This window comes from uncultured Roseobacter sp., from assembly GCF_947488185.1.
Taxonomy (GTDB): domain Bacteria; phylum Pseudomonadota; class Alphaproteobacteria; order Rhodobacterales; family Rhodobacteraceae; genus Roseobacter.
This window is the reverse complement of the sequence record NZ_CANKYM010000003.1, coordinates 284478-340593: the sequence shown is the minus strand read 5'-3', so window position 1 is coordinate 340593 and position 56116 is coordinate 284478. Positions and strand designations below refer to the sequence as shown.

General features: G+C 59.4%; 60 protein-coding genes (2 of these 60 only partly in view). 21 read left to right on the top strand and 39 right to left on the bottom strand.

Annotated elements, in window-relative coordinates:
- The 3 genes from parE to Q1A52_RS12840 form a co-directional block, all read left to right on the top strand.
- Positions 1–708 carry the end of a DNA topoisomerase IV subunit B gene (gene parE, locus Q1A52_RS12850; protein WP_300015895.1) on the top strand. 1251 nt of this gene lie to the left of the window's left edge, so 708 of the gene's 1959 nt are visible here — the last part of the coding sequence; its start codon lies off the left edge, out of view; its stop codon occupies positions 706–708.
- Positions 709–783: 75 nt separating this feature from the next.
- Entirely contained in the window at positions 784–1530 is a 747-nt protein-coding gene (locus Q1A52_RS12845) for a hypothetical protein (RefSeq protein WP_300015892.1), read from the top strand.
- 214 nt (positions 1531–1744) lie between these two features.
- The gene (locus tag Q1A52_RS12840; RefSeq protein WP_299960049.1) at positions 1745–2422 is read left to right on the top strand and encodes a hypothetical protein; all 678 of its coding nucleotides are present in this window, start codon (positions 1745–1747) and stop codon (positions 2420–2422) included.
- Here the strand turns inward: Q1A52_RS12840 and Q1A52_RS12835 are convergent, their stop codons facing one another.
- On the bottom strand, positions 2423–2833 hold the full coding sequence (locus Q1A52_RS12835; protein ID WP_300015889.1) for a cytochrome c: 411 nt from the start codon (positions 2831–2833) through the stop codon (positions 2423–2425). It lies immediately after the preceding gene.
- A gap of 113 nt (positions 2834–2946) precedes the next feature.
- Here Q1A52_RS12835 and Q1A52_RS12830 point away from each other — a divergent pair, with 113 nt between their 5' ends.
- Positions 2947–3381, top strand: coding sequence for a DMT family transporter (locus Q1A52_RS12830; RefSeq protein ID WP_300015886.1), 435 nt, complete (start codon positions 2947–2949; stop codon positions 3379–3381).
- Here the strand turns inward: Q1A52_RS12830 and Q1A52_RS12825 are convergent.
- The 5 genes from Q1A52_RS12825 to proS all read right to left on the bottom strand — a co-directional run bounded on the left by Q1A52_RS12825 (position 3365) and on the right by proS (position 8410).
- A complete protein-coding gene (locus tag Q1A52_RS12825; protein ID WP_300015883.1) occupies positions 3365–4360 on the bottom strand; it encodes an Ldh family oxidoreductase in 996 nt (331 codons plus the stop codon). The two genes, Q1A52_RS12830 and Q1A52_RS12825, sit on opposite strands and share 17 nt — an antisense overlap.
- 75 nt (positions 4361–4435) lie before the next feature.
- Positions 4436–5119 carry an ABC transporter ATP-binding protein gene (locus tag Q1A52_RS12820; RefSeq protein WP_300015880.1) on the bottom strand — a complete coding sequence of 228 codons (684 nt, stop codon included), beginning with the start codon at positions 5117–5119 and terminating at the stop codon, positions 4436–4438.
- Positions 5112–6398: a lipoprotein-releasing ABC transporter permease subunit gene (locus Q1A52_RS12815; protein ID WP_300015877.1), complete on the bottom strand. Its 1287-nt coding sequence runs from the start codon at positions 6396–6398 to the stop codon at positions 5112–5114. The genes Q1A52_RS12820 and Q1A52_RS12815 overlap by 8 nt, the downstream gene beginning before the upstream one ends.
- A gap of 52 nt (positions 6399–6450) precedes the next feature.
- Positions 6451–6948 (bottom strand): DUF2937 family protein, encoded by a 498-nt coding sequence (locus Q1A52_RS12810; RefSeq protein ID WP_300015874.1) that lies wholly within the window; start codon positions 6946–6948, stop codon positions 6451–6453.
- Between the two features lie 70 nt (positions 6949–7018).
- Positions 7019–8410, bottom strand: a complete 1392-nt coding sequence (gene proS / locus Q1A52_RS12805; RefSeq protein ID WP_300015871.1) for a proline--tRNA ligase — start codon at positions 8408–8410, stop codon at positions 7019–7021.
- Between the two features lie 248 nt (positions 8411–8658).
- Here proS and Q1A52_RS12800 point away from each other — a divergent pair, with 248 nt between their 5' ends.
- The 5 genes from Q1A52_RS12800 to ppx all read left to right on the top strand — a co-directional run bounded on the left by Q1A52_RS12800 (position 8659) and on the right by ppx (position 15015).
- Positions 8659–9174, top strand: coding sequence for a fasciclin domain-containing protein (locus Q1A52_RS12800; RefSeq protein ID WP_300015868.1), 516 nt, complete (start codon positions 8659–8661; stop codon positions 9172–9174).
- Between the two features lie 184 nt (positions 9175–9358).
- A complete protein-coding gene (locus Q1A52_RS12795) occupies positions 9359–10426 on the top strand; it encodes an AI-2E family transporter (protein ID WP_300015866.1) in 1068 nt (355 codons plus the stop codon).
- A gap of 1 nt (position 10427) precedes the next feature.
- Positions 10428–11102 (top strand): chromosomal replication initiator DnaA, encoded by a 675-nt coding sequence (locus Q1A52_RS12790; protein WP_300015863.1) that lies wholly within the window; start codon positions 10428–10430, stop codon positions 11100–11102.
- 40 nt (positions 11103–11142) lie between these two features.
- Positions 11143–13317, top strand: a complete 2175-nt coding sequence (locus tag Q1A52_RS12785; RefSeq protein ID WP_300015860.1) for an RNA degradosome polyphosphate kinase — start codon at positions 11143–11145, stop codon at positions 13315–13317.
- A 108-nt stretch (positions 13318–13425) separates the two neighbouring features.
- Positions 13426–15015 carry an exopolyphosphatase gene (gene ppx, locus Q1A52_RS12780; protein WP_300015857.1) on the top strand — a complete coding sequence of 530 codons (1590 nt, stop codon included), beginning with the start codon at positions 13426–13428 and terminating at the stop codon, positions 15013–15015.
- Here the strand turns inward: ppx and Q1A52_RS12775 are convergent.
- The 7 genes from Q1A52_RS12775 to Q1A52_RS12745 form a co-directional block, all read right to left on the bottom strand.
- Positions 15000–15323 carry a hypothetical protein gene (locus Q1A52_RS12775; protein WP_300015854.1) on the bottom strand — a complete coding sequence of 108 codons (324 nt, stop codon included), beginning with the start codon at positions 15321–15323 and terminating at the stop codon, positions 15000–15002. The two genes, ppx and Q1A52_RS12775, sit on opposite strands and share 16 nt — an antisense overlap.
- A 37-nt stretch (positions 15324–15360) precedes the next feature.
- Entirely contained in the window at positions 15361–16365 is a 1005-nt protein-coding gene (locus tag Q1A52_RS12770) for an endonuclease/exonuclease/phosphatase family protein (RefSeq protein ID WP_300015851.1), read from the bottom strand.
- Complete coding sequence (locus tag Q1A52_RS12765; RefSeq protein WP_300015848.1) at positions 16365–17045, bottom strand: TerB family tellurite resistance protein; 681 nt, start codon at positions 17043–17045, stop codon at positions 16365–16367. The genes Q1A52_RS12770 and Q1A52_RS12765 overlap by 1 nt, the downstream gene beginning before the upstream one ends.
- A gap of 52 nt (positions 17046–17097) precedes the next feature.
- Complete coding sequence (locus Q1A52_RS12760; RefSeq protein WP_300015845.1) at positions 17098–17577, bottom strand: GNAT family N-acetyltransferase; 480 nt, start codon at positions 17575–17577, stop codon at positions 17098–17100.
- A complete protein-coding gene (locus Q1A52_RS12755; protein ID WP_300015842.1) occupies positions 17574–18185 on the bottom strand; it encodes a VOC family protein in 612 nt (203 codons plus the stop codon). The genes Q1A52_RS12760 and Q1A52_RS12755 overlap by 4 nt, the downstream gene beginning before the upstream one ends.
- Before the next feature lie 71 nt (positions 18186–18256).
- Complete coding sequence (gene scpA / locus Q1A52_RS12750) at positions 18257–20386, bottom strand: methylmalonyl-CoA mutase (RefSeq protein ID WP_300015839.1); 2130 nt, start codon at positions 20384–20386, stop codon at positions 18257–18259.
- A complete protein-coding gene (locus Q1A52_RS12745; RefSeq protein ID WP_300015836.1) occupies positions 20349–21290 on the bottom strand; it encodes a hypothetical protein in 942 nt (313 codons plus the stop codon). Before Q1A52_RS12745 ends, scpA begins: the two co-directional genes overlap by 38 nt.
- Positions 21291–21455: 165 nt before the next feature.
- Between Q1A52_RS12745 and Q1A52_RS12740 the strand changes: the two genes are divergently transcribed.
- Positions 21456–21911, top strand: a complete 456-nt coding sequence (locus Q1A52_RS12740; RefSeq protein WP_300015834.1) for a DUF4174 domain-containing protein — start codon at positions 21456–21458, stop codon at positions 21909–21911.
- Positions 21912–21945: 34 nt separating this feature from the next.
- Here Q1A52_RS12740 and Q1A52_RS12735 read toward each other — a convergent pair whose 3' ends face one another.
- The 7 genes from Q1A52_RS12735 to Q1A52_RS12705 form a co-directional block, all read right to left on the bottom strand.
- Entirely contained in the window at positions 21946–23991 is a 2046-nt protein-coding gene (locus Q1A52_RS12735) for an acetyl/propionyl/methylcrotonyl-CoA carboxylase subunit alpha (RefSeq protein WP_300015831.1), read from the bottom strand.
- 110 nt (positions 23992–24101) lie between these two features.
- Positions 24102–24308: a hypothetical protein gene (locus tag Q1A52_RS12730; RefSeq protein WP_299782224.1), complete on the bottom strand. Its 207-nt coding sequence runs from the start codon at positions 24306–24308 to the stop codon at positions 24102–24104.
- 289 nt (positions 24309–24597) lie between these two features.
- Complete coding sequence (locus tag Q1A52_RS12725) at positions 24598–24954, bottom strand: hypothetical protein (protein WP_300015828.1); 357 nt, start codon at positions 24952–24954, stop codon at positions 24598–24600.
- Between the two features lie 66 nt (positions 24955–25020).
- On the bottom strand, positions 25021–25161 hold the full coding sequence (locus tag Q1A52_RS12720) for a hypothetical protein (RefSeq protein WP_299782220.1): 141 nt from the start codon (positions 25159–25161) through the stop codon (positions 25021–25023).
- Positions 25162–25375: 214 nt separating this feature from the next.
- The gene (locus Q1A52_RS12715) at positions 25376–25756 is read right to left on the bottom strand and encodes a DUF6497 family protein (protein WP_300015825.1); all 381 of its coding nucleotides are present in this window, start codon (positions 25754–25756) and stop codon (positions 25376–25378) included.
- Complete coding sequence (locus tag Q1A52_RS12710) at positions 25753–26418, bottom strand: cupin domain-containing protein (protein WP_300015822.1); 666 nt, start codon at positions 26416–26418, stop codon at positions 25753–25755. The genes Q1A52_RS12715 and Q1A52_RS12710 overlap by 4 nt, the downstream gene beginning before the upstream one ends.
- 76 nt (positions 26419–26494) lie before the next feature.
- A complete protein-coding gene (locus Q1A52_RS12705; protein WP_300015819.1) occupies positions 26495–28027 on the bottom strand; it encodes an acyl-CoA carboxylase subunit beta in 1533 nt (510 codons plus the stop codon).
- Positions 28028–28207: 180 nt separating this feature from the next.
- Between Q1A52_RS12705 and Q1A52_RS12700 the strand changes: the two genes are divergently transcribed.
- Together Q1A52_RS12700 and Q1A52_RS12695 are read left to right on the top strand one after the other, a co-directional pair.
- Positions 28208–29437, top strand: a complete 1230-nt coding sequence (locus tag Q1A52_RS12700; RefSeq protein ID WP_300015816.1) for a multidrug effflux MFS transporter — start codon at positions 28208–28210, stop codon at positions 29435–29437.
- Between the two features lie 268 nt (positions 29438–29705).
- Positions 29706–31106: a short-chain fatty acyl-CoA regulator family protein gene (locus tag Q1A52_RS12695; protein ID WP_300015813.1), complete on the top strand. Its 1401-nt coding sequence runs from the start codon at positions 29706–29708 to the stop codon at positions 31104–31106.
- Between the two features lie 49 nt (positions 31107–31155).
- Here Q1A52_RS12695 and Q1A52_RS12690 read toward each other — a convergent pair whose 3' ends face one another.
- From Q1A52_RS12690 to Q1A52_RS12655, 8 genes are all read right to left on the bottom strand, one after another.
- Positions 31156–31809, bottom strand: a complete 654-nt coding sequence (locus Q1A52_RS12690; RefSeq protein ID WP_367278034.1) for a thermonuclease family protein — start codon at positions 31807–31809, stop codon at positions 31156–31158.
- Between the two features lie 77 nt (positions 31810–31886).
- Complete coding sequence (gene betA / locus Q1A52_RS12685) at positions 31887–33545, bottom strand: choline dehydrogenase (RefSeq protein ID WP_300015810.1); 1659 nt, start codon at positions 33543–33545, stop codon at positions 31887–31889.
- Positions 33546–33558: 13 nt separating this feature from the next.
- On the bottom strand, positions 33559–33804 hold the full coding sequence (locus tag Q1A52_RS12680; protein ID WP_300015807.1) for a DUF6552 family protein: 246 nt from the start codon (positions 33802–33804) through the stop codon (positions 33559–33561).
- Positions 33804–35261: a betaine-aldehyde dehydrogenase gene (gene betB / locus Q1A52_RS12675; RefSeq protein WP_300015804.1), complete on the bottom strand. Its 1458-nt coding sequence runs from the start codon at positions 35259–35261 to the stop codon at positions 33804–33806. The genes Q1A52_RS12680 and betB overlap by 1 nt, the downstream gene beginning before the upstream one ends.
- Positions 35262–35301: 40 nt before the next feature.
- Positions 35302–36810, bottom strand: a complete 1509-nt coding sequence (gene betC / locus Q1A52_RS12670) for a choline-sulfatase (protein WP_300015801.1) — start codon at positions 36808–36810, stop codon at positions 35302–35304.
- On the bottom strand, positions 36810–37382 hold the full coding sequence (gene betI / locus Q1A52_RS12665; protein WP_300015798.1) for a transcriptional regulator BetI: 573 nt from the start codon (positions 37380–37382) through the stop codon (positions 36810–36812). The genes betC and betI overlap by 1 nt, the downstream gene beginning before the upstream one ends.
- A 78-nt stretch (positions 37383–37460) precedes the next feature.
- Positions 37461–38366, bottom strand: coding sequence for a DMT family transporter (locus tag Q1A52_RS12660; protein WP_300015795.1), 906 nt, complete (start codon positions 38364–38366; stop codon positions 37461–37463).
- A gap of 39 nt (positions 38367–38405) precedes the next feature.
- The gene (locus tag Q1A52_RS12655) at positions 38406–39005 is read right to left on the bottom strand and encodes a LysE/ArgO family amino acid transporter (RefSeq protein WP_299826673.1); all 600 of its coding nucleotides are present in this window, start codon (positions 39003–39005) and stop codon (positions 38406–38408) included.
- 89 nt (positions 39006–39094) lie between these two features.
- On the opposite strand from Q1A52_RS12655, the gene Q1A52_RS12650 reads away from it, so the two are divergent.
- Positions 39095–39997, top strand: coding sequence for a LysR family transcriptional regulator ArgP (locus tag Q1A52_RS12650; protein WP_300015792.1), 903 nt, complete (start codon positions 39095–39097; stop codon positions 39995–39997).
- 90 nt (positions 39998–40087) lie between these two features.
- On the top strand, positions 40088–40357 hold the full coding sequence (locus tag Q1A52_RS12645) for a hypothetical protein (protein ID WP_300015789.1): 270 nt from the start codon (positions 40088–40090) through the stop codon (positions 40355–40357).
- 75 nt (positions 40358–40432) lie between these two features.
- Here Q1A52_RS12645 and Q1A52_RS12640 read toward each other — a convergent pair whose 3' ends face one another.
- From Q1A52_RS12640 to Q1A52_RS12625, 4 genes are all read right to left on the bottom strand, one after another.
- A complete protein-coding gene (locus Q1A52_RS12640; RefSeq protein ID WP_299782187.1) occupies positions 40433–41173 on the bottom strand; it encodes a YebC/PmpR family DNA-binding transcriptional regulator in 741 nt (246 codons plus the stop codon).
- A gap of 71 nt (positions 41174–41244) precedes the next feature.
- Positions 41245–41514: a hypothetical protein gene (locus tag Q1A52_RS12635; RefSeq protein ID WP_300015786.1), complete on the bottom strand. Its 270-nt coding sequence runs from the start codon at positions 41512–41514 to the stop codon at positions 41245–41247.
- Positions 41511–41915 carry a helix-turn-helix domain-containing protein gene (locus Q1A52_RS12630; protein WP_300015783.1) on the bottom strand — a complete coding sequence of 135 codons (405 nt, stop codon included), beginning with the start codon at positions 41913–41915 and terminating at the stop codon, positions 41511–41513. Before Q1A52_RS12630 ends, Q1A52_RS12635 begins: the two co-directional genes overlap by 4 nt.
- 82 nt (positions 41916–41997) lie before the next feature.
- Positions 41998–42504, bottom strand: a complete 507-nt coding sequence (locus Q1A52_RS12625) for a hypothetical protein (RefSeq protein ID WP_300015780.1) — start codon at positions 42502–42504, stop codon at positions 41998–42000.
- Between the two features lie 54 nt (positions 42505–42558).
- On the opposite strand from Q1A52_RS12625, the gene Q1A52_RS12620 reads away from it, so the two are divergent.
- Positions 42559–44331 (top strand): SLC13 family permease, encoded by a 1773-nt coding sequence (locus Q1A52_RS12620; protein ID WP_300015777.1) that lies wholly within the window; start codon positions 42559–42561, stop codon positions 44329–44331.
- 151 nt (positions 44332–44482) lie between these two features.
- On the opposite strand, the gene Q1A52_RS12615 is transcribed toward Q1A52_RS12620, so the two are convergent.
- Positions 44483–45316 carry an alpha/beta hydrolase gene (locus Q1A52_RS12615; RefSeq protein WP_300015774.1) on the bottom strand — a complete coding sequence of 278 codons (834 nt, stop codon included), beginning with the start codon at positions 45314–45316 and terminating at the stop codon, positions 44483–44485.
- A 93-nt stretch (positions 45317–45409) separates the two neighbouring features.
- Here Q1A52_RS12615 and Q1A52_RS12610 point away from each other — a divergent pair, with 93 nt between their 5' ends.
- Complete coding sequence (locus Q1A52_RS12610; RefSeq protein ID WP_300015770.1) at positions 45410–46315, top strand: LysR family transcriptional regulator; 906 nt, start codon at positions 45410–45412, stop codon at positions 46313–46315.
- Between the two features lie 225 nt (positions 46316–46540).
- On the opposite strand, the gene Q1A52_RS12605 is transcribed toward Q1A52_RS12610, so the two are convergent.
- From Q1A52_RS12605 to Q1A52_RS12590, 4 genes are all read right to left on the bottom strand, one after another.
- Positions 46541–47563, bottom strand: a complete 1023-nt coding sequence (locus Q1A52_RS12605; protein ID WP_300015767.1) for an adenylate/guanylate cyclase domain-containing protein — start codon at positions 47561–47563, stop codon at positions 46541–46543.
- 3 nt (positions 47564–47566) lie between these two features.
- On the bottom strand, positions 47567–47926 hold the full coding sequence (locus Q1A52_RS12600; RefSeq protein WP_299782171.1) for a group 1 truncated hemoglobin: 360 nt from the start codon (positions 47924–47926) through the stop codon (positions 47567–47569).
- Positions 47927–48082: 156 nt separating this feature from the next.
- Complete coding sequence (locus Q1A52_RS12595) at positions 48083–48913, bottom strand: class I SAM-dependent methyltransferase (protein WP_300015764.1); 831 nt, start codon at positions 48911–48913, stop codon at positions 48083–48085.
- A gap of 74 nt (positions 48914–48987) precedes the next feature.
- Positions 48988–49827, bottom strand: a complete 840-nt coding sequence (locus Q1A52_RS12590; RefSeq protein WP_300015761.1) for an alpha/beta hydrolase — start codon at positions 49825–49827, stop codon at positions 48988–48990.
- 247 nt (positions 49828–50074) lie between these two features.
- On the opposite strand from Q1A52_RS12590, the gene Q1A52_RS12585 reads away from it, so the two are divergent.
- The 4 genes from Q1A52_RS12585 to Q1A52_RS12570 all read left to right on the top strand — a co-directional run bounded on the left by Q1A52_RS12585 (position 50075) and on the right by Q1A52_RS12570 (position 55234).
- The gene (locus tag Q1A52_RS12585) at positions 50075–52318 is read left to right on the top strand and encodes an ATP-binding protein (RefSeq protein ID WP_300015758.1); all 2244 of its coding nucleotides are present in this window, start codon (positions 50075–50077) and stop codon (positions 52316–52318) included.
- Positions 52311–53024: a response regulator gene (locus Q1A52_RS12580; RefSeq protein WP_300015755.1), complete on the top strand. Its 714-nt coding sequence runs from the start codon at positions 52311–52313 to the stop codon at positions 53022–53024. Before Q1A52_RS12585 ends, Q1A52_RS12580 begins: the two co-directional genes overlap by 8 nt.
- A gap of 402 nt (positions 53025–53426) precedes the next feature.
- A complete protein-coding gene (locus Q1A52_RS12575; RefSeq protein WP_300015752.1) occupies positions 53427–53774 on the top strand; it encodes a c-type cytochrome in 348 nt (115 codons plus the stop codon).
- Between the two features lie 263 nt (positions 53775–54037).
- On the top strand, positions 54038–55234 hold the full coding sequence (locus tag Q1A52_RS12570; protein WP_300015750.1) for a PQQ-dependent sugar dehydrogenase: 1197 nt from the start codon (positions 54038–54040) through the stop codon (positions 55232–55234).
- A 34-nt stretch (positions 55235–55268) separates the two neighbouring features.
- Here the strand turns inward: Q1A52_RS12570 and Q1A52_RS12565 are convergent, their stop codons facing one another.
- Positions 55269–55655, bottom strand: coding sequence for a hypothetical protein (locus Q1A52_RS12565; RefSeq protein ID WP_300015747.1), 387 nt, complete (start codon positions 55653–55655; stop codon positions 55269–55271).
- A 92-nt stretch (positions 55656–55747) separates the two neighbouring features.
- Between Q1A52_RS12565 and Q1A52_RS12560 the strand changes: the two genes are divergently transcribed.
- Positions 55748–55996 carry a hypothetical protein gene (locus Q1A52_RS12560; protein ID WP_300015744.1) on the top strand — a complete coding sequence of 83 codons (249 nt, stop codon included), beginning with the start codon at positions 55748–55750 and terminating at the stop codon, positions 55994–55996.
- 102 nt (positions 55997–56098) lie between these two features.
- Here Q1A52_RS12560 and Q1A52_RS12555 read toward each other — a convergent pair whose 3' ends face one another.
- Positions 56099–56116, bottom strand: the final stretch of a protein-coding gene (locus tag Q1A52_RS12555) for a hypothetical protein (protein ID WP_299782152.1). Its footprint extends 147 nt past the window's final position; 18 of the gene's 165 nt are visible here — the last part of the coding sequence; its start codon lies off the right edge, out of view; it ends in the stop codon at positions 56099–56101.

The following is a 56116-nucleotide window of genomic DNA, read 5'->3' as shown; positions in this document are numbered from 1 at the left end:
CTGCCCGGCAAACTGACCGATTGCACCTCCAAGGACCGCGCGGGCACCGAGCTCTTCATCGTCGAGGGCGACTCAGCAGGCGGCTCCGGCAAGGGCGCGCGCAACCGCAACACACAGGCGCTGCTGCCGCTCAAGGGCAAGATCCTCAACGTGCTGGGCGCGGCCTCCAGCAAACTGGGCAGCAACGCCGAAATCAACGATCTCTGCGAGGCGTTGGGCTGTGGCATGGGCACGAAATTCAACCTCGACGATCTGCGCTATGACAAGATCATCATCATGACCGACGCCGATGTGGACGGCGCGCATATCGCCGCGCTGTTGATGACCTTCTTCTTCACCCAGATGCGCCCGCTGATCGACGCAGGGCATTTGTACCTCGCCTGCCCACCCCTCTTCCGCCTGACGCAGGGGCCCAAGCGGATCTACTGCCTCGACGAGGCTGAGAAGGACATGTGGCTCGAAAAGGGTTTGGGCGGCAAAGGCAAGATCGACGTCAGCCGCTTCAAGGGCCTCGGCGAAATGGACGCCAAGGATTTGAAAGAGACCACCATGGACCCGACAACCCGCAAGCTCATCCGGGTGTCGATTGACGAAGACATGCCGGGTGAGACAGGGGATCTGGTCGAGCGCTTGATGGGGAAAAAGCCGGAACTGCGCTATCAGTATATTCAGGAGAACGCGAAGTTCGTGGAGGAGTTGGATGTTTGAGGGCTGGCGAAACCAAAAATCGTCCAGACCATGTTGAAAATGATGGTACCCTGCATGCAGTGCAGCAAGCTTAGGATGGAAAATAGCCCACCTGAAATGTGGGGAAGTAAATCAGAAAAACATTACGAAGGATATGTAACAGATCAGATTTCATTCTCAATACTTTGCGATCAAGGGCATACGAGCGTTGTCCTTTTGCAGGTAATGCGCTTCGAGTTGTTGTTCGACCAAGGGATCTCGGCGCTTAGAAAAGGCAATTACGATTCTGCGGTTCTTAGACATTCCGCTGCAAGGGAAAAATTCTTTAAGTTTTATTGCCGTGTCGTTTGGTTGCAAGACCATGGAGACTGTTCACTATTCGACGAATACTGGAAGCATCTGCGACGATCCGAAAGGCAGGTTGGAGCGTTTGTGGCCACCAACTTAGCTCTTCGAGCAACCAGTGATTTCCCCAAGGATCTACAGAAACTTAAAAAAGGCGATACGCTTAGAAACGCTATTGCACACAGTGGTAAAATTCCTTGCTTGAATGAAGCAAAGGAATACGCTGAACGAACGTACGAGTTTATTTCTAAGTATTGCGACCAGTTAAAAGTCCATTTTCCAAAAGGTATTTCTAAGGAGACCCTCCGCGTTTTTAAAGAACAGTCCGCAAATATTCATGACCAATTGGGCGTTTCAAGAAATAGTATTTCAGGAACAACCGTTTCCGTTCCAACATCCATTGGTTTAAATCATGGCCTATCGGCCGAAAGAAAGAGCTTTGAAGAAGTTCTGGCCACAGATATCGGGGGTAAATACATGTACCCTATCAAGAGTTAGAAGACCCCGATTGGTTTTTTAGAGCCGTTTTCTTCGTTTTCTACCCCGCCCGAGGTCGGGCGCGGCCTTGCTCACCCGTTTCGCATGCGGGCCGCACAGCCGGAAGGTCATGCGTTGCCTGCACAACACCAACCCACTCCGCCGATGTTTATTTTTGCTTGTTCGGCACCGACGGGGGCTTGATCCGACAGCGCTTTTCAGGCCCTCATAGAGCATGCGATTTGCTCTCCTCTTCCTGATGATCCTCACGGCCTGCGGGCGACCGCTGACGCCCACCGAAGAGGCCTTTGCCCGCACGATCCATGGCGATACGCTCGACACGGCCAAGGTCCGGCTGGTCGATGGTGCGCCCACCCGCGCCGTCACCTTCCGCCGCGAGCCGCGCCCGCGTACCACCTGTCGCGAGCGCATCCTACCGCCGCGCACCGATGAGATCGTGACCTCCAAGCCCGCGGCCGTCGCGCTCTGGAACCGCATCCTTTTTGACAAGGACTGGTATCTCGACGACTACCTGCCTGACTATCCGGATCGGATCGGCCTCGTCGCCACCATGCTTTTTGCCCATGAGATGGTGCATGTCTGGCAATGGCAGAACCGCAGGGAGACCGGCTATACGCCCCTGCGCGCGGCGTTTGAGCATGACGGTGCGCGGGACCCCTACCTCTTCGATCTGGATACCAACCCGAAATTCAGCGACTTCGGCTTTGAGCAGCAGGGCGCGATCATGGAGGAGTTCGTCTGCTGCCGCGCGCTTGATCCCACGGCGCCGCGCACCGAACGCCTGCACCGGTTGATCTCAGGGGCGATGCCCGTCGCCCCCCTGCCCGAGGCGCGTCCGCATGACGTGCTGCTCCCCTGGGATGGTGTGGAGATTGGCGGCATTTGCCGCTGATCAGGGACGCTGCACAGCCTCCAGATAGACCAGCAGATCCGCCAGCGGCGGCGTGGTGCGGATGCGCACACCGTCGAGGCGCGCGCGCTTGCGATCCTCACTTTGCAGGGCGGCGAACCCGGCCATGTGGCGCCCGCGCTGGCCATCGGCCGCATAGCCTTCGAGCACAGCCAGCACGTCATTCGCCGGGAAACTTCCCCCATTGCGCGCAGCCAGGCCGGTGAGGTCGGGCGGCGTCTTGCTCAACCCTTCGACCCCGCCGCCGCCGCCGCCGCGCGCGTCCTGACCGTGACAGACCGCACAATTCTGCGCAAACAGCACGGCACCGGAGGCCGACCGGTCCCGCCCCTCGCCGCAGCCTGTCACTGCGACGCTCGCCAGCAGCCCCATCCACCATATGCGTATCGACATGTGACCCTCACGCTTGATCATCCTGACGCAGCGGCGTGCAATCGGTCTTGCCGATCCGGTGCCGCGCCGCCATGGTCGCAACTGTTCCGCGTCAGCCTATAGGAGAAGAATGAATGGCTCATTACGCTGTAATCATGTTGTTGGCCGGGATCGGCATCCCCGTGCTTGCGGCGTTGAACGCGGCCCTTGGCGTGCGCATCGGATCGCCAGCGGCGGCGGCCACCGTGCTATTCACCATCGCCTTTCTGACCTGTGCGGTGGTGATGGTCGTGACCGGGCCGCAGGCGTTGGCCAAGGTCGCGTCGGCCCCTCGGCATCTGTTGCTGGCCGGGGTGTTGATCGCGTTCTACGTGCTGTCCATCACCTTTGTCGCGCCAAATTTCGGGGTCGGAAATGCAGTGTTCTTCGTGCTGCTCGGGCAGTTGATCAGCACCGCGATGATCGACCACTTTGGGCTTTTCGGCGCCCGCGTGACCCCGATGGATGCCAGCCGCACCCTGGGCATCGCGCTCATGGCGGCAGGGGTTTTCGTTACGCAGAAGGTTTAGGGCCCTCGGCCAGTTCCTCCAGGCGGGACCAGGTGCTCGCGTCAACTTCGACCTCATCCGCCATCCGTCTGTTTTGCCCTGGCATCCGCGCGCCGTCGTCCTGCGACACCAATTGCCCCAGAGCAGCGAGGCGTGCTTCGAACTCCGTTGAGGTCCCCGGATCAATCAGGATGTAGAACTGCCCCAGATCATGTGGCGGCCCGACTGGCGCCTTGAGCGGTTTGACACTGGCGGACAGGACAGAGCCCGTCATCCCCGCAGCGAGTATCTCTGCCATCAGCCCAAAGCCCCATCCCTTGTATCCACCCACAGAGACCAGGGATCCCTGCAGCGCGGCCTCCGGATCCGTGGTCGGCTTGCCGTCCTTGTCCAGCGCCCACCCCAGTGGGATCTGCTGCCCCAGCGCCTTGGCCATGGTGATCTTGCCCAGAGCAACGGTTGTCGTCGATTGATCGAACTGCATGGCCAGGCCGCCGGCCCCGTCCGGCACCGAAAACGCGATCGGATTGGTTCCGATCACCCGAGTTTTGCCATCCGGCGCCGCGACGATGGGAGAGGCGTTTGTAAAGCCGATACCAATGAACCCGGCGCGGGCAATCTGTTCGGTAAAGTACCCCAGTGACGTACAGGTATGTGCGTGCCCAATGGCGAGCGTGGCAGTCCCGAACTGTCGGGCTGCGTCCAACGCGGGGATCAATCCCAGCGCAAAGGCAGGCTGCGCAAAACCGAACTGTGCGTCCACATGCAAGGCCGCCGGGCGCGGTGTGCTGACCACGGGGGCCGCATCCCCGATGACCCGCCCGCTTTCAAGCTGCAGGCAGTAGCTTTCGACATAGTAAAGACCGCATATCTTGTTGCCGTGACCTTCCGCTGCCCGCACGGCCCGTGCAACTTCGGTGGCCGCGAAGGGCGTTGCCCCATGGGCCAGCAACGCCTTTTTGGTAAGGCTTTCAATCTCATCCAGCGTGTGGTGACCCATATATTCTTTCCTTGACCCTGTCTGAGTGCAGGTTGGGCGAAAGAGGAACGGGCCGTCAAGCGCTGCATGATATGTCTAGGCTGGAGTCAGTCGGCCTGCATCAAGGCGGATCTGCCGATCCATCCGGGCCGCCAGCTCCATATTGTGTGTCGCAATCACGGCCGAAAGCCCGGTGCCGCGCACCAGTTCCATCAGCGCATCAAAAACCTGATCAGAGGTTTCAGGATCAAGGTTACCGGTCGGTTCATCCGCCAGAAGCAGCTTTGGCTGGTTGGCCAAGGCGCGGCAGAAGGCCACGCGCTGTTGTTCGCCCCCGGACAAGGCCGCTGGCCGGTGGGAGGCACGGGGGGCGATGCCCACGCGGTCCAACAGGTCACGCGCCCGGGTTTCGGCCTTACCGCGTGGCGTGCCATTGGCCAGTTGCGGCAAGAGAATGTTCTCTGCGGCGGAGAATTCCGGGAGCAGGTGATGGAACTGGTAGACAAAACCGACATCGGCACGCCGCACCGCAGTTCGCCGGTTGTCGGACAGGCGCGTCATATCCTGCCCGTCAATTTCCACGCGGCCCTGATCTGCGGTGTCGAGCAACCCGGCGATGTGCAGGAGCGTTGATTTCCCCGCGCCGGACGGCGCCACAAGGGCCACAACCTCCCCCTTGGCAACCGACAGATCGATACCACGCAACACCGTGACCTCGCCGGGCAGACCCCGGTTGTAGGACTTCTCAATCCCGCTCAGCGTCAGGACGGCGTCACTCATACCGCAGGGCCTCGACAGGGTTCATCCGGGCGGCACGGCGGGCCGGAAAGATGGTGACCACAAAGGAGAGCCCCAGCGACAGTGCAACCGCAGACAGCACATCAGTCAGGTGCAATTCCGCGGGCAGCGCGTAGATGCCGCGAATGGACGGATCCCAGACGCCGCCGCCCATCATGACGTTCACGAATGAGAAAATCGGATCAATGTAGAGCGCAAAGAGCGAACCGAGGATCACACCGAAGAGCGTGCCCAGCAATCCGGTGAAAGCCCCGCAGATGAAAAACACACGCATGACCGATGCTTGGCTGAGCCCCATGGTGCGCAGGATACCGATGTCCCGCCCCTTGTTCTTGACCAGCATGATCAGCCCGGAGACGATATTCATCGCGGCGATCAAAACCAGAATGGACAGGATAACGAACATCACATTGTCCTCCACTTCCAGCGCGCGGAGAAACCCGCCGGATGCATCGCGCCAGGTCCAGACCTGTGCCCGTTCTCCCGCGGCTGCCAGCAAGGCCGGAGAGAGAGCATCCACTTGCTCCGGCACCTCAACCATCACTTCAATTTCGTCTGCCAACCCTTCTTTATTAAAAAATAATTGCGCCTCGGAGAATGGCAGATAGGCTCGGGTACGGTCGATGTCATAGCGCCCCGCGCTGAAGATATAGGTGACGTCATAGGCATTCACACGCGGGGATGTGCCAAAGGCGGTTTTCACGCCGTTCGGAGAGATCAGCCGCACCTTGTCTCCGATGCCCACGCCGAGCTCTCGCGCCACGCCGGACCCAAGGGCAATCCCTGCGTCGAAATCGGCGATGTCCCCGCGCGCGGTCTCTGGATTGGCAATGCGCGGCAGGGTCTGCAGATCTGCGGCGTCGATCCCGAAGATCTCGACGCCAGCATTGCGGCCCTGATTGGCGGCCATGACCTGCCCCTTGATCAGCGGTGCTGCGCGCGTGACGCCGGGCACGGCGGCCAGACGGTCGGCAAGGGCGTCATACTCGGAAATGGAGCGGTCGATCTGCCCATTTTCACTAACCTGGCCCAGCGAGTAAATGGTGACATGAGCATTCGCGCCCAGAATTGTATCGACGAACTCTGCCCGAAACCCCGAGCGGACCGCCAATGTGGCGATCAACGCAAAGACGGCAAGGGTGATGCCGATGAGGCTGATCCAGGTCATCACACTGACCCCGCCCTCAGCGCGCCGTGCCCGCAGGTAGCGCCAGGCGATCATCCATTCGAAAGGCGCAAAAGGCGCGGTTGAAGAAGCCATGCTGTTCCTTGATCCGTGATTGCGCGCAACCTGATGCTTTGCTGGCAGGGGGTCAAGCAGGCAATGACCTGCGACGCAACGACCAGCGGAGCAGAGCCCGCGTCAGACCCAGCAGGAAGGTCGACAGAAGAAATCCAGCAAAGGCGAAAATGCCGGTAGCGAAAGTCAGGGGAAAGGCTGGCTGGAACGCCTGCCAGGCCCGTTTGGCAATCTCCGTGTCCGTCAGATGCGTGGCATTATAGGCCCGCATGAAGGGTCCCTGCCCTTGCAGCACCACGAGATCGCCGCGCAAGCGCGCATAACGGTCAAAGGTGCGGATCATGTCGGCGCGTCTGCGGTCAACAAATGCTGTACCGCGCATCTGCGCGAGGGCTTCGGCGCGGCTGAGACCTTCCTTGGCGGCAGAGGCATCGAAATCGGCCACAACCTGCGCCAGCGCATCTACTGCTCCGCCAAGGCGTTGCAAATATTGCTGTGAATAGGCGGGGAATTGTGCGGCCCCAAAGGCGCCGGTCAGCCCGACGGCCAAGGTCACTGCGCGAAGGATCATGTCTGCGCTCCTGCTCTCCCCCCGGCGGCACGGGTCTCAGTTTAACAGAAGCGCGACCTGCCGCAAAGCCTCAGATGTAGGTGTGGAACGATCGCTTGCCCATCATCTGCACGTGCTCGCTCGATCGATGCCCGCTGTAAATCTCGGCAATCTTCTTGACGGCCTGCTCCGGCGGCAGTTCTTCGCTCTCCCCGGTCCGGCGGCTGGTCAGTTCAACCACCCCGTTTTTCAAGCCGCGCGGCCCGACGGTGATCCGCCAAGGCAAACCGATCAGGTCCATCGTGGCGAATTTGCCGCCCGCACGCTCGTCACGATCATCATAGAGCGGTTCCAGCCCGAGCGCCGTCAGACTGGCGTAGAGGCTCTCACAGGCGGCATTGGCTTCCGCATCCCCCTGCTTGAGATTGACGATACCACAGTGATAGGGGGTCACACCTTCGGGCCAGATGATCCCCTTGTCGTCATGGCTGGCCTCGATGATCGCGCCCACCAGGCGGCTGACACCGATACCGTGGCTGCCCATATGCACGGGCGTCGGCTTGCCATCGGGTCCTTGCACTGTGGCCCCCATGGCATCGGAGTATTTGGTGCCGAAATAGAAAATCTGCCCCACCTCGATGCCGCGCGCAGTGCGGCGCTGCTCTTCGGGCACCTGATCGAACAGCGCCGCGTCATGGGTCTCATCGGTGCGGGCATATCTGGAGGTGAATTCCTCCAAAACGCCCGAGCATTGCTCCACGCTGTCGTAATCAATCTCGCGGTCGCCGAATGTCAGATCGGTCACGGCACTGTCGTAGAAAACCTCCGACTCGCCCGTCTCCGCCAGCACGAGGAATTCATGGGTGTCATCACCCCCGATAGGCCCGCTGTCCGCGCGCATCGGGATTGCCTGCAGACCCATACGTTCGTAGGTGCGCAGATAGGTAACAAGGTGGCGGTTGTAGGCGTGCAGCGCATCTTCCTTGGTCAGGTCAAAGTTGTACCCGTCCTTCATCAGGAATTCGCGGCCCCGCATCACCCCGAACCGAGGGCGCATCTCGTCTCGGAATTTCCACTGGATGTGATAGAGCGTCATCGGCAGATCTTTGTAGCTACCGATATGCGCCCGGAAGATATCGGTGATCATCTCCTCATTGGTCGGACCATAGAGCATGTCGCGATCATGCCGGTCGCGAATGCGCAGCATCTCGGGACCATAGGCGTTGTAGCGACCCGACTCCTGCCACAGATCGGCAGGCTGCACCGTGGGCATCAGCACCGGCATGTGACCTGCCCGCTGCTGTTCCTCATGCACGATGTTCTCGATCTTGCGCAGCACCTTGAAGCCCAGCGGCAGCCACGAATAGATCCCTGCGGCCTGCTGCTTGATCATGCCGGCGCGCAGCATCAGGCGGTGACTCACGATCTGCGCCTCCGCAGGGTTTTCGCGCAGAACAGGCAGGAAATATCGGGTCAGGCGCATCGCACGTCCTTTCAGGTCTTGGGTCAGCCCTGATTAGGCCAAAGACCAAGGACCCGCAATCGTGAAACCGGAATGTCCGGTCGCCGCGCTGACGGCCAAAAAGCCGCAAAGGGCGCGCGATGATTCAATGCGTGTGCAAATGTTACACGTTTCTCACAAGCCCGCGAGGAGGCTGATCCGTGCAGGCCACCGCCCCGTAAGCCTTGCATGTCATTCAGACATCAATGCACTTCAAGGAGGTACGACCCATGACACCCATCCACAAAATCGCCGCTGCTGCTGCCACTGCACTGACGCTCGGGACCGCTGCCCAGGCCGCCGATATCGTTGAAATCGCCTCCGGCGATGACCGCTTCTCCACGCTTGTGGCCGCCGTTTCCGCGGCCGGACTGGTCGAAACACTGCAGGGCCCCGGCCCCTTCACCGTTTACGCGCCGGTCAATGACGCCTTTGCCGCGCTGCCGGAAGGTACCGTAGAGACGCTGCTCGAGCCCGAGAACAAGGGCCAGCTGACGGATGTGCTGCTCTACCATGTCGATGACCGCAAACTGACCGCCGAGATGATCCCCAACGGGTCCAACTACTTCAAACCGGTCCTCGCGTCGGAGCGTCTGTGCATCAGCAAGGGCGCGGATGGTGTCTCGATCGCGGATGGCACGGGCGAGATCGCCAATGTGATCATTGCCAATATCGAAGCGGACAACGGCGTCATCCACGTGGTTGACAAGGTCCTGCTGCCCGGCACACGCCCCGCTTGCCACTGATCTTGAACGGAAATCCCGAAAAGGCCTCGCACTCTGCGGGGCCTTTTGCGTCAGCGGATCACGGGCCAGCATCAGAGCGCGCACGACCACCCGTTGCACTCCCCCCGCCAATTGACGGATAGTGCCTTGAATGACCGGCCCGCATGGGCGATGTCACCGCAAGAGAGATTCATCGGAGCATGTGATGGCCCTGCCTGTACAAAAACAACTGCTCTACTGGGGGATCGCGGCGGCGGTTTTCCTGATGATCCTGTGGTCGCTCGGTCATGTGCTACTGCCCTTCGTGCTGGGCGGCGCTATTGCCTATTTCCTCGACCCCGTCGCCGACCGCCTGGAACGGATGGGGCTGAGCCGGGTCGCCGCCACCGGGCTGATCACCATCGTTGGCATTCTGATCTTCGTGCTGATGGCCCTGCTGGTGATCCCGACCCTGGTCAATCAGGCGTTGCAGCTGGTCAACGTCGCCCCCGATTACTCCCGGAGCATCACGGCCTTTCTGACCGAGAGGTTCCCCTCGCTGCTCGATGACAGCTCCACCCTGCGCCAGTCGATCAGCTCGCTGGGGGAAACCATCCAGAGCCGAGGTGCGCAATTGCTGGAAACCGCGCTGAGCTCTGTCGCCTCCCTGCTGAACGTGGTTGTCCTGCTGGTCATCGTGCCGGTGGTGTCTGTCTACCTGCTGCTGGACTGGGACCGGATGGTGGCGCGCATCGATGATCTCTTGCCCCGCGACCACGCGGACACCATCCGCAACCTTGCGCGCGAAATCGACGCAACGCTGGCCTCCTTCATTCGCGGGATGGGCACGGTCTGCCTGATCCTCGGCGCCTACTATGCCATCGCCCTGATGATTGTCGGGCTGCAATTCGGGCTCGTCGTCGGTTTCGTCGCCGGGCTAGTCACCTTCATCCCCTATCTGGGCGCCCTGATCGGCGGTGCCCTGGCCATTGGTCTGGCGCTCTTTCAATTCTGGGGAGATTGGATTTCCATCGGGTTGGTCGCAGGCATTTTTGTGGTCGGCCAGGTTGTTGAAGGCAATATCCTCACCCCGAAACTGGTGGGCAGTTCCGTTGGGCTGCATCCCGTCTGGCTGATCCTTGCGCTGTCTGTCTTTGGCGCGGCCTTCGGTTTTGTCGGCATGCTGGTCGCCGTGCCAGTCGCCGCAGCCATTGGGGTCGTCACGCGGTTTGGTGTCGCGCAATACAAGGACTCACTCCTCTACCGTGGTCTTTCGGAGCGCAAAAAGGACTGACATGCCGGAGCAACTGGGATTTAATCTTCCAAGCGTTCCGGCGCTCGGGCGGGCGGACTTTCTCGTCGCCCCTTCTAACGCCGTGGCCGTGGCGATGATCGAAAGCGCGCAGGCCGATAAGCTGGTGCTGACCGGTCCTGCAGGGGCGGGCAAAACCCATCTCGCCCATGTCTGGGCCACCCAGACCGGCGCGCGCATTCTCTCCGCCAGGGATTTGGCGCAGCACGACATTCCAGAGCTTGCGCAAGGTGCCGTCGCCGTGGAGGACGTTCCTGACATTGCAACGGATGCCGATGCACAAACCGCGCTCTTTCACCTGCACAACCTTGTGCTGGCCGAGGGCCATGCGCTGTTGCTCACGGGCCGCGGAGTTGTGCGGGACTGGGGCCTTACCCTGCCCGATCTGGCCAGCCGCGTCGCCGCCGCGCAGTCTGCTGCCCTGGACGCGCCCGATGATACGCTGCTGAGCGCGGTTCTCGCCAAACTCTTCTCGGATCGTCAGGTGACCCCGAAGGCAGATCTGATCCCCTATCTGATCCGTCGCATGGATCGGTCTTTTGCAGCTGCCCGCGCCTTGGTCGAGCGCCTTGACACCGCCTCATTGGCACAAAAACGCCCGATATCACGGGCACTTGCGGCAACGTTGCTGGACAATGATCAGGGCCCTGCGCGATAACTGTCATAGATAGTTTACACAGTTCGCGCACAAGGCCTCCATGACCCAAGCCGATTTCCTCTCCGCCGACTTCCCTGCGGCCACCGAGATGCCCGATCTCAATGCCAGCGGACCGGCCAGGTTTTTCAACCGCGAACTGAGCTGGCTCGGCTTCAACTGGCGTGTCGTGCAGGAGGCCGAAAACCCGCGTGTGCCGCTGCTGGAACGCCTGCGGTTTCTGTCGATCTCGGCCGCAAACCTCGATGAATTCTACACCGTGCGCGTCGCAGGTCTGCGGGAACTGGCGCATGCGGGCAATACGACCCCAGCGGCAGACGGGCTCAGCCCCAGCGAACAACTGGCCCTGATCGATGAAAACGCCCGGCGGTTGATGGAAACCCAGCAACATGTGCTGGTCGACTTGCTGAGTGAGATGGAGAAAGAGAACATCTCCGTCCTGCGCAATGCCGACTTGACCAAAGCGGATCTCAAATATCTCGAAGATGTCTTCCTGACGCAGGTCTTTGCCGTTCTGTCCCCGCTGGCCATTGATCCGGCGCACCCATTCCCCTTTATCCCCAACACCGGCTACGCGCTGGCGCTGCAGTTGGAACGCGTCTCGGACAAGAGGCCGCTTCAGGCCCTGCTCCCGATCCCCGGTCAGATTGACCGCTTCGTGGCCCTGCCCGCGGAGGACGGGCACCACCGATTTCTGCCGCTCGAAGAGCTGTTGGTGCTGAACGTGTCCGGGCTTTTTCCCGGCTACAAGCTCAAGGCCCATTTCGAATTCCGCGTGCTGCGCGACAGCGATCTGGAGGTTGAGGAGGAGGCCGAAGACCTCGTGCGTGAATTCGAGGTGGCGCTGAAACGCCGTCGACGTGGCGAGGTTGTGCGACTGACCCACTCCTCCGGCGCGCCGGAGCAGCTGAAATCCGTGATCATGGAGGAATTAGGGGTCGATCAGGAAGAGGTCATCGAAATCAACGGGATGATCGGCTCGGCGGACCTCAAGGAACTGGTACTGGACGCGCGTCCTGACCTGCTCTGGCCGATGTTCACCCCGCGCGTGCCCGAACGGGTCACCGACCACGATGGCGACATGCTCGCCGCGATCCGCTCCAAGGACATGCTGCTGCACCACCCTTACGAGACCTTCGATATGGTGGTGCGCTTCCTGCAGCAGGCAGCGCGGGACCCAAAAGTCGTTGCAATCAAACAGACGCTCTACCGCACCTCGCGCGACAGTCCGATTGTCGAGGCGCTCTGTGAAGCCGCCGAAGACGGCAAATCGGTCACCGCACTGGTGGAACTCAAAGCGCGCTTTGACGAGGCCGCCAACATCCGGCAGTCCCGACGGCTGGAACGGGCGGGCGCCCATGTGGTCTATGGGTTTCTGGACCTCAAGACGCATGCAAAGATCTCGACCGTTGTGCGCCGCGAGGGCAATCAGCTGGTGACCTATACACACTACGGTACCGGCAACTATCACCCGATCACCGCCCGGATTTACACCGACCTGTCGCTCTTTACCTGCGACCAGCGGCTCGGGCGCGATGCCACAAAGGTCTTCAATTACCTGTCCGGCTATGCGCTGCCCGAAAGCCTCGACAATCTGGCGATTTCGCCCACAACGCTCAAGCCGCGCCTGCTAGAGCTGATTGCCGCAGAAGCCGAGCACGCGGGCGCCGGAAAGCCAGCGGTCATCTGGGCTAAAATGAACTCGCTGATCGACAGCGAGGTGATAGACGCCCTCTATGCCGCCTCGCAGGCAGGCGTGAAGATCAGCCTGGTGATCCGCGGCATCTGCGGCTTGCGGCCCGGCATCAAGGGGCTGAGTGATAACATCCGGGTGAAATCCATCGTCGGGCGATTCCTTGAGCATTCGCGCATCGTCTGCTTCGGCAATGGCGCCGGCCTGCCGCACAAGAAATCACGGGTCTTCATTTCCTCCGCCGACTGGATGGGGCGCAACCTCAACCGCCGTGTGGAAACGCTGGTCGAGATCGAAAACGCCACCGTAAAAGCGCAGATCGTCAGCCAGATCATGGCCGCCAACCTTGCGGACGTCGCACAAAGCTGGGTCATGGGGCCGGATGGGTCGTTTGAGCGTCCACCGCTGCCCGAAGGAGCATTTGCCTTTAACTGCCACCGCTTCTTTATGGAAAACCCATCTCTCTCCGGACGTGGCTCCGCCGGGGCCTCGGATGTGCCGAAACTGACCCACACCGAAGACTGAAATCGCACCCGCATGTGTGCTTTTGACCAGGAAAGCTTGTCACAACGCCCCTGTTGACCCATAGCTGGATATTGAACAGGGTGGTGTCAGCAAAAGCCGGATGTCTGCATGAACGAAGCAACCGAAGCGCCTGATGCCGCCGTGGCGCAGCTCGACCACCCAGACATGGGGCTTTTTGGCCGACCTTTGTTTCAGGACCCAAGCGCTCGGGCGCTGTCGCGTGTGGGGGTGGTCGATGTCGGATCAAACTCCGTGCGGCTTGTGGTTTTTGACGGGGCAGCACGCTCGCCCGCCTATTTCTACAATGAAAAAATCATGTGTGCGCTTGGTGCCGGTCTCTCGGAAAGCGGCAAACTGAACCCCCAAGGCCGGGTACGCGCGCTCAGCGCACTGCGCCGGTTCCAGCACCTCGCGCAGGGCATGGGGCTGCCCGAACTTACGGTCGTCGCAACCGCCGCCGTCCGTGATGCCAGCAACGGCCCTGAATTTCGCGAAGAGGTGCTGCGGGAAACCGGCTTGCGCATCTGGGTCATCGACGGAGAGGAAGAGGCACGCCTCTCCGCGCAGGGTGTTCTGCTCGGCTGGCCGGGCTCTTACGGGCTGGTCTGCGATATCGGGGGCTCTTCCATGGAGTTGGCAGAGATTTCGGGCGGTCGTGTGGGCCGCCGCGTCTCTTCCTCGCTCGGACCCCTGAAGCTGCAAGAGATCAGGGGAGGCAAGGCCGCGCGCCGCGTGCACATCAAGGAAACGATGCAGCAGTTGCAGGAAACTATGGGCGTGCAACGCGACCGCCTGTTTCTCGTGGGCGGATCCTGGCGCGCGATTGCCCGCATAGACATGCACCGGCGAAACTATCCGCTGCATGTGCTGCACGAATACCGGATGACCGCCCGCAGCGTCAGTGCCACGGTCAAATTCATCCAAAAGGCCGATCTGGAGGAGCTGCGCACGGCATGTGGCATTTCTTCGGCCCGTATGAGTCTTGTGCCTCTCGCGACAGAAGTGCTGAGCCGCTTGGTCAAGACCTTCCGCCCCAAGGACATCGCGATTTCCAGCTACGGCATCCGCGAAGGCATGCTTTATGAGCAGATGCCGCAACGGTTGCGCGATCGCGACCCGCTGATTGAGTCCTGCCGTTTTGCCGAAGCCAAGGACGCACGTATGCCCGGGTTCGGCAAGCTGCTCTATGCTTTCATCCACCCTATTTTCCGCTCCGTGCCCGATGCGCGGCGGCGGCTCATCAAGGCCGCCTGCCTCTTGCATGACGTCAGTTGGCGCGCCCACCCGGACTATCGCGCGGAAACCTGTTTCGACAATGCCACGCGCGCCAACCTCGGCGGTCTAAAGCATTCGGAACGCGTCTTTCTGGGTCTTGCGCTGCTGCACCGCTATTCCAACAAGCGCCAGGGCACCCGGTTCGAGGAACTCTATGATCTCATCGATGAAAAGACACAGCTGGACGCGGAAATCCTTGGCAAGGCCATGCGCTTTGGCTCCATGCTCTGGATGACGCAGGACGCGGAACGCGGAACGCTACGGTGGTTCCCCAAGAAAAAGGTTCTGCATCTGCGCCTGACACCGGATATGGTCCCGCTTTTCGGCGAAGTCGCGGAGGCCCGGTTGATGTCACTGGCCTCGTCACTGGGGGCCGAAGTGGAGATCAAAAAAATCCGAGGAACCGCTCAAAGGTCGATCTGAGGCGGCGTCTCTTCGGATGGCTCTGTCCCTTCGGGCTTGCGACGGATGATGATGTCACCGTTCGGCAGGATTTCTGGCGCCTCATAGACGGACCAGTCTTCGATCTGCCCCATCAGGTCCGTCAGGGCGGGCCCCATCTGCTCCATGAAACCGCGCATGCTGTCGAATGCAGGCTCCATCTCCAGCAGCAGACCTTCGAGGAATTGTTGCGCGCCGCGCTCCATCATCGAGGGCGCGTCTTCCTCTTGCGCGGCAACGGGTGCCGCACAGAGATGACAGAAGGTCAGAACGGTCAGAATGCGTGTCATGACAGCAATATAGGCGTTTCGGCGCGATTCTTCGAGGTCAGATGTCCAGATCAATGCTGACCGGGAAATGATCCGAGGCCGTTACCAGCGCATCGCGCAAGGCGGTATTCGCCCAGCACGCGGGGTCATCCAGCGGATGCCAAATGCGCCAACTGGCCCCTCTCTGCTGCAAATCCGGCGTCACCATGATGTAGTCGAGCAGCGCCTGCAGGTATCGCTTCTCCGGTTTGATCCAGAAACGTGCAGACGTGGGCGCCGCGCCCAGCCGAGAGGTAAGCGCCCGGCGTGCGTGCGGATCAAAGAGGGCACCGGCCTCACCGTCCAGAATGATCTCCACCGACGACCGGCCAAAGAGGCCCTCGAATTCGTCCAACCCCGGCCCGTCGTTGAGATCCCCCATCAGCATCAGCGGACGCGCCTGCGCAAGATGCTGGTCCACGCGCGCGCGCAGCCAGATCGCCTGCGCCAGCTGTTTACGGCGGTTGGCGATGGCGAGTTTCATCGCATGTGCCTTGTTGCGCGCGCCATGCGGCGCCTTGGATTTGAGATGGGCGCCGATCAGGCCGAACGACACGCCCGACGCCGTTTCAATGTCCAGTTCAAGAGGTGGTTTGGAAAAGCGGACCTGATCCCGGTTGGCATCGATATCGAGATCGATCTCGAAGGTGCCGTCGAACCGCGGCACCGTGCCCGTGCCCGCCATCGGCGCATGCCGCGCCTGCAGGTGATCGGGGTCATAAAGCAGCGCAATTTCCTGCTGGGTCTCATTCATGAACCCCATCACGGCCCGGCGCGCACGCAGCCCGAAGGTCTCGGCGAAATCCTCCAGCGCAGGCACAGTCTGGCGTTTGCCATTTGAATCCGGTGCCTCGATGATCAAGACCGCATCCGCGTCCAGCGCGCGGAACACGACGCCCAGAGCGTCCGCCTGCTCTGCCCGCGTCACGTTGTGGCGCGCGGACCACTCGCCATCGCGCAGCAGGCGGTTGTTGTCGTCAAAGAGATTGCTGAACCATTCGATGTTGTAGGTCGCCAGACGCATCAGACGTCGGCGCCCGCAATCTCATCCCAGGCGCGATTTATGTCCGCCATGCGTTTCTGGGCCAGTTGCATGGCCTCTTCGGGGACCCCGCGGGCAATCATTGCGTCGGGGTGGTTTTCCCGCACCAGCCTGCGCCACACGCGCCGTACTTCCTGGGGTGGCGTATCGGGGGTGACCCCCAAAACCGCGTAAGGGTCTTGCCGCGCTTCTGGCGCAAATCGCATGCGCAGGCGGTTGAACTCCGCCTGTGGCAGCCCAAAGATCTCGGTCACCCGTTCCAGAAACGCGTCTTCATTCGGGTGATAAAACCCATCCGCCATGGCGATATGAAAGAGACCTTCCAGCAGGTCACGCAACGTCTCTGGCTGGCTGGCAAACATTTCCCGGATTCGGGATGCGTAATCCTCGAACCCAGCCACATCCTGCCGGGCGAGGTTAAAGACTTTCGCCGCGCCCTGCTCATCCTGCGACGCGATGTGAAATACCTCGCGAAAGGCCGTCACCTCGTCCCGCGTCACCTGCCCATCGGCCTTTGCCATTTTCGCCCCCAGGGCAATCACGGCGATGGTAAAGGCCACGGATCGCTCGGGCGGGCTGCGCAACCGGTCAAATACCGCAGACAGGCCCTCACCCGCGGTAAGGGCCGACAACGCCTCGGAAATGCGGGACCAGATCGACATAACCATCACTGTACCTGCTCCCCCCGGGCGTGTCAGGGGGCGAAGCGTCGCGTCAGAGGATTTTCTGCATCAGCACAAGGTCCAACCATTGGTCAGCTTTGCGCCCGACCTGCGGCATGCGGGCAACCTCCGTGTAGCCCAACCGCCGGTGAAACATCTGGGCACCTTTGTTGGTGTGGCTGATCCCTGCGACCATCACGTGGTGGCCCTGCTGGCGGGCGGCATCTTCGGCGGCGCTGAGCAACGCGCGCCCCGTCCCGCGCGTCTGTGCACTATCCGAAACGATCACAGTGTGTTCGACCGTCGCCGCATACCCCGGTCCCGCCCGAAACGGGCCAAAAGTAACGAAGCCCACACAGCCATCCCGTTCCCGTGCCACAAGGAAGGCGTCTTTTCGTGCGGCGATCATCGCCTGGATATCTTCAGGCGTTTTTTCAACCGTCGTGAAAGTAGAGAGGGTATCCCGGATCATCGGGTTCCAGAGCGCCGCGATTGCGCCCGCGTCCGCCGCTACCGCCGGGCGGAGCCTCACGCGATGTCGCGGGGACCATGTGGCGTGTCGAATGCCGCATGCAATCCCGCAGGCCCCTGCGCGTACTGTACCCGGTCATCTGACAGATGTGGCGCCAGACGTGCCTGTAAATCTGCACTTTCGGGGTGCTGAATGGTCAGCCGCCTGAGACGGACCCCGGAAGGGGCCAGCATCAGCGCCGGATGCAGAGGTGTATCCCATTGGATCAGCGCAGGCGCAGAATTGTCGAATGGCAGAATACCGTCCTCTGGCACGGCCATCCGCCACCGCAGATCCCCCCGCTCCAGCGCGACGGGGCGGCCCATGTCGCCGGGCAGAGCAGCCAGCGTTCCGGTGATGTCCTCTGTCCGGCAAATCCAGTTGGTCAGACGTGCCGTTCCTGCAAACCGATCAAGGTCAAACCATCGGGCGTGCGCGGGTTTTGGCGCTGCCGGGTTAGCCGCAATGGCCTCCAGATAAAGGCCCTCTTCCAATCCCAGCAGGGCGTTATGCGTGCCGAAAACGGCATGTTCCCCACCGGGCTGCAGGTGCACACCAAGCGCGTTCTCGACGAAATTCCGCGCCTCTTGCAGCGTTTCACCGGCAATTGCTACATGGTCCAATAGCATCCGCGCGCTCCTTCAAGCCCTTGTGTCTTCGTGGACTCCCGACTCCGCAGGGTGTCGAGCTTCCACACCCTCTATTGTCGCGCGGCGCGAATGAGCGACAGGATGTCCTGTGCCGCCTTGGGAATATTGGTCCCTGGTCCAAAGATCGCCTTAACGCCGGCATCATAGAGGAATTGATAGTCCTGCTGCGGGATCACCCCGCCACAGATCACGAGAATATCCTCGGCACCGGCCTCTTTCAATGCCTTGACCAGCTGCGGCGCGAGCGTCTTGTGCCCGGCTGCCTGACTGCTGATGCCGATGACATGCACGTCATTGTCAACCGCGTCCTGCGCCGCCTCTGCCGGGGTCTGAAAGAGCGGCCCCACATCCACGTCGAACCCGATATCGGCAAAGGCGGTGGCAATCACCTTGGCCCCTCGGTCGTGTCCGTCCTGACCCATTTTAACCACCAGCATGCGCGGGCGGCGCCCTTCGGCCTCGGCAAATTCCTCCACCGATTTCTGAATGGCGGCAAAGCCCTCATCTCCCTCATAGGCTGCCCCGTAAACACCCGCCAGCGTCTTGACTTCGGCACGATGACGACCAAAGGTTTTTTCCATTGCCATGCTGATTTCTCCTACGGTTGCCCGCGCGCGGGCGGCCTCTACTGCAGCGGCCAAGAGGTTGCCGCCCTCGGCTGCGCAGGTGCTCAAGGCGTCAAGCGCTTGGGTGCACGCAGCCTCTTCCCGCGCCGCACGGATCTTGTCGAGCCGTGCGATCTGGCTGTCCCGCACCGCGGCATTGTCGATGTCCAGAATATCGATGATGTCTTCCTTCTCGCGGCGGTACTTGTTGACCCCCACGATCACCTCGGTCCCCCGGTCGATCCCGGCCTGCCGGGTGGCGGCGGCTTCTTCAATGCGCAGTTTTGGCATGCCGCTGGCCACCGCCTTGGTCATGCCACCCATCTCCTCGACCTCTTCGATCAGCTTCCAGGCGGCTTCGGCAAGGTCGGAAGTCAGTTTTTCCACATAGTAGGACCCGGCAAGCGGATCGACCACATTGGTCACACCGGTTTCTTCCTGCAAAATCAATTGAGTATTCCGCGCGATTCGGCTGGAGTTTTCCGTGGGCAGGGCAATGGCTTCGTCCAGCGCGTTGGTGTGCAGCGACTGGGTGCCGCCCAGAACCGCGCTCATCGCCTCATAGGCGGTGCGGATGACGTTGTTATAGGGGTCCTGCTCCTGCAGGCTGACACCGGAGGTCTGGCAATGGGTGCGCAGCATCGAGGATTTGGGGTTCTTCGGCTCGAACTCCGCCATGATCCGCGACCAAAGCAGCCGAGCCGCGCGCAGTTTGGCCGCCTCCATGAAGAAATTCATGCCAATCGCAAAGAAAAACGACAGCCGCCCGGCGAATTTGTCCACATCCATGCCCCGCGCGATGGCGGTCCGCACGTATTCGCGCCCGTCCGCCAGCGTGAAGGCCAATTCCTGCACGAGGTTCGCGCCCGCTTCCTGCATGTGATAGCCGGAGATCGAGATCGAGTTGAACTTCGGCATATGGTCGGAGGTGTATTCGATGATATCGGCAATGATCCGCATCGACGGTTCCGGCGGGTAGACATAGGTGTTGCGCACCATGAATTCCTTGAGAATGTCGTTCTGGATCGTGCCCGACAACAGGGATTTGTCATGGCCCTGCTCCTCCCCCGCCACGATGAAATTCGCGAGGATCGGGATCACCGCGCCATTCATCGTCATCGAGACGGAGACCTTGTCGAGCGGGATGCCGTCGAAGAGGATCTTCATGTCCTCAACGCTGTCGATGGCCACGCCCGCCTTGCCCACATCCCCCTCGACGCGGGGGTGATCGCTGTCATAGCCCCGGTGGGTGGCGAGATCGAAGGCAACCGATACCCCCTGTTGCCCGGCGGCCAGCGCCCGACGGTAAAAGGCGTTGCTTTCTTCCGCTGTCGAGAAGCCCGCGTATTGACGGATGGTCCAGGGGCGCCCCGCGTACATCGTCGCCTTCACGCCGCGCGTGTAGGGCGCCTCCCCCGGGATGGTGCCCAGATGCGCAAGATCGGCGACATCGTCCGCCGTATAAAGCGGCTGAACCTCAATGCCTTCGAGGGTCTGCCACGTCAGGTCGTCCAGCGGCCTGCCGCGCAGTTCCGCCTCAGCCAGGTCGCGCCACTTGTCTTTCGTCGAGCTCATTCCCTTGTCCTTCTGTCTGTGGCCCGGCCGGCAGAATTTTTCCTGCTCTTGTCCGGGTTTGATCCTCTGTCAGGGTGGCCATGCCATCTGCACCGGCATGGAGCCACATCATATCATCTGCGTAAGTCTCTCGCAGAGCTGCATTTTCTTCCGGGGTAAAGGGGTTCCAGCGCCCCATGCCAAAGGGCAGCACACTGCCCTCCGATCCTCGGTCGGCCAGCACACGGCGCAGGTCCGCCAGGGTCGGCGCGCGGTTCAGCCACATGCGTTCCGCGTTCCGGGGCGCGTCCAGACCAGCCCCTTTTTCAAGCAGCATTTCTGGCCGCCCGGCATAGGTTTCGAACGGCATCACCCGGATGTCGACCTCGGGCAGCGCGCAGGCCAAATCGGTAATCACGTCCCACCAGCCGCGGCGTGATTGCGCGATGCCGCGCAGCTTGTCCCGTTCCGGCACGGCATGTCCGCGGGCAATCCCATAAGACAAGGCCGAACTCCAGTAGAGTTCGAGACTGCGCGGACTGAAAATAACCGTGCTCAACTGCCCCTCAAACGCGCGGGCAAACCGTGACATGCGCTCGCCAATTGCAGGGTAGAGACTGCCGGTGCGGATGTTGTCGCGCACCGTGCCGATCATGTTTTCATCGCTGATCAACAGGGTCTTGAGGCCCCGCGCCCGCGCGGCAGTCAATTGCAACTGAATGCGACCTTCAGCCCGGCGGCGCAGGTCACGGCCCTTGGCCACCTCGGGCTTCGGCACCAGACCGGAGAACAGACCCCGCCGTGTCCGACCCGGGCCCCAATAGCCGATACCCGCCTCCGCCAAAGGTTCGGCGTGGCGGCGCATGTAGTCCTGAAATGTCGTTGTTCCCGTGCGATGCGCACCAATGTGAAGGATAACGTCCATGACTCGTCTGACCCGATGTAAAGCGACCGTCCCGACCGGTCCGGATGTTGCGGAGACCCTGATCATTACACGCAATCTCTTGCTGCGGATTTAATGGCAAATTTGCCGGTATTAGCCATCGCATATCTGGATGAGCAGCCTATATTGGACGAGACAGGAGACACGATGAAACCGATATTACCCCTTGTTCTCGCTTGCCTTTTTGCCAATGGCACCGCCGCGCAAACTGCGGAGGCAGAGCCTGAGGCGAAGCTGTTCGTGACCATGGAAGAGGTCGATTTGAACCAATTTAAGTGGAAAAATCGCCCCATCGTCGTTTTTGCCGACAGTGAAGACAACCCTGCCTTCGCCGAGCAGATGCGCCTGTTGCAGCAACGTCCGGGCGAATTGGCAGAGCGCGACGTGGTTGTGATCACCGATACCGACCCCGATGCGCAGTCGGACCTGCGCAGGAAACTCCGCCCGCGCGGGTTCATGCTGGTGATCATCGGCAAGGACGGCGGCGTGAAACTGCGCAAACCATTCCCCTGGGACGTGCGCGAAATCAGCCGCAGCATCGACAAGATGCCCATGCGCCAGCGCGAAATCCGCGAGCAGAAGGACCGCGCGATTGAGCGATAGGCTCGCGTATGACGGAGGGGGCGGGGCATAGCGCCTATTCGAACTCCATGATCACGTCGTCCACGGCCAGGCTGTCCCCAGCAGACGCATTGATTTTCGACACCACGCCCTTGCGCTCAGCCCGCAGGATGTTTTCCATCTTCATCGCTTCGATGGTGCAGAGCGCCTGACCGTCCTGCACCTCGTCGCCCACGGCGACATTCATCTTCACCACCAGGCCGGGCATCGGGCAAAGCAGCATCTTGGACGTATCAGGTGGCAGTTTCTCAGGCATCTTGCGCGCCAGTTCCGCCTGACGCGGCGTGCGCACATGTACCTTGAGATCCGCCCCACGGGTCCGTATGCGGAAGCCACCACTGACCTTGCCAACCTTCAACACCAGGGGTGCGTCGGCCACGGTCATTTCCGCCAGTTGGTCCCCGGGCGTCCAGGCACCGGACACCCGCAATTCTGCGCCATCCTCGAAGGTCACCGTCGATCCGTCCTGATCCGCCGCGACGGTAACGCCATAGGATTGGCCCTGCAGCCGCACGTTCCATTCCGATCCGACCTTACGTTCGTGGTTGTCCATCCGACCGGAGACACGCGCGCGCCGGATTTCTGCCACCCGGTGCATGGCCGCACAGGCCGCCGCAATGCGGAGCAATTCGCTTTCCGGCAATTCAACCCCGTCGAAACCGTCGGGATACTCCTCGGCGATGAAGGCCGTGGTCATGTCACCGGAGATAAATTTCGGGTGGTCCATGACCGCAGACAGGAACGGCAGATTGTGCCCGATCCCTTCCACCTCGAAACTGTCCAAAGCAACCCGCATCGCCTCAACGGCCTCCGCCCGTGTCGGCGCCCAGGTGCAGAGCTTCGCAATCATCGGGTCATAATACATGCTGATCTCGCCGCCCTCATAGACGCCGGTGTCATTGCGCACCGCGGCCGGACCACTCTCGGCATCGCCGTGCCATTTGTCATTGTCGAGCAAGGGGCCAGCGGCCACCTCGGCGGGTGGACGGTAGCGCGTCAGACGGCCAATCGACGGCAGGAACCCGCGATACGGGTCCTCCGCATAAAGCCGGTTCTCGATGGCCCATCCGGTCAGCGTGACATCCGATTGCGAAATGGTCAGCGCCTCGCCATTGGCGATGCGGATCATCTGCTCCACCAGATCGACGCCGGTGATCAGCTCGGTCACCGGATGCTCCACCTGCAGACGGGTATTCATTTCGAGGAAGTAGAAGTTCTTGTCACCGTCGACGATGAACTCAACCGTGCCTGCACTGGTGTATCCCACCGCCTGTGCCAAGGCGACCGCCTGCTCCCCCATCGCCTTGCGCGTGGCTTCATCCAGAAATGGGCTCGGGGCCTCTTCGACAACCTTCTGGTTACGGCGCTGGATCGAACACTCGCGCTCTCCCAGGTAGATGCCGTTGCCGTGCGCATCACAGAGCACCTGAATCTCGATATGGCGCGGCTGGGTCACGAACTTCTCGATGAAAATCCGGTCATCCCCAAAGGAATTCGCCGCCTCGTTCTTCGATGACTGGAAGCCCTCGCGCGCTTCTTCATCATTCCAGGCGATGCGCATCCCCTTGCCGCCACCACCCGCAGAGGCCTTGAGCATCACCGGATACCCGATTTCACCTGAAATTTTCACGGCCTCATCCGCGTCTTCGATCAGGCCCATGTAGCCCGGCACGGTGCTGACCCCAGCCTCCTGCGCAATCTTCTTGGAGGTGATCTTGTCTCCCATCTTCTCGATGGCCCCCTTGGGCGGGCCGACAAAGGCGACACCGGCCTCCGCCAGAGCTTCGGCGAACTTGGCGTTTTCCGACAGGAACCCATATCCGGGGTGCACGGCTTCGGCCCCGGAAGAATTGATCGCCTCCATCACCTTGTCGATCACGATATAAGACTGGTTCGCGGGGGGTGGCCCGATGTGCACCGCCTCATCCGCCATCTGCACATGTAACGCCTGCTTGTCCGCATCGGAATAGATCGCGACGGTTCTGATCCCCATCTTGCGGGCAGATTTGATGACGCGGCAGGCAATTTCGCCGCGGTTGGCGATCAGGATCTTAGTGAACATGAGGGGTCCTTTTGGCAGTGCAGAATATTGAAGGGGCAATCCACGCAAAACGCCGCACGTGGGTTGCACGCGCGGCGTTGAATTCAGGATAGAGGGTGCCTGACCTTAGGTCAGTTACACCTGCTTGGGTTGAGTTGGCAGTAGGCCACGTTGCCTGCCGCACCGATGGCGGCACCCTGCAGGGCACTGTTGCCCGTGACCACGGCTGTGCCGGCACCGATGGCCGCGCCACCGACCGCTTGTTCACCAAGCGTGTCGCCGCAGGCCGCAAGACCCGCACAGGCCGCGAGCGTAAGCATGACTTTTCTGACTGGCATAATCGATATCCTTTTGTTTTCGCTGCTGCCGTCCGGTCAACACCGAACGCACCTCTTTGTTCCAACGCCTTGGACCAGCCCAAGAAAAAGGCGGGCAGTCCGGGCGCAACCGCGCTGAACTGCCCGCCAGGGGAAGGGGTACGAATAGTGTACACAGACACGGTGCGGGGATATTCGCGCGCGGCTGCAACAATCACAATACTCGCACTGGTTGAATATTCTACCGTTTTCGGAGCAACCGGCAGCAAATGGGCCATGACTCGCCGTTTTGGTATCGACACTGGCGAAATCACGCCGATCCCCCTTCGAAAGCCTCGGGAAACGACTGGCGCGCAACCCGTTCATCGATGACCAGCATCGCTTCGTAGTCTGCCGGGTCAAAGTCATCAGTGGCAGGAACCACCTCTCGGCCAAAGAGCCAGGACAACCGGCCCGCATCGAGGTTGCCCCGCGCAAACGGCTCGGTGCCAAAGTGATCCCAGAGTGCCTGGAAGAAGGCCGCGTCTGCGCGCCGGTCAGCAGGCTTGCGGTCCTTGAAACGCGCGCGCTCCGTGAGCGGTGTGACACCGCGCGGATTGAATCGTCTGAGGGTGAAATGAAAATCCGTGCCCGGCAACCGACCGGGAAATCCGCGGTGTTTCAGCATGACGCTCCTCCCCGCAGCAGAGGTGCGCCGGTCAGGGCGGGCCCTAAGGTCCGCCCCGCCGTTCTGTTACTTGTATTTGCCGGTGTACGTCGGCTCGGTCGAGATCGGCTCAGGGTCGACCACAACGAATTCTTCCTGCTCTCTCGCGCATGCGGCCACGAGGGCGATGAAGCCCAAAGTCGCCAGCAGTTTGATGCTCTTCGACATCTGTATCTCCTGTCACAATGTCTGTCGGACGGGTGCACATATTGGGTGCCCTCGCCCGTTCTTGGAACGAGACGGCCAAATCGGCCGCTCGGCGTCACCATAGGCAATGCCGGTGATAAAAGAAATGTGAGCAGCGCCAATCCGCTTCGTTGTGACTCCAAAGCCGCAGATTTCCGCCGAAGGCAAGGCTGCACGTCAACATCTAGTGGCCACATCAGAACCCCTCCCAGATACAGGACCCCGAGCTAACCCGGAAAACATCGATGAACTGCGTGGCATCGGGATCAGAGAGCCCAAATTCCACCGGGCGGTCCAGCAACGTGACCGCCACGATCTCGGGGGCGAGGTCGTATTCCGAGAGATAGGGCAGCGCAACTTCGGCGCAAAGGTGCTCCAGATCCGCTTCGGCCTCGGCGAAGGTGATGCTGCCACCATCGCGCGCGATCTCGGGGGTCAGAAAACGGAAGCGCAACCATGTCTCGGCACCGACTTTGTCAACCAGCACCTCGTAAAGCTCGACCGGCTGGCCTGACGGCACATCAAGCACGGGTAAGGCCGTGGAAGCCGCAAATGCAATGGCGGTGATCAGGCTCACGGCGCAACCTCGTCATGGGTGTCGAAATCCGCCGGCGAAATCACCTCCAGCAATTCGAGATCATCCGAATGGCGCACTTCTCGATGCTTGATCCCCGGCGGTTGCAGCACACAGGAGCCCGCGCGCAGAATGTGTTCGCCGGTGCCTTCGTATTCGAAAACCACCCAGCCCCGGGTGACATAGACCATCTGGAACGCCAGATCATGCGAATGCCATGTTGCGGGGCTTTCCATGCCCGGCACAGCGCGGATGACATGCGCACCGAATTGGCCCTGCGTCGCCTCCTTGATCCCCAGATCGCGGTACTCAAAAAACGGTCGTAACCCCGCGCCCTCGAATTTGCCGTCATCCGCATGCGTGATTACGAAGGCCTGGTTTTTCCACAGCGATTGTTGAGGCTTACTCCTCCAGTGTTCTCGAACAAGCACCTTGTCCACGACTTCATCGGCGGACAAGTCTCTTCGCTCTTCGATCAGGCCCGATGCAATGGGTGCACCTCGAAGTTTCCAGAATCCATGTTCAATCTTTTCGAAAAGGTCTTCTCTGAAGTCACCGGGCGCATCAGATGAATGCTCGTATATTCTAGCTCGAACACCTTCGCGCCATGTCCGAGGCAACTCATCCTCTGCGGTTACTTCAAAGTACTTGTAGACATCTTCCATTCGGCCTGCGCCGCCAAGCTTTCGAAAAGCATCTACAACCTGATCTATTCGCCTCATTTCGAAGTACTTCTTTCGCTTAAAGCGGAATATTATCGTGCTTTTTCCACGGTATGTTCGCCTGCTTGTTCCGCAGCGAAGCGAACGCTCGGGCGATGCGTTTGCGGGTGGTGCGCGGCATGATCACCTCGTCGATGAAACCGCGTTCCGCCGCCACGAATGGGTTGGCAAAGCGCTCCTCATAGTCTGCCGTGTGTTTCGCCGTTTTCTCCGCGTCTCCCAGATCACTACGGTGGATGATCTCGGTCGCCCCCTTGGCCCCCATCACGGCAATTTCCGCCGTGGGCCAGGCATAGTTGAAATCCGCCTGCAGATGTTTGGACGACATCACCACATAAGCCCCACCGTAGGCTTTGCGGGTGATCACCGTGACCATCGGCACCGTCGCCTCACCATAGGCGTAGAGCAGTTTGGCCCCGTGCTTGATCACACCGCCATACTCCTGGCTCGTCCCCGGCAGAAAACCCGGCACGTCAATGAGCGTCAGCAACGGGATCTCGAACGCATCGCAGAAACGCACAAAGCGAGCCGCCTTGCGGGAACTGTCGATGTCCAGGCAGCCCGCCAGCACCATCGGCTGGTTCGCCACAACGCCCACGGTGCGCCCCTCAAGGCGGATAAACCCGGTGATGATGTTCTTGGCGAACTCTTCCTGAATCTCGTAAAAATCCCCCTCGTCGCCAAGCTTCAGGATCAGCTCCTTCATGTCATAGGGCGTGTTGGGGTTTTCAGGTACAAGCGTGTCCAGCGACGTCTCAACCCGATCAGGATCGTCGAAGAACGGGCGCACCGGTGGTTTTTCCCGGTTGTTCGACGGCAGGAAATCCACAAGGCGCCGCACTTCGGCAAGCGCTTCCACGTCATTCTCAAACGCCGCGTCGGCCACGGATGACTTTTTGGTGTGGGTGCCCGCGCCACCCAGCTCTTCGGCTGTCACCTGTTCGTTTGTCACGGTCTTCACCACATCCGGGCCGGTTACGAACATGTAAGAGCTGTCTTTGACCATAAAGATGAAGTCGGTCATGGCGGGCGAATAGACCGCACCGCCCGCGCAAGGGCCCATGATCACGCTGATCTGCGGCACCACGCCTGACGCCATGATGTTACGCTGAAAGACATCACCGTAGCCCGCCAAGGAATCCACCCCTTCCTGAATCCGCGCACCACCGGAATCGTTGATACCGATGACCGGCGCGCCGTTCTGCACCGCCATATCCATGATCTTGCAGATCTTCTTGGCATGGGTCTCCGAGACGGAGCCTCCCAGAACCGTAAAGTCCTGACTGAAAACATACACCAAACGCCCGTTGATCGTCCCCCAGCCGGTGACAACCCCATCACCGGCAGGCTTTTCCTGATCCATGCCGAAATCGGTGCACCGATGGGTCACGAACATATCGAACTCTTCAAAGCTGCCTTCATCCAGCAGAAGGTCGACCCGCTCCCGCGAGGTCAGCTTGCCACGTCCGTGCTGCGCGTCGATCCGCCTCTGCCCCCCCCCAAGACGGGCAGTTTCACGACGCTCTTCAAGCTGATGCAGAATATCTTTCATGGGGACCCCATTGGTTGTTTGCGGCACCATACTCAAGGATTGCAGAGGATCGAAGGGATATTTCGTTAATTTGCAAAGTCTATTCACTACATGTTTTGCAAATTGCAAACCAGCAAACAGGCGCGAGACGCATAGCAGCTATGCGTGGACAACAATCCGGACGTGGCCTAGCGTTGCCGAATGCAAAATCCGCCTGCCATCCGCTTCCTGGACCGGACCACGCCGCCGCATATCGCGACGCTGATCCTGCTGTCCGGCATGTCCGCGATGGTCATGAACATGTTCCTGCCAAGCCTGCCGAATATGACCGCATATTTCCAGACCGAATACGGTGTGATGCAGCTCTCGGTCGGCCTGTATCTCGGGGTCAGCGCGATATTGCAGATCCTGATCGGCCCGATCTCCGACAAGTTCGGCCGCAGACCGGTGATCCTTTTTGGACTGAGTATTTTCCTCATCGCCACCTTGGGCTGCATCTACGCACCCACCGCCGAGATATTCCTCGTCTTCCGCGTCTGTCAGGCGATGGTGGCCGTGGCCATGGTCCTCAGCCGTGCCGCCGTCCGCGACATGTTCGAGCAGGACAAGGCAGCATCGATGATCGGCTATGTCACGATGGGCATGGCGATCGTGCCCATGGTCAGCCCCATGCTGGGCGGCGTGTTGGATGAGCTCTTCGGCTGGCGCGCCAATTTCTGGGCGCTCTTCATCATGGGCGCCATGACCCTTTGGCTCGCTTGGGCGGATCAGGGCGAGACGGCAACCAAGAGCGGCAAGACACTCACACAACAGTTCGGCGAGTATCCAGCCTTGCTGACCTCCCCACGATTCTGGGGGTACTCGCTGGCTGCGGGTTTCTGCTCCGGCGCCTTTTTTGCCTACCTGGGTGGCGGTCCCTTCGTGGGATCCGTCGTGTTCGGCCTCTCTCCGTTCTGGGTTGGCATTTATTTTGGCGCACCCGCCCTGGGCTATTTCTTTGGCAATATGTTCACGGGCATGCTGGCGCAGCGCGTCGGCATCAACAAGTTGGTCCTGATTGGCAGTCTGATAAATGCCTTCGGGGTTTTCCTCTCCCTCTTGATTTTTCTGATGGGTCAGGGCAGCGCACTCAGCTTTTTTGGTCTGATGACATTTGTGGGGCTGGGCAACGGGCTGGTCATTCCCAACGCAACCGCAGGCATGCTTTCCGTGCGCCCGCATCTTGCCGGTTCTGCGTCTGGTCTGGGTGGCGCCATCATGATCGGCGGCGGTGCTGGCCTCAGCGTGTTGGCCGGGGCGTCACTTAGCCCGGAAACCGGGGCCTTTCCCCTGCTTTACATCATGCTGGCCACATCGACGGCGGCGGTCGTTTCAATTCTGATGGTCTATCGCCGCGAAAGACGCATTGCGCTACAGAACACTTTGACCTGACACATCGCTGTCGATTTGGTGGGGCACCCACCCCTCAAACTTATCCGCTCCCAGCCCAGAAGGGCGGCGCTTGTTGCGGGTGTGGTAAAAAATCAGGAGGCTCTGCTCGTCCAGCCAACATGGTATGGTGCGTTCCCAGAAAAACCCACAAGCCCCAAGGATGCAAAACCATTTGTTAACCAACATTGCCGCACCTTGTCCGCAGTGATTTGCAAAGATAGCTTTGACGAATCTGCAAATTTGCAAACTACGGGGAGAGACGCGGGGGATGGCCACACAGAAACTCTATGCGGGTGCCAAGCTGCGCGAATTGCGCACGCGCCTTGGCCTGACGCAGAAAGACTTCGCCGCCAAGCTTGGGGTTTCGCTGCCCTATCTGAACCAGATGGAGAATAACAACCGGCCCGTCTCCACCACGGTGGTGCTGGCCCTGGCGCAGGAGTTCGGGCTGGATGTCACCGAGCTGAGCACGGGCGACAGTGAACGGCTGGTCAGCGATATGCGTGAGGCCATGGCCGATCCACTTTTTGCGGACGCCCTGCCCCCGGTCGCAGACCTGCGCCTTGCAGCATCGAATGCCCCCGCCTTTGCGCGCGCCTTTCTCGAACTGCATCGCAGCTACCGCCAGATGCAGGAACGACTGGCCTCTTTGGACGAAGCACTGGGCCGGGAAGATGCACGATCTACTCCAAGCCCATGGGAAGAGGTGCGCGACTTCTTTCACTATTGCGACAACTACATTGATGCAGTTGACCGGGCCGCCGAGCACTTTGCAAACAAGGAGGGCGGGCATCGCAACATCCGGGTCGCAGCCGTTTCGGCCTTGGGAAATGCAAAGGTTTCCGTGCAGTTTGCAGATACGGACAAGCTGCGCAGTTTCGATCCCGACACCCGCGAACTGACGCTATCGCGCCGCGCGCCGCCCGAAAGCCAGACGTTCCAGTTGCTGCTGCAGGTCGCGCTGATCAAACAGGAGGCACTGCTTGAAGCCACGCTGGATCTGGCGCGCTTCCACAGCGCCGAAGCCCGCGCGATTGCAAAGATTGGGCTGGCGAATTACTTCGCGGGTGCTGCGCTGATGCCCTATGCCGCGTTCCAGCAGGAAGCGCGCACCTACCGCCATGATGTCGAAGCGCTGGCTGGCCATTTTGGCGCCTCCATCGAGCAGGTGGCGCACCGGCTTTCGACCCTCCAGCGCCCCGGCGCCAAAGGCATCCCGTTTTTCTTTGTCCGGGTCGATCAGGCGGGCACGATCACCAAACGCCATTCCGCCACGCGGCTGCAATTTGCCCGGTTTGGCGGCGCCTGCCCGCTGTGGAACGTGCACCGCGCCTTTGAACTGCCCGGCCAGTTTCTGCGGCAATTGGCGGAAACCCCTGATGGCGTCCGCTACATCAACCTGGCGCGCGACGTGTCGAAACCGGCAGGTCGGTTCGGCGCGCCGGTGCGTCGCTATGCCATTGCTCTGGGATGCGAAGTGCGGCACGCCAACGATCTTGTTTATGCAGACGGGATGGACCTGAGCCGGGATGGCGCGTTCGAGCCTATTGGTATTTCCTGCCGGATTTGCGAGCGGACGAATTGCCATCAACGCGCGGTGCCGCCGCTTGAACGCAAGCTGCGCGTCGATCCCAATCTGCGCGATGTGCTGCCCTATCAGGTTGAATAACGTGGCCTTTCCTGACGCAGTATCGGGCGCGTAGATCGCTGAGGAATCGCTACCGTTTGGCGGCGCGCCACCCGGCACGTTGCGCATCGCTTGCCGAGCAAAACCAGCGCTCGCCCCGTTCAGTCCGGATGCCGGTGCGTTCGTAATAGTGCTGACCGGGCACATGGTAGATTCGGGTGCCCTGATTTGAGATATTGCCCTTCACAGGGCAGGTCCGGTCAGGCGGGAGTCGCCCAACGGCGCGCGTCTGACGAAACTGCGATGGGTTTTGCACACGACTGGCATGCAGCCCGATATCCCGGATGGCCGCACCCTTCTCCGCAAAAACATAGTCCTGCGCGTATTTTCGATAGGCAAAGGCCAGTCCTGCGCTGACCAGCTCATGTCCGATATCCTGATCGGCCACGGTACAGCGGGCAACGGTCCGATTGTATTTGTCCTTGGTCACCGCAGCACAGCGAGCGGTCCGCCCGCCGAACAGTGTGGTCACCTGATCGGTCACCCATTTGCCGCAGGCCCAAACCTCACCCTGCTCCGTTTTGCAGGTCTGGTCGGTTTCTGGCGCGTCGATGCCGTAGAGGCGGACGCGAACGCTGCCTACGTTGATCGTGTCGCCGTCGATCACACGCACCGCGCCAGAGAAAGCGTTGCCGGCCAGCACAACACCTGGCAACCACAGGCCAGACACAATCATCAAAATCATCAACTTACGCATCCGCGCGGTATGACGACGCCCCGACCGGCAGGCAAGGAAATTCATTAACTAAGGTTACCAGATAGTTAACGCTGCGCCGTCGCCCATGCCGGGTTGATCCAGGGCTCATCGTTGGACCGCGCCAATGGATCGCGGCCCAGCAGGTGGTCAGCGGCCTTCTCGCCCACCATGATCGAGGGCGCGTTGAGATTGCCGTTGGTGATGCGGGGGAAAATACTGCTGTCGGCCACGCGCAGCCCGTCGACACCGATGACACGCGCCTCTGCATCCACAACCGCGTGGGGGTCATCTGCGCGGCCCATGCGGCAGGTGCCACAAGGGTGATAGGCGCTTTCAGCATGCTCCTTGATAAAGGCATCCAGATCGCCATCGGATTGAACCGCATCGCCGGGCTGTATTTCGTGTTTGACGAAGGGCTTGAACGCGTCCTGCGCAAAAATCTCGCGTGTCAGGCGAATACAGCGCCGGAAGTCGGACCAATCCTCTTCAGTGGACATGTAGTTAAAGAAAATGCGTGGCGCATCCGCTGGATTTGCTGACGCAAGGCTCACCGCACCGCGCGAGGGCGACCGCATCGGTCCCACATGCGCCTGGAAGCCATGGCCTTCGGCGGCCACCTTGCCGTCATAGCGCACGGCAATGGGCAGGAAGTGGAATTGAATATCCGGGTATTGCACCCCCGGTTGCGAGCGGATGAACCCAGTGCTTTCGAACTGGTTGGAGGCGCCGAACCCTGTCTTGGTGAAAAGCCACTGCGCGCCGATCACCGCCTTGGACACAAGGTTCCAGTGTTTGTAGAGCGTGATCGGCTGGCTCGCCGCCATCTGCAGGTAGAGTTCCAGATGGTCCTGCAGGTTCTGCCCGACACCCGGCCGGTCGGCCACCACATCGATCCCGTGTTCGGCCAGATGGCTGGCCGGTCCGATCCCGGAGAGCATCAGCAGTTTCGGCGAATTGATCGAGGAGGCCGCCAGTACCACCTCGCGGTTTGCCCGGATCACCTCGACACGGCCACCACGACGGATTTCGACACCGACAGCGCGCCCGTCCTCGACGACCACTCGTTGCGCCAACCCGTTGATCAGCGTGCAGTTGTCCCGTTTGAGCGCCGGGCGCAGGTAGGCATTCGCCGCAGACCAGCGACGCCCCTGCCAGACCGTCTGCTCCATCGGGCCGAACCCTTCCTGTTTCTGACCGTTGTAATCCTCGGTGGTATGATATCCGGCCTGGTGCCCCGCCTCGACGAAGGCGTGGTAGAGCGGGTTCTGCCGGGGGCCCCGGCTGACATGCAGCGGGCCGTCGGCGCCGCGCCACGTCGGGTCGCCGCCATGACCGCCGTCGTGCCAGTTCTCCATCCGTTTGAAATAGGGCAGCACGTCCGCATAGGACCAGCCGTCGGCCCCCTGCTCTGCCCAGTGGTCAAAATCCATCGCGTGGCCACGCACGTAGACCATGCCGTTGATGCTGGAGGATCCGCCAATCACCTTGCCACGGGGACAGGCCAAAAGACGGTTGTTCAAATGCGGCTCCGGCTCGGAGGTAAAACCCCAGTCGTAGCGTTTCATGTTCATCGGGTACGACAGGGCTGCGGGCATCTGGATGAAAGGGCCGACATCGGTGCCCCCGTGTTCGATCACAATGACCGAAGCCCCTGCCTCGCTCAACCGATAGGCCATGGCACAGCCCGCGCTGCCCGCGCCCACAATTACAAAATCTGCTTGCATTCTATTCGTCCATTCAAGCGTTCAGATAGCCAATGAGCAGCGAGACAAATGCCCCGACATGCACCACCATGATCGCCTTGTCCTTCCACATCACACCCACCGCGAACCACAGAACGATGCCGCCGAAAAAGGCAAAGACGTTCCATGGGACGACGTTCAGACCCGTCAGCCCGTAGCCGACCAACTGGATGGCCGTTGCCACCCATTTGACGATATCGACGGGTTGAAACCCGTCCGGTTTCTGCACCGCACTGGTCATCAGAACGGCGCTTCCAGATCGCCCATACGGACGTAGACGGATTTCAGCTGGCTGTAATAGGCGATGGCGGCCTTGGAGTTTTCGCGCCCGACACCGGAGGCTTTGGAGCCCCCGAAAGGCGCCTCGACTGGCGCGTCATTGTAGGTGTTGATGTAGCAGGTCCCAGCCTCGAACCCGGCGGCCACGCGGTGGGCACGCGCCAGGTCGCGGGTGAAAACACCGGCGGCCAGACCGAATTCGGTGTCGTTGGCACGGGCCATGACGTCCGCTTCGTCCTCGAAATCAAGCACAGCCATGACGGGACCGAAGATTTCTTCGCGCGCGATCACCATGTCATCCGCAACGTCGGCAAAGACCGTTGGGGTGAGGTAGAAACCGTCGCGGTCCAGCCGGGTGCCACCACAGACCAGCCGGGCTCCTTCGGCTTTGCCCTTCTCGATGTAGTCGAGCACAATGTTCATCTGTCGCTCAGACACCATCGGGCCAAAACTTGTCTCGGGCTGCATCGGATCGCCGATGACCGCGGCCTTGAGGCGCGTGCTCAGCCGGTCGAGAAACGCCTCCTTGATGTCCTTGTGCACAAAGACACGCGTGCCGTTCGAGCACACCTGACCAGAGGAATAGAAATTGCCGAGGATCGCGCCGCTGACAGCGTTATCGATATCTGCGTCTTCGAAAACGATGATGGGGGACTTGCCGCCCAGTTCCATGGTGACGTGCTTGATCCCTTCCGCGGCAGCGGCGTAGACCTTGCGCCCGGTGGGCACGGACCCCGTCAGCGAAACCTTGTCGACCCGCGGGTCGGTGACCAATGCGCCGCCCACATCCCCAAGCCCCTGCAGCACGTTATAGACACCGGCAGGCAGCCCGGCTTCATGCAGGATTTCTGCCACTTTCAGGGCGCAGAGCGGAGTTGTTTCCGACGGTTTGAAGATCATCGTGTTGCCGCAGGCCAGCGCGGGCGCGCCTTTCCAGCAGGCGATCTGCGTGGGGTAGTTCCACGCGCCGATGCCGACACAGAGACCCAAAGGTTCGCGGCGGGTATAGACCCAATCCTCGCCCAACTGGATATGCTCGCCGGTCAGCGTCGCGGCCATACCGCCGAAGTATTCCAGCGCATCCGCGCCGCTGGTGGCGTCAGCGACGCTGGTTTCCTGATAGGGTTTGCCGGTATCGTAGGTTTCCAGCACGGACAGGTCGTGGTTGCGCTCCCGCAGGATATCTGCGGCGCGGCGCAGGATGCGGCCTCGTTCGGTGCCGGTCATGGCGGCCCATGCGCCTTGGGCGGCGCGCGCGCTTTCGATGGCGCGTTCGATCAGGGCCGGTGTGGCGGCGTGCACGGTTGCGATTTTCTCGCCGGTGGCAGGGTAGATCACGTCGATGGGCGTGCCTGCGATGTCTTCGACGTATTCACCGTTGATGAAATGGCTGGCAGTGGGTTGGGTTGGATAGGTCATGATCGCCTCCGGCGGGCATATTTGAAGAACAATGAAAAGATCAGTCGCCCTTGGGCGCGCGTTTGGCGTCTTCCAGCACGTTGAGATCCATGTGGTTGCGCATGTATTGCTCTGACGCATCGCGCAGGGGCTGGTAGTCCCAAGGGTAATAGCCGCCTTGTCGCAGCGCGTCGTAGACAACCCAGCGGCGGGCCTGGCTTTTGCGCACGTCGGCGTCGAAAGCTGCGAGATCCCAGCGAGCTTCGGATTTCGCCTTGAGCTGGCTAAGGTTGCCCTGATGGGCGGGAACGTCCGCGAGATTGGTAAGTTCGTGCGGATCGGCGTCCAGATCGAAGAGCTGATCGGGATCCAGCGCACAGCGGTTGTATTTCCACTTGCCGTAGCGCAGCGAGACCATGGGGGCATAGGTGGCTTCGGCGGCGTACTCGATGGCGACCGGTTCGCTGCGCTCCACGCCCTGGCCCATTGGGACGAGGGACACGCCTGTGGTCCAGTCTTTCACCTCCTCCATAGACACGCCGGCAAGGTCGCAGAGCGTCGGGCAGACGTCGATGTTGGAGACGGGTGTGGTCTGCACCCCCGGCGCCATCTGCGGCGCCGAGATCATCAGCGGGACGCGGGAGGAGCCTTCAAAGAAAGACATCTTGAACCAGAGACCGCGCTCGCCCAGCATGTCGCCATGGTCCGAGACGAAGAGGATGATCGCCTCTTGCCGGGTGTCTTCCAGCGCTTGCAGGATCTCTCCGATTTTGTCGTCGAGATAGCTGATGTTGGCAAAATAGGCGCGGCGGGAGCGGCGGATATCCTCTTCGGTGATGTCGAAGCTGCGCCAGTCGTTGGCATCGAAGATGCGCTTGCTGTGCGGGTCCTGGCCTTCGTAGGCGAAGGCCGGGACCTCTGGCAGCAGGTGGTCGCAGTCCTCATAGAGGTCCCAGTACTTCTTGCGCGCCACGTAGGGGTCATGCGGGTGCGTGAAGCTGACCGTCAGGCACCAGGGGCGCGCATCGGCACCCCGCGACAGATCATAGATCTTGCGGGTTGCGTTAAAGGCGACCTCGTCGTCGTATTCCATCTGGTTGGAAATCTCGGCGACGCCTGCACCGGTGACCGACCCCATGTTGTGGTACCACCAGTCGATGCGTTCGCCCGGTTTGCGGTAGTCAGGCGTCCAGCCAAAATCGGCAGGGTAGATGTCGGTGGTCAGGCGCTCCTCGAAGCCGTGCAGCTGATCGGGGCCGACAAAATGCATCTTGCCTGAAAGGCAGGTCTGGTATCCGGCGCGGCGCAGATGGTGCGCGTAGGTGGGGACGGAGGAGGGAAACTCGGCAGCATTGTCGTAGACACCCGTGGCCGAGGGCAATTGGCCCGACATGAAGGCGGCGCGCCCGGGTGCGCAAAGTGGCGAGGCCGTGTAGGAATTCCGAAACCGGGTCGAGCGCGCGGCGAGTTTTTTCAGGTTGGGCGCGTGCAGCCAGTCGGCGGGGCCATCCGGGAACAGGGTGCCGTTGAGCTGATCGACCATCAGGATCAGGATATTCGGACGGGACATCAGCGTTCCTCCAGCAACATGTTCAGCGTTTCCAAAGCCGTGCGGCGCGCGGTGTCCGGGCTTTGGGAACGCGAGAGGGCCGCGCGTAGGTAGAGGCCATCGATCAGGGCGGCGAGTGTTTCCGCATGCGCTTCGGGCTGCACAGTCAGCGGACGCAGCGCATGGCTGAGGTTCGATTTCAGACGACGCTGGTAAAGCTGCAGCAGACGCAACATCTCACGGTTGGTCTGGGCCTGCGCATAAAGGGTCATCCACGCGCTGACGGTCTGGGGCGAGAAACATGTATGCGAAAAGCTGGCCTCGATCAGCGACACGGCGCGGGCTTTGGGGGTCGCGGCCTTGGCAAGCCCTTGGCGCACTTCTGCGCCGAAATCGCGCAGGATCTGCCGCATGGCTGCAAGGAAAATCTGGTCTTTGCCGCCGAAGTAATGGTGCGCCAAGGCGGTGGACATGCCTGCACGTTTGGCGATCTGGCCAACGGTCACGTCCAGCGATCCCTTGGAGGCAAGTTCAGCGATTGTCGCCTCCACCAAAGCGGTGCGGCGGATCGGTTCCATTCCCAGTTTTGGCATGCGACTCCCCTTGTGGCGGCATTTCGCATGCAGTAGCGGGTTTTTTATTGACCAGTCAATCAATAAAAAATAGTGGGTTCAAACCTTGGTCGCGTTTAAAGGCGGCGTGGTCTCGCCCCGCTTCAAAACGGCCTCTCGCCAGGTGATGAAAATCACCGAGCCCAGAATAACCACGCCGCCCAGAACCACCCAGATATCAATGGCTTCGTCAAAGACCAGATAGCCCAGCAACACGGCCCAGATCAGCTGGGCAAAGGTCACGGGCTGGGTGACGGTCAAGGGGGCTGCGGCAAAGGCGAGTGTCATCGTGTAGTGACCAGCCGTTGCAAAACAAGCGACCAGGAAGAGAACGCCAAGATCGGTAAGGCTGGGCGTAACCCAATGCGCCAGGGCAAAAGGCGCCAGGGTGATGGTCACGAAAATCGACAGCATGGCGACAACAACGGCGGGTTTGACCTCATCCGCCATGACCTTGGCCGTCAGGTAAGACCCCCCGAAGGCAATGGCGGTGGCCAGCATGGCCAGATGCCCGCTGCTGATCTCACGAAAGCCCGGGCGCAGGATCAGGAATGCTCCGATGAGGGCGGCAAGGATGGCCGCGATCCGGCGGAAGGCCAGCCGCTCGCCCAGAAAGAGGGCAGCCCCTATGGTAACGTAAATCGGTGCCAAATAATTCATCGCAGTGACATCCGCGATTGGAATGCGGGCCATGGCGTAGAACCACAGGATCACGCCGATCCCGTGCATCGCCCCGCGCAGACCAAAGAGACGCCACTGCCGGGGTGTCAGATGTGCCGCGCGCAAGGCACCGATGGCGGGGATCAGAAAAATCAGCCCCATCAGGTAGCGCAGAAAGGCGGATTCAGCGGGTGGCACGCGGGTGCCCATGTGTTTCACTAAGGCCGTCACCGCGATGAAACACAGCCCCGTGAGAAGCATCCAGAAGATACCGACAACCGGGCGATGGGGGGTGCGGGTGACCATGTGCCATAGACAGCGTGTTTTGCCGCGCGCCGCAAGGGGCTATGGCCACAATAATCCCACGGCGATGGCCCACATGGTGAGCGCGATCAAGCCGTCCAGCACGCGCCAGCTGGTGGGGCGCCCAAAAAGCGGCGCAAGCAGCCGGGCACCGTACCCAAGCGCAAAGAAGAAGGTGAGACTGGCCGACACGGCCCCGGCTCCAAAGAGAAAGCGGTTCTCATATTGCGCAGAGATGGAGCCCAGCAGGACCACCGTATCAAGATAGACATGCGGGTTGAGCCAGGTCAGCGCCAGCACGGTCAGGATCGTGGGCAGCAACGCGCGCTTTGCACCGCCGTCCGCCTGCAGCGCCTGCCCGCCTCGCCAGGCGGACCGCGCGCTGCGCCATCCATACCAGAGCAGGAACGCGGCCCCGCCAAAGCGCATCGCGGTTTCGAACCAGGGCATACGCTCTGCCAGAGCGCCGAACCCCGCGACCCCCGCCGCGATCAGAACAGCATCGGAGACCCCGCAGGTCAGGCAGACCCAAAAGACATGTTCGCGCCGAAGACCCTGCCGCAGGACAAACGCATTTTGTGCACCAATGGCCAGAATGAGAGACAGGCTTAACAGGTAGCCGGGGAGGAAAGTATCAAGCACGCGATTAGTCCTTTTGAGGTGCCGCATTGACTAGCGTCCCTCGCATCATTACTCAAATTAAACATATGAAGATTGATTAAGAATAGCTAATGCCCATTGACCCAAGCCAACTCGCAGCCCTTGCTGCCATCGTCCGCCACGGCAGCTTCGATGCGGCGGCCGCGCATCTGGGTGTGACACCTTCGGCCATTTCGCAGCGGATCAAGGCTTTGGAGGAGCGGATGGGGGCTGCGCTGATCTATCGGGGCCAGCCTTGCACGCCCACCGACGCAGGCACCCGTCTGGCGCGCCACGCCGATGATGTCGCCCTGCTGGAATCGCACGTGTTGCGCGACCTGTCGCCCGATCTGGCACAGGAGGCCCCGCGGGTGCGGGTCGCCGTCAACGCCGACAGCCTTGCGACATGGTTCGTGCCCGGGCTGACGCTCGCAACCGGCGTGCTTTTCGATCTGGTGATCGACGATCAGGACACCTCGACCGATTGGCTGTTGCGCGGCGCGGTGAGTGCTGCGGTCACCGGGCAGGCCCAAGCGGTGTCGGGATGCACCTGCACCCCCCTCGGCGCCCTGCGCTACATCGCGACCGCAAGCCCGGCGTTTTATGACATATGGTTCAGCGAGGGCGTCACCCCCGCAAGCCTTGCCGCTGCACCCGTCATGACCTTCAACGTCAAGGACGCCCTACAACACCGGTGGATCACGCAACAGACAGGTGAACGGCTGACCCCGCCCGCGCATCAGCTGCCGTCCACCCACGCCTTTGTCGATGCGGCACTGGCCGGGCTGGGGTGGGGTCTTAATCCCCTGCCCCTTGTCAAAACCCATTTGCAACGCGGGTCCCTCGTCGCGCTCGTTCCGGAAAAGCCTTTGGATGTAAAGCTATACTGGCAAACCAGCCGCCTGATGAGCGACGCTTTGACCCCGCTCAGCCGGGGGATCAAAGCCGCCGCAAGATCACATCTTGTTAACGTTCCTCACGCAGGTGTGATGTGAAAAAATAAAATCACAGAAATCTTATCCGGGATGATTGGCGTATCTCTCTATGTTCCCCATATGATAGGGATGTAACAAGGATGCGCTCAGATGCTGGACAATTTACACAACCTAGATCTTACGGCAAAAGACATCGAATTGATCGAGTCCGCGCTGCACACTCAAAAGAAGATCCTGTCCGTGCAAAGCGAAGCTGGCGGCAGCGGTGCCCGCAAGCGACTGACCGATCTCAAACATCTCATGAAACGGATCAACCGAAGCACGTCGCGCCGTTCGGCGGGCCAACCCGACGTGCAGCGTCTTGGCTGGGGACAATTTGCGCGGTCCCTCTTTTGCACGGATTGCAATCAACCGCGCTGATCCGGTGTTGATCTGACGTCAAAAGCCGCCCATGACCCCGGGGCGGCTTTTGATTTTGTAGCAGGTGACAAAGGCTCAGAGCTGTTCCATCACGTCATCGCTGGCCTCAAAATTCGTGGTGACGCGCTGCACGTCGTCGTCATCTTCAAGCGCCTCGATGAGCCGCATCAGTTTCTGCATGCTGTCGAGGTCCATCTCGGTGGTCGTCGTTGGCCGCCACACCAGCTTGGTGCTCTCGGACTCGCCCAATTCCTTCTCCAGCGCCGTGGCCACATCATTGAGATCGGTGTCCGCGCACCAGATCACGTGCCCGTCCTCCGAGCTCTCGACATCCTCGGCGCCCGCCTCGATCGCGGCCATCATGACGGTGTCCGCATCCCCAGCATCAACCGGGTACGTCACCTCGCCCTTGCGATCGAACATGAAGCCAACAGAACCGGTCTCGCCAAGGTTGCCGCCGTTCTTGGTGAAGGTGGAGCGCACGGTTGACGCCGTTCGGTTGCGGTTGTCGGTCATCGCCTCGACGATCACCGCGACACCGTTGGGGCCGTAGCCTTCGTAGCGGATTTCTTCGTAATCATCCCCCTCGCCCGCCTGCGATTTCTTGATCGCGCGGTCGATGTTGTCCTTGGGCATGGATTGCGCCTTGGCTTCCTTGACGGCCAGGCGCAGGCGCGGGTTTTTATCCGGATCAGGGTCGCCCATCTTGGCAGCGACAGTGATCTCTTTGCTGAACTTCGAAAACAGCTTGGCCCGCACGGCGTCCTGACGCCCCTTGCGGTGCTGAATGTTTGCCCATTTTGAGTGTCCGGCCATTGGCACCCTCCATTCATTCCTTGAGTTTGGCGATGTGTATCCGTGACGCGCGGGACGCTCAACCCCTCAGCCTACCCCGTCATCATTGCCTGGAGGATCAGGAAGGCGCGTATGGCCAGACCAAGCGTCAGCGCCGCCAGCATGTAGTTGGGCATGACGCGCGCGAAATCCTGATAATATCGCGCCTCTTCCCGTTTGAGCTGCACAGTGTGTTCATCAGCGTTGCGCGCCAAAAGCCGGTCGGCCTTGCGTTCGTACCAGCGCGACCGCAACAGGAAAGAACAGGCCCAGATCGCCGGGGCCAGGATCAGCGCGTCGGAAACAAGACCAGCCTTTGTCACTTTTTGACGGCGTTCAGCTCAATCCGGTAGCCCAGCGCCTCGGCCAGGGCAAAGACCTTCCACAAGGTTGGTCCGGTCTTGGAGGCACCACGGGCAATCCGCGATAACGCGGTATGGTCAAACCCGGATTGGGCGCCGATCTCGCGCATGCTGAGGTCGGATCCGTTCAGCATCTGGGCAATCACCTGCGCGCCCAGCGTGCGGGCCAATTCCTCGCCGACATCGCGGAACACGGCATGTTTCTCTGCCGGGTCAAGCGCGTCGAAGGCGGCATCAAAGGCCACCTCGTCCAGAGCAGCAACCGGTGGTGCCGATTTATTCGAGGTGCGTGCAGCCGACCGGGCGCCCGCCCGTTTGGGTGCTTTGGCCTCGGCCCCTGCGTTGATCTGTACATCAGTCATGGATCATCATCCGTTTGTAGCGGTCGAAAACTGTTGTCTTACAAAGCAACACTTAGGCAATAGCACCCCGTCTGTCAAGGTTTCACCGCGCGGTGGTCGAAGGCTTCGGCAAGGCCCGCACGTCTGCAATGAGCTTTTTCGCAAGTTTTTTGTCGCGCAGGGCAGTCAGGTGTCTGTTGCACTCGGCCAGAGTCCCGACCACCGGGAAAGCCAGGCGCCGGTCGGGCTCTTCAGTATAGACAACCACGCAGGCCAGCTCGAACCTGCGGGACCGGAACCGTGCGAAGTATCCTTCGGGGTCCGGATCGTTCAGCCCCGCAATATTCTGAAAAAGAAGCGGTTTTTCGATCTCGCAGAGGAATGCTCCGAATTCTGGGGGCGGATAGCTGTTCTTGACATGCTGCGCCTGATCTATATGGCTCCAGCGCAAATGGTCAGGGTTGCGCCAGCTATATTCGACCCCATCCAGATACTTCCTGAGTTTGAAAATACGGACCTTGGCCCTGGCCGCCGCCCTTGGTGCCAGTTTGCCCGCATTGTCGAGTGCCGCCAGAAATCCGTTGGTGATTAAAAAGTTCAAATCAGACATAACCGCAGTTGAGGTAAAACAACTCGCAAAATCAAGAGCGTGGAGCAGACCCCCGTGACAACAGATCAGATTATCCTTTTCACGCTCTTTGGGGCTGTCTTTGCGCTGCTGCTCTGGGGGCGCTTTCGGTACGATATCGTGGCCTTTACCGCCCTGATGGTCGGTGTGGTTCTGGGCGTGGTCCCGACCGGGGATGCGTTTTCCGGCTTTGGGCATCCCGCCACGCTGGTGGTGGCCCTTGTTCTTGTGGTCTCTGCCGGGCTGGTGCGGTCGGGGGCTGTGTTCCTCATCACCCGCACGCTCGTGGATGCGACGCGCTCTCTGGGCGCCCATATCGCGCTCATGGGCGCGATTGGCGGGGTGCTTTCCGCCTTCATGAACAACGTCGCGGCGCTTGCCTTGCTCATGCCGGTGGACATTCAAACCGCCCGCAAGGCGGGCCGCGCGCCGGGGCTCAGCCTGATGCCGCTCAGCTTTGCCACGATCCTTGGGGGGATGGCCACCTTGATCGGCACGCCGCCCAATATCATCATTGCGTCGATCCGCGAGGAGTCTCTGGGGGCGCCTTTTGCAATGTTCGACTTTGCCCCCGTCGGCGGGGCCGCAGCGATTGCGGGCCTGATTTTCGTGGCCTTGATCGGCTGGCGGCTCATTCCACAAGACACAACGCAAACAACGCCGGAAGCGGACCTGTCGCAATACATTGCCGAACTGACCGTGCCCGAGGGCAGCAAGCACCTTGGCAAACGTCTGGCGGAACTGGATGACGCGGCGGACAAGGCGGATGTGGCCATCCTCGGTCTCATCCGCGACGGCAAGCGCCGCTATGGTCAGGCCCGGAATGCGCTGCTGCAGGCGGGTGACGCACTGGTTCTGGAAGCAACACCCGATGCCTTGGACGAGTTCCGCACCAGCCTTGACCTGGCCGTGGCCGATGCCAAGCGCGAAGAGGCCCTGCGCGCCGATGGCGAAGGCGTCGAGATCATCGAGGTCGTGGTGCCGGAAGCCGCGCGCATCCACGGCAAGACGGCGCAATCCATCGGTCTCGCATGGCGACAGCGCACGGTGCTCTTGGGCATCTCGCGGCAAGGCACGCGGATCACCAAACATCTGCGCAAGACGGTTATGAAGACCGGTGATATTCTGCTGCTGCTGGTGCCCCGCGACACCGGGCCGGACGTCACCGACTGGCTGGGGTGCCTACCGCTGGCCGACCGCGGATTGGCCGTGACCGAAAACCGCAAGGTCTGGCTGGCGATCGGCCTCTTTGCAGGCGCCGTGGCCGCAGCCAGCGTCGGGCTGCTTTATCTGCCTATCGCGCTGGGGCTGGTGGTCGTTGCCTATGTCCTGACCCGCATCGTCCCGCTCAGTGAGCTATACGATCATATCAACTGGCCCGTGGTGGTGCTCCTGGGGTCGATGATCCCCCTGGGCGCGGCGCTGGAAAGCTCCGGCGGCACCGAATTGATTGCAGGCGCGCTTGTTTCCTGGACTGGTGCCCTGCCCGCTTGGGCTGTCCTCACCGTATTGATGATCGTGACCATGACCCTGTCGGACGTGCTTAACAACACCGCAACGACCATCGTGGCCGCGCCCGTCGGCATACAGATGGCCCAGAGCCTGAATGTCTCGCCCGATCCGTTCCTGATGGCCGTAGCTGTGGCGGCCTCATCCGCGTTTCTTACGCCCATCGGGCACAAGAACAACACGTTAATTCTATCTGCGGGTGGATATTCTTTCGGCGACTACTGGCGTATGGGGCTGCCCTTGGAGGTGCTCATCGTGGCTGTGAGTATACCCATGATCCTTATCGTATGGCCCTTGTAGCAAGGCTTGTCACAGCCGCAAACCGCACAAAACACATTGGTTCTATTGAATTAATTGACCCATGAAACAAGGACGCGGATATTAAAACAGGGTACCACCCAGACCTCCCCAAGGTGAGAAACGATACGTGCCACAAGGAAGGCGAGGTCGACTACACATGAAAGAATGCACTCAACCATTCATCCAGATATCTTGAGAAGAGGCCCGGGGCATCGAGCATCACAAAGTGGCCGGCATCCGGCAAGATTCTTAGGGTTGCATCGGGCAACATTTGCGAAAACCGTTCCCCTTCCGACTTGTCGACCCAGCGATCTTCTTCACCCCAGAAGACTGTAGTCGGAACTGAGGTAGTCGGATACAATTGTTCGAGCTGTTCAGTGTATTCATAATCGTATTGACCAACCTGCCGATAGTATGCGCGCTGACCGCTTTCGCTCAGCCAGGGTGCAGTCAACCTATCCAGAACCGCTTGATCCAGAGTGCGCGACATCGCCGTTTTCAGATGTGCCTCCAGAACCGCGTGGTGGATGTACTCCGGCACGTTGGCGAAGACCTCCTCGTTCTCTTTCACATGTCGCGAAAATGCTGTGCCCCAGGGAGACAACACAACGCCATCGCTGACGCAAATAGCTGCCACGTCCGCCTTCTCGATCAGGTACGCGCCCATCACAGTCGCACCACCAAAATCGTGACCAACCAGAGCGGGGCGCGATAGCTCCTTGGAGGCGAGCCATTCGGCCAACACGCGCGCGAACGACCTCAGCCGAACTTCTTGGTCTTCAAACTTGGCCGAAGAACCATATCCGGGCAAATCAAGTACATGAAACCGATAGCGATGTTGCAAGCGCTTGAGCACTCCGTGCCAGATCACCGAGCTCACGGGGGTGCCATGAACCAGAACCACATCTGGACCCTCGCCGAATACATCATGAGCGATCTTTCCACAGCTCGATTCAAAGCTCTGCTTTAGGTCAAATTCCGTCATATTACTTTCTCATCATGGCTATTTTTTGCATAGGTGAACCCTGTTTGCTTTTATGTCGAACGAAGTGTTGTCATCTTTAGAAGAGGATTTGTCATGTATCCGCCCATCCAAAACCTGCGTGCTTTTGTGATGGTTGCCGACGCGGGTCAGTTTCGGATCGCGGCTGAAGAAATCGGCGTGAGCGAGTCAGCTGTCAGTCATCAGATTGCGCGCTTGGAAGCGCAGCTGGGCGTTCAGTTGTTGGAGCGGGGCCGGAACGGGGCAAAGCTTACGGATGTCGGGCGGGCATTCTACTTACAAGTTTCCGTTGGTCTGCGAGAAATTGAACGCGGGCTACAAGCTGTCAAACACAGTAAAAGTAACATGGTCACGATTTCCGCGCCGCAGACTTTGTCGTCGCTTTGGCTCGCGCCGAACCTGGCTGCATTCTATGAGGCAAATCCAACTGTCGAACTCCGGGTGTTCGCCACCGATCGGGTTTGTGATCTAAAAAATGAAGGGGTCGATCTCGCGCTACGCAGGAGTGACGCCGAGTGGAGTGGATACGATCAGGAACTGTTTTGTCTCGAAGAGATATTCCCGGTGGCAACAAAGGAATTGAGCGCTCAAGTGGTTCAAATTGGATGGGATCAGGCGCTTCGAAGGTTTCCAATCATCTTGAATGAGGCACATGAAGATGAATGGGAAAGATGGAGTGTTCAAGCCCGGTCGCCTTTGCCTGGATATGCGAAGATACGTCGCTTGAGTTCTTACGATCAGGTACAAGCCGCAGTCGTCAACGGATTGGGGATCGGCATGGCACGCACGCCGCTCTGCTTGGAGGCATTGTCCGATGGCCGCCTTCATCGGATTGGACATCAAAGCTGCAAAACACAGGCCTACCAGCTTGTCTGGCCCTCGGATCGCAAGATGCATTCCCCTCAACGCGCATTTTTGAAATGGTTGCGCCAGGTGAAGCCGGGTCAACTTACTGAAATTAAAGATCATCCACAGACATAAATCCTGCCAAGCGCTGGATACCATTGACCGACCAAAACCATCGGATGTCCGTGCTGAATCCGAAGCTCCAGCTTTGCGTGGCTGCGGCACCCTACCAAGATATGCATCAGGCTGACCAATTTACCAGCAAATGCACTGTATCGGGCCCTTGTCGCAAAAATCAAAAGGATCGAACATGGAACTTCAGTCTGTCCCTCGACTAAAGCCTGAAATTCACCGTTGATTTCAATTGCTGTCGGAAAGCCGCCAGACGTCTTGCTTGCTAAACCCGCGGATGGTCCTCGCGCCAACATTCTCAAGATCAAACTGGTCTTTTAGAACAGTTGCAACATCGTCCTGGACCGTGATTTGCATCGGTTCAGAAAACTCTTGCAGGCGAGAGGCGAGGTTCACGGCAGGACCGAAAATATCATAGACATACTTCTGGATGCCCACAACAGAGCCAACAACTGAGCCTGTGGACAGGCCAATACGGCACTGCCACTGATGCGGATGGCTCAGATTGCGCCGCGTCAAATACCGCACAAACCGGATGGCGGTATTGGCGATTGCCTTTGCGTGATCCGGGGTGGGGTCAGGCAGGCCTGTAACAGTGATATAGGCATCACCAATCGTCTTGATGCGCTCACACCCGAATTGTTCGCCAATGCGGTCAAACGCACTGTAGATATCGTTCAGTTCGGTGACGGTCACGCTGGGGTCTTGCGACGCAACCATGTCTGTAAACCCGACAAAGTCGAGCATCAGGACGGACACCGGGTCATACATCTGCGGCGTTACAACGCCGAAGGTCTTGAACTCCTCGTATACAGAGCGAGGCATGATATTGAGCAACAGTTTTTCAACCTGCTCTTTTTCTCGTTTGATTTCTCGCGTGTTGCGTTCAACCATCATCGAATAGGAATCGATCATCGATTCCAGTTCTTTAATGCGCGTGATGTTTTGACAAACCAGGACAAGGACGTCCTCATCCGCGGCGGTGAAATCCAGGGCAATCACCAGCGTTCTGCGTTTCTTCTTGAACCTTATTTCGGATGCATAACGTCCGGATCCAGTCAGGTTTTCCTGCATCGCGCTGACGTCTAGGTCCGGGAACAGTTGCTGCAGTTGAGCTGGCTGAGTTTCGTCACTGAACCACTCTTCAAACGTATCGTTGCGGAAGCCGAACTGCAGCGTTTGGCGGTCCAGTAGCGCGACACCAACCCCGATCGCACGGAGAAGTTGCTCGTTTATCGCTTCAATAGTCATAACTCACCTGACAATAAGGGGGCGGCGTTTCTCGAATTCCGCAACAACAAGGTCAACGTCCTCACTGGCCATCCCGTGCTGCAACAATGTGCCGCGAAGCACCGTTTCGAGTTCATCGAAATGGCCGTCTGTGATGGTCAGATGAGAATGTAGTTGGCGCAACTGATTGTCTGTGTAGGACGCGGGGCCACCAAGGATCGAAGCGATGAACTTGGTCTGGTGATCCACGATCCGAGACATTTCAACATCGTCGAAGAAAGGGCCTACCTCATCATTGTCCAAAAGGCTGTCGTAGAAGGAAAGTACAATCTTGCTGACCTTTGAAAATCCCCCGTACTCTTCATAGAGCGTGCGTTCAGCCATCGTAGGTTCCTTTCGTGTTGAGGAGGATCAGAAGTGCCTCACCTCGGCCAAAGTCTACAAATTCTGTTTGACCAAGTTAAGCCTGTCTACCGCCCGCAACATGAGTGCGCCCCCCGGCTGAAACGCCGGAGGGATTTGTGATTTCAGATCATGACCTTAGTGACGTACTGCGATCACTTCGGCATATTCTGAAGAGATACACAATGAACCGTTGGTTGAGATGTCGAACGTCTCAATGAGCGTCATGATATCGTTCCGGAGGGCTGTTTGCCCGACCTCATCCAGCGCTTCGAACGCCTTTTGCATGGGGCCATAGAAGGCGCGGAAGTACTCCAGAAAATGCTCGGCAGAGCGGTAGCGGAACAAAAAGGTCTTGTGCTGGAAGGAAGATATTTGGCAAGTGGCGCCAAAGGTTTCTTCAACCCACTCCCGGTTGCCCCACAAGGCAGGAGAGCTGACGCCAGCGGGCGGTGGAACATGCTTTCCGATTGTCTTGAAGAGCTGGCCGATGAAACTTTCCGGTGTCCAGTTGGCCATCCCGATCTTGCCACCGGGTTTGACGACGCGTTGAAGCTCTGCGGCTGCTTGTTGTTGATTTGGCGTGAACATGACTCCGAAAGTGGACACGACCGCGTCAAAAGACTGATCCTTGAATGGCAGGTCCTCTGCGTCGGCAACCTTGTAGTTGACAAACAGACCTTCGGCCTTTGCGCGCGTGCCGCTGGCTTCCAAAAGCTCCGACACATAGTCTGTAGAGGTGACGTTGCAAAAGCGCCGTGCAAAGGCCAGCGTTGCGTTGCCATTGCCCGCTGCCACATCCAGAACCTTGGCGTCTGCATTTATGTCCATGGCTTCGGCAAGTTCTTCACCGGTGATCTGGAGGGTTACGCCAACTTTGCTGTAGTCTCCCGCCCCCCACGCGGCGTTTTGCTTGGCTTTGATCGCCGTGTAGTCGGTTGAAGGATCGATTGTTGTGTGAGAGCCCATGATTTTCTCCTTTGGGTTTGCTGGTCCATCACCAGCGGTTTTGTAAATTATTGGGTTGGGTGACTGTGGTTGGGTTAGGCCGCCACCTGGTTTGGCCAACTGCAGATTGCGGTGGGCCGTTCAACATTGGCCACGTGTTCGAAAATGCGTGAATTCACCCACTCTGGTTGGAAGATGGGCGCCATATGTCCAAGTTCGGGCAACAGTGCGAGGCGTGCGTTGGGAAGCGCCTTTGCAATGGCGATCGACACATGCTGCGTGATTTCCGGGGATTCCAGGCCCGTCATCACCAATGTCGGCATCTCCAATTTTGACAAATCCGCCGGTTCCCAGGTTTCCGCGGCTCCGTTGGCGAAATCTGCCATGATCGAAGAGATCATGCCCGCAAACCGCTGCCTGGCAACGTGGGGAAGGTGGTCCCAGAAACCCTCACCGTTCCAAAAGTTCAGAAAGTGCCGCATTCCCGTCGGTACTTCTTCTTCCTCTGCTGCATGTGTCACCAGCGCAGAAAGGGTCTGGATCTCCTGAAACAGCCGTTTGTCGATTCCCCCGCCATTCTTCAGAAAGTGAAATGTCGCCGGTTCATAGACGGTAAGGCTTTTCACCAAGTCTGGGCGCATCAAGGCGAGTTTGATCGCTATGCCACCCCCATTTGAATGACCAACAAGGTGGACGGCACCCCTCCTCTTTTCGATTTCGCGGATGACTGGGGCAGCGGAACGGGCTGCACCTTTCTGAGAATAGTCTGCGGTCAAAGGGGCACGCCCGTAGCCGGGAAGATCAAGTGCATGGACGTCAAACCGGCCTTCCAGATCCGCTGACAGTCGGCTCCATTGGCCGCTGCTTGATGCCGAGGAATGCAAGGCAACAATAGGCGCGTTGCCTTGTCGAGTTGGCTGAGATGAAAAGGTCATTGTTCTAATCCAAAAGCGTTGGTGATGAACGACAATTGGCGTCCGATTGTTTCATTGCGATGTCTGAATGAGGCGTGCCGTGTTTCAGTTGTTGCACGGTCGGTTTCACCTGATCCCCCGCCAGCAACCTTCAAAATATGGGATTTTTTTGCTGTCTCTGGTTTGGCGCAGCAGCCTGTGAAACAATTGAAACACTAGATGCGAATTTTGAAATGGCATTGAAACAATGCTGTCTTAGAAAATCGGGATGACGACGGGCATGACGAACGATCTGGAAGACATCGAAAATGCGCAGGGCCTTCTGCGGGACGCTATCGAGTCTCTCAAGGAAGGCTTCGCCCTGTACGATGACGACCGGCGCCTTGTGATGTTCAATCAACAATATGCCGAGATGAACAAAGGGGTTTCCCATCTCCTCAAACCCGGTCTGGACTGGGAAATACTGATGCGCGAGACAGCCCGCCGCGGAATATATGCCGATGCTGTGGGCGACGAACAGAAATGGGTTTCTGACAGGTTGGCCAATGGCATTGAGTTCATTCAGGATTTTGAACTGAAAGAAACGGACGGGCGGACCTATCTGGTGTCCGTTCATCCCACATGCTCAGGCGGCTTTGTCGTAACCCGAGAGGATATCACAGCCAGAAAACAAGCCGAGGTCGAGGAACGCGACGGGGATCTTCTGATCAGAAAAGTGCTGGACGCCAGTTCTGCCGCGGTCACCATGGCCCGTATTGGTGATGGTCAGATTCTTTACCGCACGCCTGCCGCCCTGCAGATGTTTGGCCCCACCAAATCTGCGCGGGAACACTATGTCAGTCCGGAGCGCCGGGCAGACTTTGTCACGCAGCTTTTGGCGGATGGACGTGTGGATGACTTCAAACTTGATCTATTGAATGCTGACGGAAACATTTTTCCAGCGACCATTTCTTCGCAGTTGATCGATTTCAAGGGCGAAGAAGTCATCGTGACCAGTACCATTGATCTAACCATCCAAAAAGAAACTGACGCGATCATCAGGCAGGTAATGGAAGCTTATCCGGCCGCCATTAACATGACGAACGCAGAAACCGGGCAAGTTCTTTTTGCGACGCCAGATCTTGAGGAGCTTTTTGGCCCGGCCAACAATTCCAAATCCTACTATGCGGACCCAACAGAGCGCGAGCGCTATCTTGAAGACCTGCGAAAGGCCGGGACGCTCAAGGATCGGCGGATGGAGTTCATTGATGCAAAGGGTCGAAAGTTCTGGGGAGCGGATTCCTCGCGCCTCATAGAATTCAATGGCGAAGAAGTCATCGTCTCAAACACACGCGATTTGACGGATGAATTGGCGCTTTCTGAAGAGCTTGCGAAGCAAAGAGAGTTGCTGTTCCAGAATGAAAAGATGTCTGCACTTGGTGAATTGCTTGCCGGTGTTGCCCATGAGCTCAACAACCCCCTCTCTGTTGTTGTAGGTCATTCGCTGATGCTGAAGGAGGAGATCATAGATCCTGATCTCACCGCAAGGATCGACAAGATCAGTACAGCAGCAGAGCGGTGTGCCAAGATCGTAAAGACCTTCCTTGCCATGGCACGCCAGCAGCCAAGCAAGATTGAGCCAGTTGATGTTGCCAGCGTGATCGAAACGGCTGCAGATGTCGTTGCCTATGGAAGCACGTCAGGTGACATCAGTATTTCGCTCAAGGTTCCGGACGATCTGCCACCTATTGCCGCCGATGCGGATCAGATTACGCAGGTTATCATTAATCTGATCATCAACGCCGAACAGGCTTTGAACGCGTCTGGTCGTGGCGATCACATTGAACTGTCGGCCATCTCAAGGCCGGAGATAAGCATGGTCGAAGTGACCGTTCAAGACAACGGCCCCGGCATTCCCGCCGCCATTCGGGCACGGATATTTGAGCCTTTTTTCACCACCAAGGAAGTTGGCGAGGGAACTGGCATCGGTCTGGCATTCTGCCACCGGATCATTCTTTCGCATGGCGGACAGATCAGGCTGGATCAGAGCAGCGCAGCCAGCACATGTTTTCGTATCACGCTGCCCGTCGCCAGTGATCAAAGATCAGAAGTGGACGCACCGACCAACCCGGTCACGGCACCTGCAAACCTGAGAGCATTGATTGTGGATGATGAGGTTGAAGTGGGCCAGTTGAACGCCGAAATTCTTAGAAAAGAAGGGTTCGAAGTTGATTTCGTCGCCTCAGGGGAGGAAGCAATAAACCGCCTTCACTCAACCAGGTACGACGTTTTCCTGAGCGATTTGAACATGCCGGGTGTCGACGGGCGCCAGATATACGATGCTTTGGTGGCCCGTTTTCCAGAGATGTTGAAGAGGACGGCCTATATCACCGGTGATACGATGGGACAGACTTCCCTGGGACTTCTAAAGGAGGCTGGCCTTCCATATTTGGAGAAACCGGTTTCGCCGACAGAGCTCAGAGACCTCGTCAGACAGCTACTCGCCGACCAGGAGGAAATGCCAGATGGATAGCCAGAATGCCCACATCCTAGTCTGCGATGATGAAATCGACCTGCGTGAAATGCTCCAGGAATACCTTGGCAAACGTGGATACAAGGTATCTGGAGCCGCAGGTGGCGATGAACTTCGGGACATCCTTTCGACCAATACTGTGGATGTCATCATCATGGACATCAACATGCCAAAGGAAGATGGTCTTTCCATTCTACGATCACTGCGCCCAGAGGACACGACCCCCATCATCATGCTGACCGCAGCCGGTGACGTGGTTGATCGTATCATTGGTCTTGAAATGGGGGCGGATGACTATCTTGGCAAACCCGTCGATCTTCGAGAGCTCGAAGCCCGGATAAAAGCGATACTTCGCCGTGAAACCATCAGCAGCTCAGCAAAGGCGGAAAAGGCTGATGGGGGCTGCGCTCCATTTGGAGATTTTCTTTTGGACAAAGACGCCGCAAAGCTCCTTGCGGCGGATGGGTCCGAAGTTCAATTGACGGCGATGGAGTATAGTCTGCTCAAGGTCTTTGCGGCAAACAGGGGGCGCGTTCTAAACAGGGATCAGCTTTTGGAACAGGCTCATGACCGATCCTGGGACCCGTTTGACCGAAGCGTCGATATCAGAATCTCCCGACTGCGCCGGAAACTGGAAACCAACCCCGAAAAACCCGAAGTCATCAGGACTGTGCGTGGCATCGGCTACCTTTACGATCCAAAATAAGACCACTTCAATATGCTGTTCAATGTGCACCCGGAAGCTTTCGGCAACACGCTTGCTCCGACGAAGATCCGGAACGGGCAGCGGGGGCAGACAGTTTTTAGGTGGCCGAGAACATGCTGCACTCCATCGTATCGCGGGGGTGAGCCCACGCGTAGCCGGTACGTTCAAGCGCGGATTGTCTAAGGTAGGAACAAGCGGTCGATCGACGCGCCCAGCACGATCGTCCGTCCGAGGCCGCGTTTGCAATGCCTACTGCTCGCCCCGTGGAGCAGCGGTAATCGAAGCGATGTGACATCCTCTGATCATTGCGAAACATTGGACTTGTCGTGAAGACCGTCTAGAACGGTTGAAGCCGACCAAGCAACAGGGACTGTGTTGATGCTGAGAAACTGCGTTCTAACCATGTTGATGATCATTTGTGGTTTCGCAGCGCGGGCAGACAATCATGCAACTGACGCGGCGGCCGAAGACTCCGACACCTCTACAGTAGAGCACGTGGTGGATTTGGAAGCGGCAGAGAAAATTTTTCGTAAATCGTGCCGGGCCTGCCATGGGAACAAAGCACAGGGCGCGGCCAGCTACCCTAAGCTCTCTGACAAGACGCCGGAGTACATTGCGGAGAAGCTGAAAATCTACAGGTCCGGCGAGAAGATTGGTCCGAACTCCATTCTCATGATCAGTCATGCCAAAAAACTCTCAGATGAGGACATCGCCAACATCTCGGTCTACGTGGCCACAGCCTTCGACTGATACGACAATCAAAAAATACTGCTACGCCAAGGGACTCTAGTCAAACGAGAAATTCGTTGACCGGTCGATGGACCGAGAACTATGGTTAACGTCTCGGTCGGCTTGGGCAGACTATGAGCCGGAAGGCCTTCCCGGTCGACTTTCAAATCGATTTTTGGGAGGAAATCATGTTTCACGTCACTTCTTTTTCCGTACTGCGGACGGGTGCCGCGCTTCTTGCTGGCACGGCTATACTGTCATCGTCAGCCTTCGCACAAAATGGAATGAACACCACCAGCCTGCAACATGAAGTTGTGCTCGAGGGTTTGGACAATCCGTGGGACATGGCATTTCTGGCAGATGGCACAATGCTGTTCACTGAGAAGTGCTCAGGCCTTTCGGTACGCCTGCCAGACGGCACGGTGAATGCGCTTTACGGTGTCGGTGAAACCGAAGGCTATGCATCGAATGGTTCGGATTTGTTCTGCGAAGGTCAAGCAGGCATGATGGGTGTGGCCTTCGATCCAGACTTCGATAGCAATCGCCGCATCTACGTCTATTCGACGTCCAACATGTCCGACCCGCACACCAACCGGCTGATGCGTTTCACGCTCACTGAGGACTTCACCGGCGTCGCGGACAGGGCGGATATTGTCGATGACGTGCCCTACAAGATGGCAGCCTCGAACCATCCCTTCGGTGGCCCCGGTGCTCACAATGGCGGACGCGTGCGTTTTGATGCAAATGGCCACCTCTTTCTGACGACGGGCGATACGCATAATGGCCAGGTGCCGCAGAGCCCGACGATGATGGGCTCCAAGGTTCTGCGTATTGATACAGACGGCAACGCCATTGCTGAAAACAGCCCGCCGGACGGTTTCGACGCCAGAACCTACACCTATGGCCACCGGAACGTTCAGGGGATCGCCTTCCACCCGGAAACAGGTGCTGCGATCACGGCAGAACACGGCCCCTGGCATTCCGATGAAATCACGATTCTGCAAAACGGCGGTAACGCCGGATGGGACCCGCGGCCGAACATGGCAGGGCGTGGCGACTGCCCCGACGATTACTGTGGGTATAGCCCGAACCAGGAAGATGGCATGAACCGCTATGAGCGGGCGGCCTTCATGTCGATGACGGACTTCGACACCTATCCTGACGCGATGCCTCCGATCTGGAACAACAACGGCTGGTCGCAGGGCACCTCATCGGCGGCCTTTCTCGAAGGGGACGCCTGGGGGGACTGGGACGGCGCGATGGTCGTCGGGATTATGGGCATTGGCTTTGGCGGAACACCAATCGGCCAGCGGATCGACGTGATACAGTTCAACGACGACAACACGGACGTTGAGGACGTGACGGAGATGACCCTTCCCATGGAGTCGGGACGCTTCCGCTCGGTTGTCATGGGGCCGGATGGCAGTCTTTATACATCCATCGACGAAGGCACGATCTACAAGCTGACCCCCGGCGGTTGATTGGCTTTGTGGCCGCGCGCTCATGTCGCGCGGTCTAATCTCCGTTGACCAGTGCATCTGGAATTTCATAGCGCTGGTCATCCACCCTCACGTGATAAATGCCATGGGACAGTTGCCAATCCGTATCAGTCCCCGCGCCAGACATGGTCGCGTTGCCGCGCAAGAACTCCCCGTCCGAGAACAGCAGAGTCCTTGCAAAGCCGTTTGTGAAGGTCACGACAATCGCAGCAGATCCATCAGTGCGGGCGACAGCCGCGCTGCACGCACCCAGCGACTGTCCAATCTCCTGCGCACAGCGAACCTCGCCCGTTGAGTCAAAACTGCCCGACCTGGCCCGGTCTTTCACCGCAGCTGCGTCTCCAAAAACCATGCCCGGCAAAGCCACTGTAAGGATGAGTACAAGAGGTAGTGCATTTCGCATCGCTGTGTCCCCATGGTTGTATCGGTAGTATCGCGACCCATCAATCCTCCGGCAAGGCCTTGAACCCAGGCTGTAAAGACTACTGAATTCGCGTGAAGGGACTTGTTGTACGCCCGATTTATACACCCAGAGCAAAGCTGAGAGGCGGTGATATTGCCGACATCAACGCGGTTCGCGCGGTTTGTGAAGCGGTCACCGTGCCGGTGAATGTCATTGTCGGACTTTCCGCAAAGACCTTTGCCGCCGACGAACTTTCGCAAGCTGGCATTCGGCGCATCGACTTCGTCCGCCTGAGCTACAGCCTGGACGTCACGGGAATTCTGATTGTCTGGCCACTCTAGCTTCTGCAGCGGTAAAAATGAAAAGCCCGCGCGCGCTCCTGCAAAAGGAGACGGGCGCGGGCTTGAGGAATTTCGGCGGGCACCTTTTGGTGCCCTTCGCAGTTAGCGTCCGTAGACGTG

Bases quoted from the DNA above. Each gene is read 5' to 3' on its own strand.
- Q1A52_RS12775 (WP_300015854.1), bottom strand. From the start codon at position 15,323: ATGACACGCATTCTGACCGTTCTGACCTTCTGTCATCTCTGTGCGGCA.
- Q1A52_RS12585 (WP_300015758.1), top strand. From the start codon at position 50,075: ATGACGACGGGCATGACGAACGATCTGGAAGACATCGAAAATGCGCAG.
- Q1A52_RS12610 (WP_300015770.1), top strand. From the start codon at position 45,410: ATGTATCCGCCCATCCAAAACCTGCGTGCTTTTGTGATGGTTGCCGAC.
- Q1A52_RS12725 (WP_300015828.1), bottom strand. From the start codon at position 24,954: ATGCTGAAACACCGCGGATTTCCCGGTCGGTTGCCGGGCACGGATTTT.
- Q1A52_RS12600 (WP_299782171.1), bottom strand. From the start codon at position 47,926: ATGGCTGAACGCACGCTCTATGAAGAGTACGGGGGATTTTCAAAGGTC.
- Q1A52_RS12800 (WP_300015868.1), top strand. From the start codon at position 8,659: ATGACACCCATCCACAAAATCGCCGCTGCTGCTGCCACTGCACTGACG.
- scpA (WP_300015839.1), bottom strand. From the start codon at position 20,386: ATGAGCTCGACGAAAGACAAGTGGCGCGACCTGGCTGAGGCGGAACTG.
- betI (WP_300015798.1), bottom strand. From the start codon at position 37,382: ATGCCAAAACTGGGAATGGAACCGATCCGCCGCACCGCTTTGGTGGAG.
- Q1A52_RS12770 (WP_300015851.1), bottom strand. From the start codon at position 16,365: ATGCGTCTGGCGACCTACAACATCGAATGGTTCAGCAATCTCTTTGAC.
- Q1A52_RS12645 (WP_300015789.1), top strand. From the start codon at position 40,088: ATGCTGGACAATTTACACAACCTAGATCTTACGGCAAAAGACATCGAA.
- Q1A52_RS12630 (WP_300015783.1), bottom strand. From the start codon at position 41,915: ATGACTGATGTACAGATCAACGCAGGGGCCGAGGCCAAAGCACCCAAA.
- Q1A52_RS12815 (WP_300015877.1), bottom strand. From the start codon at position 6,398: ATGGCTTCTTCAACCGCGCCTTTTGCGCCTTTCGAATGGATGATCGCC.
- Q1A52_RS12650 (WP_300015792.1), top strand. From the start codon at position 39,095: ATGCCCATTGACCCAAGCCAACTCGCAGCCCTTGCTGCCATCGTCCGC.
- Q1A52_RS12615 (WP_300015774.1), bottom strand. From the start codon at position 45,316: ATGACGGAATTTGACCTAAAGCAGAGCTTTGAATCGAGCTGTGGAAAG.
- Q1A52_RS12835 (WP_300015889.1), bottom strand. From the start codon at position 2,833: ATGTCGATACGCATATGGTGGATGGGGCTGCTGGCGAGCGTCGCAGTG.
- Q1A52_RS12830 (WP_300015886.1), top strand. From the start codon at position 2,947: ATGGCTCATTACGCTGTAATCATGTTGTTGGCCGGGATCGGCATCCCC.
- Q1A52_RS12590 (WP_300015761.1), bottom strand. From the start codon at position 49,827: ATGACCTTTTCATCTCAGCCAACTCGACAAGGCAACGCGCCTATTGTT.
- Q1A52_RS12700 (WP_300015816.1), top strand. From the start codon at position 28,208: ATGCAAAATCCGCCTGCCATCCGCTTCCTGGACCGGACCACGCCGCCG.
- Q1A52_RS12795 (WP_300015866.1), top strand. From the start codon at position 9,359: ATGGCCCTGCCTGTACAAAAACAACTGCTCTACTGGGGGATCGCGGCG.
- Q1A52_RS12605 (WP_300015767.1), bottom strand. From the start codon at position 47,563: ATGACTATTGAAGCGATAAACGAGCAACTTCTCCGTGCGATCGGGGTT.
- Q1A52_RS12730 (WP_299782224.1), bottom strand. From the start codon at position 24,308: ATGCCAGTCAGAAAAGTCATGCTTACGCTCGCGGCCTGTGCGGGTCTT.
- ppx (WP_300015857.1), top strand. From the start codon at position 13,426: ATGAACGAAGCAACCGAAGCGCCTGATGCCGCCGTGGCGCAGCTCGAC.
- Q1A52_RS12570 (WP_300015750.1), top strand. From the start codon at position 54,038: ATGAACACCACCAGCCTGCAACATGAAGTTGTGCTCGAGGGTTTGGAC.
- Q1A52_RS12720 (WP_299782220.1), bottom strand. From the start codon at position 25,161: ATGTCGAAGAGCATCAAACTGCTGGCGACTTTGGGCTTCATCGCCCTC.
- Q1A52_RS12690 (WP_367278034.1), bottom strand. From the start codon at position 31,809: ATGATTTTGATGATTGTGTCTGGCCTGTGGTTGCCAGGTGTTGTGCTG.
- Q1A52_RS12710 (WP_300015822.1), bottom strand. From the start codon at position 26,418: ATGGAAGATGTCTACAAGTACTTTGAAGTAACCGCAGAGGATGAGTTG.
- Q1A52_RS12810 (WP_300015874.1), bottom strand. From the start codon at position 6,948: ATGATCCTTCGCGCAGTGACCTTGGCCGTCGGGCTGACCGGCGCCTTT.
- Q1A52_RS12735 (WP_300015831.1), bottom strand. From the start codon at position 23,991: ATGTTCACTAAGATCCTGATCGCCAACCGCGGCGAAATTGCCTGCCGC.
- proS (WP_300015871.1), bottom strand. From the start codon at position 8,410: ATGCGCCTGACCCGATATTTCCTGCCTGTTCTGCGCGAAAACCCTGCG.
- Q1A52_RS12640 (WP_299782187.1), bottom strand. From the start codon at position 41,173: ATGGCCGGACACTCAAAATGGGCAAACATTCAGCACCGCAAGGGGCGT.
- Q1A52_RS12790 (WP_300015863.1), top strand. From the start codon at position 10,428: ATGCCGGAGCAACTGGGATTTAATCTTCCAAGCGTTCCGGCGCTCGGG.
- Q1A52_RS12765 (WP_300015848.1), bottom strand. From the start codon at position 17,045: ATGTCGATCTGGTCCCGCATTTCCGAGGCGTTGTCGGCCCTTACCGCG.
- betB (WP_300015804.1), bottom strand. From the start codon at position 35,261: ATGACCTATCCAACCCAACCCACTGCCAGCCATTTCATCAACGGTGAA.
- betC (WP_300015801.1), bottom strand. From the start codon at position 36,810: ATGTCCCGTCCGAATATCCTGATCCTGATGGTCGATCAGCTCAACGGC.
- Q1A52_RS12705 (WP_300015819.1), bottom strand. From the start codon at position 28,027: ATGAAAGATATTCTGCATCAGCTTGAAGAGCGTCGTGAAACTGCCCGT.
- Q1A52_RS12625 (WP_300015780.1), bottom strand. From the start codon at position 42,504: ATGTCTGATTTGAACTTTTTAATCACCAACGGATTTCTGGCGGCACTC.
- Q1A52_RS12785 (WP_300015860.1), top strand. From the start codon at position 11,143: ATGACCCAAGCCGATTTCCTCTCCGCCGACTTCCCTGCGGCCACCGAG.
- Q1A52_RS12660 (WP_300015795.1), bottom strand. From the start codon at position 38,366: ATGGTCACCCGCACCCCCCATCGCCCGGTTGTCGGTATCTTCTGGATG.
- Q1A52_RS12825 (WP_300015883.1), bottom strand. From the start codon at position 4,360: ATGGGTCACCACACGCTGGATGAGATTGAAAGCCTTACCAAAAAGGCG.
- Q1A52_RS12820 (WP_300015880.1), bottom strand. From the start codon at position 5,119: ATGAGTGACGCCGTCCTGACGCTGAGCGGGATTGAGAAGTCCTACAAC.
- Q1A52_RS12580 (WP_300015755.1), top strand. From the start codon at position 52,311: ATGGATAGCCAGAATGCCCACATCCTAGTCTGCGATGATGAAATCGAC.
- Q1A52_RS12680 (WP_300015807.1), bottom strand. From the start codon at position 33,804: ATGACCAGTGCGGTGCAGAAACCGGACGGGTTTCAACCCGTCGATATC.
- Q1A52_RS12565 (WP_300015747.1), bottom strand. From the start codon at position 55,655: ATGCGAAATGCACTACCTCTTGTACTCATCCTTACAGTGGCTTTGCCG.
- Q1A52_RS12695 (WP_300015813.1), top strand. From the start codon at position 29,706: ATGGCCACACAGAAACTCTATGCGGGTGCCAAGCTGCGCGAATTGCGC.
- betA (WP_300015810.1), bottom strand. From the start codon at position 33,545: ATGCAAGCAGATTTTGTAATTGTGGGCGCGGGCAGCGCGGGCTGTGCC.
- Q1A52_RS12845 (WP_300015892.1), top strand. From the start codon at position 784: ATGGAAAATAGCCCACCTGAAATGTGGGGAAGTAAATCAGAAAAACAT.
- Q1A52_RS12575 (WP_300015752.1), top strand. From the start codon at position 53,427: ATGTTGATGATCATTTGTGGTTTCGCAGCGCGGGCAGACAATCATGCA.
- Q1A52_RS12840 (WP_299960049.1), top strand. From the start codon at position 1,745: ATGCGATTTGCTCTCCTCTTCCTGATGATCCTCACGGCCTGCGGGCGA.
- Q1A52_RS12755 (WP_300015842.1), bottom strand. From the start codon at position 18,185: ATGCTATTGGACCATGTAGCAATTGCCGGTGAAACGCTGCAAGAGGCG.
- Q1A52_RS12595 (WP_300015764.1), bottom strand. From the start codon at position 48,913: ATGGGCTCTCACACAACAATCGATCCTTCAACCGACTACACGGCGATC.
- Q1A52_RS12745 (WP_300015836.1), bottom strand. From the start codon at position 21,290: ATGGACGTTATCCTTCACATTGGTGCGCATCGCACGGGAACAACGACA.
- Q1A52_RS12740 (WP_300015834.1), top strand. From the start codon at position 21,456: ATGAAACCGATATTACCCCTTGTTCTCGCTTGCCTTTTTGCCAATGGC.